Origin of the sequence: Halolamina rubra, assembly GCF_000739555.1 — an archaeon.
Lineage (GTDB): Archaea > Halobacteriota > Halobacteria > Halobacteriales > Haloferacaceae > Halolamina > Halolamina rubra.
Genome location: NZ_BBJN01000022.1, coordinates 1 through 47,331, shown reverse-complemented (window position 1 = coordinate 47,331; position 47,331 = coordinate 1). Strand labels below are relative to the sequence as shown.

At 70.1% G+C, this 47,331-nt stretch carries 50 protein-coding genes and 2 pseudogenes; 32 read left to right on the top strand and 20 right to left on the bottom strand.

All coding sequences use genetic code 11. The annotated features are described in order from the left end of the window. A partial coding sequence (locus ACP95_RS06595; protein WP_202593789.1) for a CoA-binding protein occupies window positions 1–442 on the bottom strand: 442 nt, incomplete at its 3' end. Between the two features lie 126 nt (window positions 443–568). On the opposite strand from ACP95_RS06595, the gene ACP95_RS06590 reads away from it, so the two are divergent. Then, window positions 569–925 (top strand): hypothetical protein, encoded by a 357-nt coding sequence (locus ACP95_RS06590; protein ID WP_049980446.1) that lies wholly within the window; start codon window positions 569–571, stop codon window positions 923–925. Between the two features lie 85 nt (window positions 926–1,010). Next, on the top strand, window positions 1,011–3,149 hold the full coding sequence (locus tag ACP95_RS06585; RefSeq protein ID WP_049980445.1) for a DUF7527 domain-containing protein: 2,139 nt from the start codon (window positions 1,011–1,013) through the stop codon (window positions 3,147–3,149). 13 nt (window positions 3,150–3,162) lie between these two features. On the opposite strand, the gene ACP95_RS06580 is transcribed toward ACP95_RS06585, so the two are convergent. Continuing rightward, entirely contained in the window at window positions 3,163–3,468 is a 306-nt protein-coding gene (locus ACP95_RS06580; protein ID WP_049980444.1) for a hypothetical protein, read from the bottom strand. A gap of 195 nt (window positions 3,469–3,663) precedes the next feature. Here ACP95_RS06580 and ACP95_RS06575 point away from each other — a divergent pair, with 195 nt between their 5' ends. From ACP95_RS06575 to ACP95_RS06560, 4 genes are all read left to right on the top strand, one after another. Continuing rightward, window positions 3,664–4,986 carry an adenylosuccinate synthase gene (locus ACP95_RS06575; protein ID WP_049980443.1) on the top strand — a complete coding sequence of 441 codons (1,323 nt, stop codon included), beginning with the start codon at window positions 3,664–3,666 and terminating at the stop codon, window positions 4,984–4,986. A gap of 78 nt (window positions 4,987–5,064) precedes the next feature. Further along, window positions 5,065–6,633 (top strand): uracil-xanthine permease family protein, encoded by a 1,569-nt coding sequence (locus ACP95_RS06570; RefSeq protein WP_082224607.1) that lies wholly within the window; start codon window positions 5,065–5,067, stop codon window positions 6,631–6,633. Window positions 6,634–6,682: 49 nt separating this feature from the next. Beyond that, the gene (locus tag ACP95_RS06565; RefSeq protein WP_049980442.1) at window positions 6,683–6,871 is read left to right on the top strand and encodes a methytransferase partner Trm112; all 189 of its coding nucleotides are present in this window, start codon (window positions 6,683–6,685) and stop codon (window positions 6,869–6,871) included. A gap of 37 nt (window positions 6,872–6,908) precedes the next feature. Next, window positions 6,909–7,253, top strand: a complete 345-nt coding sequence (locus ACP95_RS06560) for a BsuPI-related putative proteinase inhibitor (RefSeq protein WP_049980441.1) — start codon at window positions 6,909–6,911, stop codon at window positions 7,251–7,253. An 18-nt stretch (window positions 7,254–7,271) separates the two neighbouring features. Here ACP95_RS06560 and ACP95_RS06555 read toward each other — a convergent pair whose 3' ends face one another. Then, a complete protein-coding gene (locus tag ACP95_RS06555; protein WP_049980440.1) occupies window positions 7,272–8,210 on the bottom strand; it encodes an NAD-dependent epimerase/dehydratase family protein in 939 nt (312 codons plus the stop codon). Window positions 8,211–8,302: 92 nt separating this feature from the next. Here ACP95_RS06555 and ACP95_RS06550 point away from each other — a divergent pair, with 92 nt between their 5' ends. From ACP95_RS06550 to ACP95_RS06530, 5 genes are all read left to right on the top strand, one after another. Continuing rightward, the gene (locus ACP95_RS06550; RefSeq protein ID WP_049980439.1) at window positions 8,303–8,887 is read left to right on the top strand and encodes a tRNA (cytidine(56)-2'-O)-methyltransferase; all 585 of its coding nucleotides are present in this window, start codon (window positions 8,303–8,305) and stop codon (window positions 8,885–8,887) included. Window positions 8,888–9,266: 379 nt separating this feature from the next. Continuing rightward, complete coding sequence (gene tfe / locus ACP95_RS06545; protein WP_049980438.1) at window positions 9,267–9,788, top strand: transcription factor E; 522 nt, start codon at window positions 9,267–9,269, stop codon at window positions 9,786–9,788. Then, window positions 9,788–10,480, top strand: coding sequence for a DUF2110 family protein (locus tag ACP95_RS06540; protein WP_049980437.1), 693 nt, complete (start codon window positions 9,788–9,790; stop codon window positions 10,478–10,480). The genes tfe and ACP95_RS06540 overlap by 1 nt, the downstream gene beginning before the upstream one ends. A gap of 2 nt (window positions 10,481–10,482) precedes the next feature. Then, window positions 10,483–11,262 (top strand): DUF5803 family protein, encoded by a 780-nt coding sequence (locus ACP95_RS06535; protein WP_049980436.1) that lies wholly within the window; start codon window positions 10,483–10,485, stop codon window positions 11,260–11,262. A gap of 76 nt (window positions 11,263–11,338) precedes the next feature. Then, on the top strand, window positions 11,339–11,782 hold the full coding sequence (locus ACP95_RS06530; RefSeq protein WP_049980435.1) for a DUF5796 family protein: 444 nt from the start codon (window positions 11,339–11,341) through the stop codon (window positions 11,780–11,782). 30 nt (window positions 11,783–11,812) lie between these two features. Here ACP95_RS06530 and ACP95_RS16450 read toward each other — a convergent pair whose 3' ends face one another. Next, window positions 11,813–11,947, bottom strand: a complete 135-nt coding sequence (locus tag ACP95_RS16450; protein ID WP_049980434.1) for a DUF7128 family protein — start codon at window positions 11,945–11,947, stop codon at window positions 11,813–11,815. 163 nt (window positions 11,948–12,110) lie between these two features. Between ACP95_RS16450 and hisF the strand changes: the two genes are divergently transcribed. Further along, complete coding sequence (gene hisF / locus ACP95_RS06520; protein ID WP_049980433.1) at window positions 12,111–12,926, top strand: imidazole glycerol phosphate synthase subunit HisF; 816 nt, start codon at window positions 12,111–12,113, stop codon at window positions 12,924–12,926. A gap of 81 nt (window positions 12,927–13,007) precedes the next feature. Here hisF and ACP95_RS06515 read toward each other — a convergent pair whose 3' ends face one another. Then, window positions 13,008–13,295, bottom strand: coding sequence for a DNA-directed RNA polymerase subunit L (locus ACP95_RS06515; RefSeq protein ID WP_049980432.1), 288 nt, complete (start codon window positions 13,293–13,295; stop codon window positions 13,008–13,010). Between the two features lie 132 nt (window positions 13,296–13,427). On the opposite strand from ACP95_RS06515, the gene ACP95_RS06510 reads away from it, so the two are divergent. The 3 genes and pseudogenes from ACP95_RS06510 (at window position 13,428) to ACP95_RS06500 (ending at window position 15,438) form a co-directional block, all read left to right on the top strand. Further along, window positions 13,428–14,207: a GHMP family kinase ATP-binding protein gene (locus tag ACP95_RS06510; protein WP_049980431.1), complete on the top strand. Its 780-nt coding sequence runs from the start codon at window positions 13,428–13,430 to the stop codon at window positions 14,205–14,207. A gap of 57 nt (window positions 14,208–14,264) precedes the next feature. Further along, window positions 14,265–15,151: pseudogene (locus ACP95_RS06505) on the top strand (shikimate kinase). Further along, window positions 15,148–15,438 (top strand): chorismate mutase, encoded by a 291-nt coding sequence (locus ACP95_RS06500; protein WP_049980430.1) that lies wholly within the window; start codon window positions 15,148–15,150, stop codon window positions 15,436–15,438. Before ACP95_RS06505 ends, ACP95_RS06500 begins: the two are co-directional and overlap by 4 nt. A 36-nt stretch (window positions 15,439–15,474) precedes the next feature. On the opposite strand, the gene ACP95_RS06495 is transcribed toward ACP95_RS06500, so the two are convergent. The 3 genes from ACP95_RS06495 to ACP95_RS06485 form a co-directional block, all read right to left on the bottom strand. Beyond that, window positions 15,475–15,798, bottom strand: coding sequence for a DsrE family protein (locus ACP95_RS06495; RefSeq protein WP_049980429.1), 324 nt, complete (start codon window positions 15,796–15,798; stop codon window positions 15,475–15,477). Window positions 15,799–15,916: 118 nt separating this feature from the next. Continuing rightward, the gene (locus tag ACP95_RS06490; protein WP_049980428.1) at window positions 15,917–16,432 is read right to left on the bottom strand and encodes a DUF5815 family protein; all 516 of its coding nucleotides are present in this window, start codon (window positions 16,430–16,432) and stop codon (window positions 15,917–15,919) included. A gap of 45 nt (window positions 16,433–16,477) precedes the next feature. After that, window positions 16,478–16,783, bottom strand: coding sequence for a hypothetical protein (locus ACP95_RS06485; protein ID WP_049980427.1), 306 nt, complete (start codon window positions 16,781–16,783; stop codon window positions 16,478–16,480). Between ACP95_RS06485 and ACP95_RS06480 the strand changes: the two genes are divergently transcribed. Together ACP95_RS06480 and ACP95_RS06475 are read left to right on the top strand one after the other, a co-directional pair. After that, a complete protein-coding gene (locus ACP95_RS06480; RefSeq protein ID WP_272913167.1) occupies window positions 16,724–18,697 on the top strand; it encodes a DUF255 domain-containing protein in 1,974 nt (657 codons plus the stop codon). The genes ACP95_RS06485 and ACP95_RS06480 overlap by 60 nt on opposite strands. A gap of 74 nt (window positions 18,698–18,771) precedes the next feature. Next, complete coding sequence (locus ACP95_RS06475) at window positions 18,772–19,581, top strand: TrmB family transcriptional regulator (RefSeq protein WP_049980425.1); 810 nt, start codon at window positions 18,772–18,774, stop codon at window positions 19,579–19,581. Here ACP95_RS06475 and mptA read toward each other — a convergent pair whose 3' ends face one another. From mptA to ACP95_RS06460, 3 genes are all read right to left on the bottom strand, one after another. Continuing rightward, on the bottom strand, window positions 19,582–20,505 hold the full coding sequence (gene mptA, locus ACP95_RS06470; RefSeq protein WP_049980424.1) for a GTP cyclohydrolase MptA: 924 nt from the start codon (window positions 20,503–20,505) through the stop codon (window positions 19,582–19,584). Between the two features lie 417 nt (window positions 20,506–20,922). After that, the gene (locus tag ACP95_RS06465) at window positions 20,923–21,342 is read right to left on the bottom strand and encodes a DUF7124 domain-containing protein (RefSeq protein ID WP_049980423.1); all 420 of its coding nucleotides are present in this window, start codon (window positions 21,340–21,342) and stop codon (window positions 20,923–20,925) included. A 93-nt stretch (window positions 21,343–21,435) separates the two neighbouring features. Continuing rightward, a complete protein-coding gene (locus ACP95_RS06460; protein ID WP_049980422.1) occupies window positions 21,436–22,680 on the bottom strand; it encodes an NAD(P)/FAD-dependent oxidoreductase in 1,245 nt (414 codons plus the stop codon). A gap of 119 nt (window positions 22,681–22,799) precedes the next feature. Between ACP95_RS06460 and ACP95_RS06455 the strand changes: the two genes are divergently transcribed. Then, window positions 22,800–23,351 carry a DUF6149 family protein gene (locus tag ACP95_RS06455; protein WP_049980421.1) on the top strand — a complete coding sequence of 184 codons (552 nt, stop codon included), beginning with the start codon at window positions 22,800–22,802 and terminating at the stop codon, window positions 23,349–23,351. Window positions 23,352–23,726: 375 nt separating this feature from the next. Here ACP95_RS06455 and ACP95_RS06450 read toward each other — a convergent pair whose 3' ends face one another. Continuing rightward, complete coding sequence (locus tag ACP95_RS06450) at window positions 23,727–25,043, bottom strand: NAD(P)/FAD-dependent oxidoreductase (protein WP_049980420.1); 1,317 nt, start codon at window positions 25,041–25,043, stop codon at window positions 23,727–23,729. 144 nt (window positions 25,044–25,187) lie between these two features. Here ACP95_RS06450 and ACP95_RS06445 point away from each other — a divergent pair, with 144 nt between their 5' ends. Then, window positions 25,188–26,525: a hemolysin family protein gene (locus ACP95_RS06445; protein WP_049980419.1), complete on the top strand. Its 1,338-nt coding sequence runs from the start codon at window positions 25,188–25,190 to the stop codon at window positions 26,523–26,525. A gap of 2 nt (window positions 26,526–26,527) precedes the next feature. Here ACP95_RS06445 and ACP95_RS06440 read toward each other — a convergent pair whose 3' ends face one another. The 3 genes from ACP95_RS06440 to ACP95_RS06430 form a co-directional block, all read right to left on the bottom strand. Further along, window positions 26,528–27,289, bottom strand: a complete 762-nt coding sequence (locus ACP95_RS06440) for a class I SAM-dependent methyltransferase (RefSeq protein ID WP_049980418.1) — start codon at window positions 27,287–27,289, stop codon at window positions 26,528–26,530. Next, window positions 27,289–28,587: a histidinol dehydrogenase gene (gene hisD, locus ACP95_RS06435; RefSeq protein WP_049980417.1), complete on the bottom strand. Its 1,299-nt coding sequence runs from the start codon at window positions 28,585–28,587 to the stop codon at window positions 27,289–27,291. The genes ACP95_RS06440 and hisD overlap by 1 nt, the downstream gene beginning before the upstream one ends. Before the next feature lie 165 nt (window positions 28,588–28,752). After that, window positions 28,753–28,947 (bottom strand): cold-shock protein, encoded by a 195-nt coding sequence (locus ACP95_RS06430; RefSeq protein ID WP_049980416.1) that lies wholly within the window; start codon window positions 28,945–28,947, stop codon window positions 28,753–28,755. A gap of 141 nt (window positions 28,948–29,088) precedes the next feature. Between ACP95_RS06430 and ACP95_RS06425 the strand changes: the two genes are divergently transcribed. Further along, a complete protein-coding gene (locus ACP95_RS06425; protein ID WP_049980415.1) occupies window positions 29,089–29,712 on the top strand; it encodes a class I SAM-dependent methyltransferase in 624 nt (207 codons plus the stop codon). A gap of 48 nt (window positions 29,713–29,760) precedes the next feature. On the opposite strand, the gene ACP95_RS06420 is transcribed toward ACP95_RS06425, so the two are convergent. Beyond that, window positions 29,761–30,171, bottom strand: a complete 411-nt coding sequence (locus tag ACP95_RS06420; RefSeq protein ID WP_049980414.1) for a MaoC family dehydratase — start codon at window positions 30,169–30,171, stop codon at window positions 29,761–29,763. 88 nt (window positions 30,172–30,259) lie between these two features. On the opposite strand from ACP95_RS06420, the gene ACP95_RS06415 reads away from it, so the two are divergent. Next, window positions 30,260–31,066, top strand: a complete 807-nt coding sequence (locus ACP95_RS06415; protein WP_049980413.1) for an alpha/beta fold hydrolase — start codon at window positions 30,260–30,262, stop codon at window positions 31,064–31,066. Continuing rightward, complete coding sequence (locus ACP95_RS06410) at window positions 31,059–32,651, top strand: AMP-binding protein (protein ID WP_049980412.1); 1,593 nt, start codon at window positions 31,059–31,061, stop codon at window positions 32,649–32,651. Before ACP95_RS06415 ends, ACP95_RS06410 begins: the two co-directional genes overlap by 8 nt. Window positions 32,652–32,666: 15 nt before the next feature. Here the strand turns inward: ACP95_RS06410 and ACP95_RS06405 are convergent, their stop codons facing one another. Then, complete coding sequence (locus ACP95_RS06405) at window positions 32,667–33,527, bottom strand: SDR family oxidoreductase (protein WP_049980411.1); 861 nt, start codon at window positions 33,525–33,527, stop codon at window positions 32,667–32,669. A gap of 129 nt (window positions 33,528–33,656) precedes the next feature. Between ACP95_RS06405 and ACP95_RS06400 the strand changes: the two genes are divergently transcribed. The 7 genes and pseudogenes from ACP95_RS06400 (at window position 33,657) to ACP95_RS06370 (ending at window position 40,697) form a co-directional block, all read left to right on the top strand. Beyond that, window positions 33,657–34,358, top strand: coding sequence for a helix-turn-helix domain-containing protein (locus ACP95_RS06400; RefSeq protein WP_049980410.1), 702 nt, complete (start codon window positions 33,657–33,659; stop codon window positions 34,356–34,358). 81 nt (window positions 34,359–34,439) lie between these two features. Continuing rightward, window positions 34,440–35,783: an ABC transporter substrate-binding protein gene (locus tag ACP95_RS06395; protein ID WP_049980409.1), complete on the top strand. Its 1,344-nt coding sequence runs from the start codon at window positions 34,440–34,442 to the stop codon at window positions 35,781–35,783. Then, on the top strand, window positions 35,784–36,626 hold the full coding sequence (locus ACP95_RS06390) for an ABC transporter ATP-binding protein (protein ID WP_049980408.1): 843 nt from the start codon (window positions 35,784–35,786) through the stop codon (window positions 36,624–36,626). Beyond that, window positions 36,623–37,320, top strand: a pseudogene (locus ACP95_RS06385) (ABC transporter ATP-binding protein). Before ACP95_RS06390 ends, ACP95_RS06385 begins: the two are co-directional and overlap by 4 nt. Then, entirely contained in the window at window positions 37,317–38,330 is a 1,014-nt protein-coding gene (locus tag ACP95_RS06380) for a branched-chain amino acid ABC transporter permease (RefSeq protein WP_049980407.1), read from the top strand. Before ACP95_RS06385 ends, ACP95_RS06380 begins: the two are co-directional and overlap by 4 nt. Window positions 38,331–38,499: 169 nt before the next feature. Further along, window positions 38,500–39,654: a branched-chain amino acid ABC transporter permease gene (locus ACP95_RS06375; protein ID WP_049980447.1), complete on the top strand. Its 1,155-nt coding sequence runs from the start codon at window positions 38,500–38,502 to the stop codon at window positions 39,652–39,654. A 29-nt stretch (window positions 39,655–39,683) separates the two neighbouring features. Continuing rightward, window positions 39,684–40,697 (top strand): 3-oxoacyl-ACP synthase, encoded by a 1,014-nt coding sequence (locus tag ACP95_RS06370; protein ID WP_049980406.1) that lies wholly within the window; start codon window positions 39,684–39,686, stop codon window positions 40,695–40,697. Between the two features lie 18 nt (window positions 40,698–40,715). On the opposite strand, the gene ACP95_RS15685 is transcribed toward ACP95_RS06370, so the two are convergent. The 3 genes from ACP95_RS15685 to ACP95_RS06360 form a co-directional block, all read right to left on the bottom strand. Next, the gene (locus ACP95_RS15685; protein WP_154018479.1) at window positions 40,716–40,883 is read right to left on the bottom strand and encodes a hypothetical protein; all 168 of its coding nucleotides are present in this window, start codon (window positions 40,881–40,883) and stop codon (window positions 40,716–40,718) included. A gap of 422 nt (window positions 40,884–41,305) precedes the next feature. Continuing rightward, window positions 41,306–42,052 carry a TrmB family transcriptional regulator gene (locus ACP95_RS06365; protein ID WP_049980405.1) on the bottom strand — a complete coding sequence of 249 codons (747 nt, stop codon included), beginning with the start codon at window positions 42,050–42,052 and terminating at the stop codon, window positions 41,306–41,308. Between the two features lie 55 nt (window positions 42,053–42,107). Further along, window positions 42,108–45,563, bottom strand: a complete 3,456-nt coding sequence (locus ACP95_RS06360) for an MMPL family transporter (RefSeq protein ID WP_082224606.1) — start codon at window positions 45,561–45,563, stop codon at window positions 42,108–42,110. A gap of 170 nt (window positions 45,564–45,733) precedes the next feature. Between ACP95_RS06360 and ACP95_RS06355 the strand changes: the two genes are divergently transcribed. From ACP95_RS06355 to ACP95_RS06345, 3 genes are all read left to right on the top strand, one after another. Continuing rightward, window positions 45,734–46,165 (top strand): zinc ribbon domain-containing protein, encoded by a 432-nt coding sequence (locus ACP95_RS06355; protein WP_049980404.1) that lies wholly within the window; start codon window positions 45,734–45,736, stop codon window positions 46,163–46,165. A gap of 82 nt (window positions 46,166–46,247) precedes the next feature. Continuing rightward, complete coding sequence (locus tag ACP95_RS06350; RefSeq protein WP_049980403.1) at window positions 46,248–46,874, top strand: TetR/AcrR family transcriptional regulator; 627 nt, start codon at window positions 46,248–46,250, stop codon at window positions 46,872–46,874. Next, window positions 46,871–47,331: ABC transporter ATP-binding protein (locus ACP95_RS06345; RefSeq protein WP_154018478.1), on the top strand; the 461-nt coding region annotated here is incomplete at its 3' end. The genes ACP95_RS06350 and ACP95_RS06345, both read left to right, overlap by 4 nt.

Here is a 47,331-nt window from a genome sequence, read left to right as displayed (position 1 = left end):
AGGTGAGCGTCGCGCCCGCGGCGGCCATCACGCCGATGCAGTTCGGGCCGACGACGTGGATCCCCGCCTCGTCGGCGGCCGCGGCGAGGTCGGCTTCGAGCGCGGCGCCCTCCTCGTCGGCCTCGGAGAACCCCGCCGTCACGACCAGCGCGGTCGGCACGCCGCGCTCGCCGGCCGCGCGGACCACGTCGACGACGTACTCGCGGGGGACGCTGACGACCACGAGGTCGACGGTCTCGGGCACGTCGTCGATGCCGTCGTAGCAGTGGCGACCCCAGACCTCCTCGCGGCCGGGGTTGACGGGGTAGAGCTCCCCGGCGAAGCCGTAGTCGAGCAGGTTGTCGATCAGGTTGCCGGCGTAGAACGAGTCCGGGCTCGCACCGACGACGGCGACGGAATCGGGGTCGAACAGGGGTCCGAGCTCCGGCGGATCTGGTAACACGTCACGAGGTTCGTCACAGCCTCACAAAAGCGATTGGGTACCGCAAATTTGCGGGGGCGTGTCCCCCGAACCGATGGGCCGCGGCGAGTGGGTGGATTGATGTACGCTCCGCCGCTGGCTCGGAGTGTGAGCGAGCGCTCGAGCACGCTGTTCGGCGACGGGAGCTACCTCCGGCCGATCCGGCGCGGCCGTGCCGCCGACGCCGCGGCCGCGCTGGCGTGGATCGGCGGCGCCGCCGCGACGGCGGTCCACCCCGCGGGGCTCGCAGTCGCCGGCGTCCTGCTCGGGCTCGTCGCCAGCTCCGTCGAGCGCGCGGTCGCCGCGGGCGCGAGCTTCGGCATCAGCGTCGCCGCCGCCGGCGTGCTCTGGCTGGCCGTCACCGGAGCGTCGCCGCCGACGGCGGGGTTCACCGCCGTCGAGGCGCTCGGACTGGCGCTGCTCGGGCCGCCGACGGTCGCTGCGGTCGTCCGCGTGCTCGGCTGACCGACGAACCCGTCAGACGCCTGTCTCGTGGCCGGGGAGTGCTCCACAAAGTATTTTGAGGGCACCGGGCGAGTAAACTTCCAAGATGAAGAGTGAAACGGTCGAGCGGGTGACCGAGTGGGACTCGGAGCCGTTCTCCGGCGGGCACGCGGGGCTGCGTGAGTTCGCCGATCGGGAGTTCACGGGCGCCGTGACCGACGGCGGCGCGTGGCTGTTCATGCTCAACGGTCGCGTGCTCGGCGTGTTCGACGGCGGGATGGATCGGTTCGCCGACGCCGACGGCACCGCGTACGTCGCGCCGGACCGGTCGCTCCCGCTGCTGTTCGCGATGCAGGAGACCGGCGGGGAGGTCCGCGGGGAGTACTACACGGAGGAGACGCCGCTGTCGGAGGTCGACCGCACGCTGCAGTCGGGCAACTTCACCGGCTACGTCGAGCTCTCGGAGAACGTGCTCTCGGGGGATTACTACCTCGCGTACTACGGCGGGCGGCGGATGCCCGTCGCGTTCGTCGGCAACCAGGAGCGCCGGCTCACCGGCGACGAGGCGTACGAGCGCGCGGCCGACGAGGTCGGAATCTACCGCGTCAAGACGGTCGACATCGACATCGTCGACGTGCCCGATTCGGCCGGGGCGGGCGGCTCGGTCGCCGCCGGCGGCGCCGGCGCGGTCGACGACGAGCCGGCGTCGAGCGAGCCGGCGGCCGCGTCGGCCGCCGACGAACGCGATCCCGCGGAGGAGTTCGCGACGGCGCCGCCGACCGACAGCGAGCCGTCGGCGGCCGGGAGCGAGGAGCCGGCGGCGTCCGAAAGCGAGGTGGCGACGCCCAGCGAGCCGGCGGAGTCGTCGCCCGCCGAGGCGTCGGCGGAGCCCGAGAGCCGGGAGCCGGCCACTGACTCCGAGCCGACCGACGGCGCCGACGCGGCGTCGACGGGGGCCACCGAGACGGCGTCCGCCGGGCGGGAGCGGTCCGCGACGGAGGCCGCCGAGGCGGCGATGGCCAACGGCGAGGACGCGTCGACGGCGGCGGCGAGCGAACCCGCCGGGGCGTCGGCGGGGTCCGATTCGGCTGGTCGCTTCGAGGGCGAGTCCGAGTGGCGCGAGACGACGACGATCCCCGCGCTCGACCCCGAGGAGTCGGTCTCGATGGCGGAGGCGAGCGAGTCGGCCGAGCCGCCGGCCGAGGAGCGCGCGGCCGAGACCGCGAGCGCGTCCGAACCCGCCGGCGCCGCCGGGAGCGCGACGGGCGCCACCAGCGAGGAGCTGTCGGCGCTGCGCGAGGAGCGCGACCGACTGCAGGAGCGCGTCGAGGAGCTGGAGGCCGAGACCGACCGGCTCGCCGAGGAGCGCGACCGGCTCGAGCGCGAGCGAGACGACGCGGTGGCGACCGCCGACGAGCTCGAGGAAGAGGTGGCGGAGCTCCGATCGACCGTCGACGAGCTGGAGGACGACCTCCGCGTCGCCGAGACCGAGCTCGAGGCCGCCCAGGAGTACATGCCCGAGGGCGACCGCGAGATGTCGCCCGAGGAGGCGATGGCCGGGACGAGCCTGTTCGTCCGCTACGAGCGCAAGGGCGGCCCCACGCTGGAGGACGCCCACAACGGCGACGCCGACCGCGAGGCGGTCAACGACAACCTCCGGCTGGAGCACCACACCGAGTTCGACGCCGACGGCGTCGTCGTCGACGGCGAGCCGTACGACGAGTGGCTCCGGGGCACCGTCGAGTACGGGTTCGTCGAGTGGCTGACGCGGTCGCTGCTGCACGACGTGCGCGAGACGCGCAACCAGACCGCGATGGGGAAGCTGTTCGGCGGCATCCCCGAGATCGACCGGATCGAGTTCCGGGGCGGCGTCGACCTCGGCGAGGCGGCCGAGGAGGAGAGCGCCGACTTCGACGTCGTCATCCGGGACCGGATGGGCCAACCGCTGATCGTCACCGACCTGAACAGCTCACGCGAGCCAGCGACCGAGCCGATGCTCGAGTCGCTGCTCCGGAACGCGACGCCCGTCGGCGAGACGAACGAGGGGCTCGCGGCGGCGTTTTTCGTCACGTCGAGCTACTACGAGCCGGGGGCGCTGGAGACCGCCGAGGAGGCGACCGGCGGCGGGTTCCTGGGCCGCGGCAAGCGCAAGAGCTTCGTGAAGCTCTCCCGGAAGGACGGCTACCACCTGAGTCTGGTGGAGACCCGCGACGGCGAGTTCCACGTCAGCGTGCCGGAACTGTAGTCCGCAGTAGAAGTTAGTTCTCGGCTTCCGGCGCCGAGTCGATCCGCATGTCGCGCAGCTTGTCGACGGTGTCGTCGAGCTTCTCGTCGAGGTCCTCGACGAACTCTGCGGTGTGGTCGGTGGTGATCGCACCCTGGCTCGAAGGCTCGATCAGGTTCTCCTCCTCGAGCACTCGCAGCGAGTAGCGTACCTTGTGGTGGGGGTAGCCCGTCTCGTTCGACATCTTCACGATGCCGATCGGTTCGTTCTCGATGACCATCCGGAGGACCTGGAGGTGTCGCTCGAGCATATCCACCTCTTTCTCAAGTCGATCTATCATGCTGTATGTTAACTTCTCTTGGGAGAGGTTAAAACTTCCCCTCGCCGCCGGCGTGTTACTGAGTGAGTAAGCTACACACGGCCGGTAGTTAACCGTTCTGGCGCCGGCAGCGCGCCGGAACCGCCGTCGCGGTCGGGTCCGGGCCGGGATGGCCGCATCGTAATCGGTTTAGCCGGCGCTACAGAATCGCCGCGTATGACCGTCACAATCGTCGGGGCGCAACTCGGCGACGAAGGCAAAGGCGCACTCGTCGACCGCTGGGGCGAGGAAGCCGACACTGTCGTGCGGTATCAGGGCGGAGACAACGCCGGCCACACCGTCGTCGAGGGGGGCGAGGAGTACAAGCTCTCGCTGGTCCCGAGCGGCTGTGTCCGCGGGAAGACCGGGGTGCTGGGCAACGGCTGCGTCGTCAACCCCCGGACGCTGTTCGACGAGATCGAGACGCTCCGGGAGAAGGGGCTCGACCCCGACGTGCGCGTGGCCAAGCGCGCACACGTGATCCTGCCGTACCACCGCGTGTTCGACAGCATCGAGGAGGCCGACAAGGAGGACTCCGACATGAAGGTCGGCACCACCGGCCGCGGCATCGGCCCCACCTACGAGGACAAGGCCGGCCGCCGCGGCGTCCGCGTCGGCGACCTGCTCGACACGGACGTGCTCCGCAGCCGCCTCGAGTACACCGTCGCGAACAAGCGCGACATCGCCGAGGAGGTGTACGGCATCGACGCCGGCGTCGAGTTCGACGTCGACGAGCTGGTCGCGGAGTTCGCCGAGTACGGCCGGCGCCTCCGGGAGAACGACATGCTCGTCGAAGCCGGCGACTTCCTCTACGAGCAGCACGAGTCGGGCGGGAACCTGCTGTTCGAGGGCGCCCAGGGGACGAGCATCGACATCGACCACGGCAACTACCCGAACGTCACCTCCTCGAACCCGACCGCCGGCGGCGCCGCCGTCGGCTCCGGCGTCGGCCCCGGCGTCGTCGGCGCCGGCGAGATCGTCGGCATCGTGAAGGCGTACCTCTCCCGCGTGGGCGAGGGGCCGCTCCCGACGGAGATGGAGGACGGCGAGGCCGATCTCGCCGACGAGATCCGCGAGAAGGGCGGCGAGTTCGGCACCGTCACCGGCCGCCCGCGCCGGATCGGCTGGCTCGACGTGCCGATGCTTCGTCACGCCGCGCGGCGCTCCTCGTTCACCGGGCTGGCGGTGAACCACGTCGACGTGCTCGCCGGGCTGGACGAACTGAAGGTATGCCACAGCTACGAGCTCGACGGTGAGACCCGGGAGACGGTCCCGGCGACGACCGAGGAGTGGGCTCGCTGTGAGCCGAACTTCCGGGCGTTCGAGACCTGGAGCGAGCAGGACTGGAGCGCCGTCGCCGAGGAGGGGTACGACGCGCTCCCCGCCGCGTGTCGCGACTACCTCGAGTATCTCGAAGGCGAACTCGGCGCGCCGGTGTACGCCGTCGGCGTCGGCCCCGACCGCGACCAGACGGTCGAGCGACACACCCCCTGGGAGTAGGCTCGCGACCGGCGGCTCCTCGGACGCGGATGTGGGGCGTATTTAGGGGAGAACGAGCACGGTTCGGGTAGACAGTCGATGACCGGAGCGTCCAACCCGGAGACACCGCCGGCGGGGACGGCGGGCGAACCCGGATCCGAATCGGTCGAACAGTCGAGCGACGTCGAGTACGGCGTCGACGAGCGCCCGCCGACCGTCGAGTCGGCGCTGCTGGGGCTCCAGCACTACCTCACGATGGTGGGCGCGAACATCGCCGTCCCCCTCGCGCTCGCGACCGCGATGGGGATGCCTTCTGAGGTCCAGCCGCTGTACATCGGGACGTTCTTCGTCGTCTCCGGGGTAGGGACGCTGCTCCAGACGGTCGTCGGGAACCGCTACCCGATCGTCCAGGGGGCGACGTTCTCGATGCTCGCGCCCGCGCTGGCGATCATCGGCTTCGTCGGCACGGGCAACTGGGAGCAGGCGATCCTCGCGCTGCAGGGCGCGATCATCGTCGGCGGGGTCGTCGAGATCGTGTTCGGCTACCTCGGCGTGATGGGCTGGCTCAAGCAGTACCTCTCGCCCGTGGTCATCGCGCCGACGATCGCGCTGATCGGGCTCTCGCTGTTCAGCGCGCCCCAGGTCGCCGCCGCCCAGCAGGCCTGGTGGCTGCTCGGGCTGACGGTGCTCCTGATCGTCGGCTTCAGCCAGTACGTCGACACCGCCCACCGCGTGTTCCGGCTCTACCCCGTCCTGCTCGGGATCGCCGCCGCGTGGCTCCTCGCGACCGCGCTCTCGGTGCTCGGGATCGTCCCGTCGGGCTCGCCCGCGTTCGTCGACCTCTCGGTCGTCGCGGAGGCGAGCCTGATCCAGGTGCCGATGCCGCTGCAGTGGGGGATGCCGACGTTCCGGACCTCCTTCATCATCGGCATGTTCGCGGGCGTCGTGGCGTCGATGATCGAGTCGTTCGGCGACTACCACGCCGTCGCCCGCCTCGCCGGCGAGCGCGCGCCCTCCGCCCGCCGCATCAACCACGGGATCGGCACCGAGGGCGCCGCGACGCTGTTCGCGGGGATCATGGGCACCGGGAACGGCTCGACCTCCTACTCCGAGAACATCGGCGCCATCGGCCTCACCGGCGTCGCCTCGCGGTTCGTGATCCAGGTCGGCGCCGTGTTGATGCTGATCGCGGGGTTCGTCGGCTACTTCGGCGCGCTGATCACCACCATCCCGAACCCCATCGTCGGCGGGCTCTACGTCGCGATGTTCGGGCAGATCGCCGCGGTCGGGCTCTCGAACCTGAAACACGTCGACCTCGACTCCTCGCGCAACGCCTTCATCGTCGGCATCTCGCTGTTCCTCGGGCTCGCGATGCCGGCGTACATGGGCAACGTCGGCAGCGCCGCCGCGTTCGCGGAGGGCGTGGCGGCGACGCCAGTCGTCGGCCCGGTGCTGACCGCGTCGGTGCTGCCCGACGCGACGCTGCAGATCGTCGCCGACACGATCTACGTCGTCGGCGGCACGGGGATGGCCGTCGGCGGGATCGTCGCGTTCGTGCTCGACAACACGATCCGCGGCACCCGTATCGAGCGCGGCCTCGACGAGTGGGACGCGCTCACCGAGGCCTCGGGCGCGTTCAGCTCCGCCTACGAGCGCTACCTGAAGTAGGCTCGCGGAACCCGCAGCCTTTTGCCCCGCCCGACCCCAGTTGTGGCGCATGAAGGAGTCGCTGATGGAGATCGTCTGCTGCCCGATGGACAAACACGAGCTCGAACTCGACGCCGAGGAGCGCGACGACGGCGAGATCATCTCGGGGACGCTGACCTGTACGGACTGCGGCGAGTCCTACCCCATCGAGGACGGGATCCCGAACCTGCTGCCGCCGGACATGCGCGACGAGGCGTAGCGGGAAGCTTTTTCACCGCGTCGGCGGATCTCCCGACGTGCTCGAACCCTCCCTCGAGAGCCGGCGACGCGACGGCGCGCTCGCGTTCGAACTCACTGTCGAGAACGCGGGCGACGAGCCCGTCGAGCTATCGTTCGCGGACGCCCAACGGCTCCGCGTCTCGGTGTACCCCGCGGGCGCCGACGACGAGACGGCGCCGATCTGGCGCTCCGACGCCGACCAGATGTTCGCGCAGGTGGTGGGCTCGGAGACCGTGCCGGCGGGCGGGAGCCGCACGTTCGACGCCGCCTGGAGCGACCCCGACCCCGGCGAGTACTTCGTCGTCGCCGAACTGACGTGTCGCGAGCGGGAGCTCCGCGCCGAGGAGACGGTGCTGGTCTGAGGCTGCACCGCAGCCGCGTTAGCTGAGTTCGTCGTACAGCTGCTCGGTCGCCCGCCTGACCGCCGCGTCGCTGTCCTCGGGCACGTCGTGGCCCAGCTCCGCGAGCTTGCTCGTGTCCAGCCGCATCTTCGGCACGTCGCCGGTCCAGCCGCGGTCGCCGCCGGTGAACTCGTACTCGGGGGCCAGCCCCATCACGTCGGCGACGATGTCGGCGATGTCGACGACGGAGGTGGTCGTCTTCGAGCCGAGGTTGTACACGTTGTACGCGTCGTCGGCGCGCTCGACCACGTCGCGGATCGCCGCGGCGCAGTCGGCGACGTGGAGGTAGGACTTCTCCTGCTTCCCGTCGCCGAGGATGGTGAGCGTCTCGGGGTCGTCCTGCAGCTTCTGGATGAAGTCCGGGATCACGTTGCCGCGCTGGCGCGGGCCGACGATGTTCGCGAAGCGGAACACCCACGACTGGATCCCGTAGGAGTGGGCGAACGTCGAGACGACGCCCTCGTCGGAGAGCTTCGAGGCGCCGTAGATGCTGATCGGTTCGAGCGGGGCGTACTCCTCCGGCGTCGGCCGTGGGGCCTCGCCGTACACCGTCGAGGAGGAGGTGAAGGCGAGCGCGTCGCAGCCGACCTCGCGCATGCGCTCGAGGACGTTGTACGTCATCTCGGTGTTCTCCTCGAACACGCGGCGCTCCTCCGCCGGGTCGTCGACGCGGACGTCGGTGTGGGCCGCGAAGTGGAACACCACGTCGGTCTCCTCGGTGATCACGTCGGCCACGTCGTCCGGGTCGAGCACGTCCGCTCGCTCGAACGCGACGCCGTCGGGCACCGCCTCGCGATCGCCCTTCGAGAGGTCGTCGACGGCCAGCACGTCGTTCCCGTCGGCGAGCGTCCCCGCGAGGTGGGAGCCGACCAGTCCCGCGCCGCCGGTGACGACCACGTTCTTGCCGCTGAGGTCCATGTCGGCGACTGTTCGGGTTCGGGGAAGTGCGTTCCGGAACGCGGCGGCCGGAAACCGAAAGCGCCACCCTTCGCCACCCGTTCTCCGGAGGTATGCAGGGAGCGCCGGAGTGCTGCGTGCTGCGGTTCGGCCACCGGCCGGGCCGGGACGACCGCATGACGACCCACGTCGGGCTCACCGCCCGCGCGCTGGGGGCCGACCGCGTGGTGTTCCCGGACAACGCCGGCCAGTCCGCGGAGACGGTGCGGGACATCACCGCGCGCTTCGGCGGCCCGTTCGAAGTGGAGCTCCGCGAGGACCAGCGCGCGATCATCCGGAACTGGGAAGGGACGGTCGTCCACCTCACGATGTACGGCGAGGAGGTCCAGACCGTCGAAGCGGAGATCCGCGAGGTCTACGCCGACGAGCCGATCCTGATCGTCGTCGGCGGCGAGAAGGTGCCGTTCGAGGTGTACGAGAACGCTGACTGGAACGTCGGCGTCACCAACCAGCCCCACTCCGAGGTCGCCGGCCTCGCCGTCTTCCTCGACCGCCTGTTCGACGGCGACGAACTCGACCGCGAGTGGGCGGGCGGCGAGCAGCGCGTGGTCCCGATGGAGACCGGGAAGCGCGTGGTCGATCCGGAGGACGTGGACGCGGACGGGACCGTCGACGACGGCGCGATCGACGACGAGTGAGTTCGCGGGCGGCGACACCCACGGGGACAGTTCTGCAGTGGCGCGAAGCGCTCGCGCCGCCGTGCGCGAGGCGAGCGCGAGGGATGAGCGACTGAGCGGAAGCGAAGGAGCGAGTCGGCTGGGGAGGTTCGTGGGCTGTGCTGTCGGGCGGGACTGAAAGGGGGTGCCTGCTCGACGAACCCCGGCGACGCAAGGACCACAGGCGAGCAGCGCGAGCCGAGGACCGCAGCGAGCCGCGGGAGTCGAGCGGGGAGGGGCTTTCACGGTGGTGCTGATTCGGGCAGCAACGACAAGTCCGACCACAGAGCGACCCGAACCTCCAGCGCAGTACACCTGTAACCCACAACGTTGAAGCGGTTCCCCCTTTTACGTCACCGCAATGGCTTTTGAGGAACTCTTGGAGGACCCGGTGATTCAGAAGTACCTCCACGACCTGGTCGGTCCGACGGGGATGCCCGTCGCCGCCGCCCCGCCGGACGGCGAAGTGACCGACGAGGAACTGGCCGAGGAACTCGGCCTCGAACTCAACGACGTCCGCCGCGCGCTGTTCATCCTCTACGAGAACGACCTGGCGGCGTACCGCCGGGTCCGCGACGAGGACTCGGGCTGGCTCACCTACCTCTGGACGTTCCACTACGAGAACATCCCGGAGAACTTAGAGGAGGAGATGCACCGGCTCGCGGACGCGCTGGAGCAGCGCCTGGAGTACGAGAGCGAACACCAGTTCTACCTGTGTGAGAGCTGCTCGCTGCGCTTCGAGTTCGAGGAAGCGATGGAGTTCGGCTTCGAGTGCCCCGAGTGCGGCACCCAGCTCGAGGCGATGGAGAACACCCGCATGGTCGAGGCCATGGAGTGGCGACTCGACCAGCTCCGCGACGAACTCAACCTCGAGGCCGCCTGATGGTCGTCCTCGCAACCAAGTGCTACGTCGAGGGCGACGCCCGCGAGCGCGCGCTCGACAGCCTCGACTCGCTGGTCGCCAACGACCTCGCCGAGCTCGACGTGGAGTGGACCATCGGCGTCCTCGACGACGAGTTCGTCTCGGTCACCGTCGAGGGCGACGACGAGACGGTCGCCCGCAACCTGCTCCGGGAGCGCTGGGGCGAGATCACCGACCACTTCGAGGACGGCGAGACGTACGTCGGCACGCTGCAGTACTGGGACGACGAGGGCTGGACTCTCGACGCCGGCCAACCGATCGAGATCTCGCGCGACCAGCTCGGCCTCGGCCCCGGCGACCCCTCGCAGATCCGTGACCGCTTCGGCGTCGTCCAGCACACGCCGCTGCAGTTCGTGTACGACGCCGACGGCGACCACCGGCTCGCCGACGAGAGCCGGGACACCCTGTACGACTGGGGCCGGAGCGACGACGACGGCGCCGACTCGGGCGGCCGGCTCAACGTCAACTCCGCGACCCGCGGCGAGGTGCGCGCGACGCTCAACCGCGCGGGCCACGCACGTGACGTGATCACCGTCGAGCGACTCGGCCTGCTCGAACAGAGCGTCGTCTGTGCGGAGGGCACCGACCCGCCCGGACTGCTCGCCAGCGTCGGCGAGTACCTCCCGGCCGAACTGAAGGCCGTCGTCCCGTAAGGATGAACCGTCGACACCTCGCGCTGCTGGCGCTGGTCGGCATGCTCGCGCTGAGCGGCTGCCTCGGCGGCGGCCCGACCAGCGCCGACCGGCTCGACGAGGCGCCGGCCCAGCCATACGACTGGGACGCCGAGGGCGACGTGCACGTCACGGTCACGAGCGACGTCACCTACCGCGCGGTGTACGACGTGTCGGCGGTCAACGACAGCATCAGGCTCTCCCGACCCGGCTTCCTCGGCACCGACGAGCCGCTCACGATCAGTTCGCTGCGCTACCGCTACCCCAACGGCACCGTCGTCAACGGCTCCGCGTTCGGCGACCACGGCGGCGACGTGCGCACCCAGAACAACCACCTCGTGATCGAACCGCCGGGCGAGGACGGCCGGCTCGCCTACTCCGGCGAGAGCACGCCGAAGCAGTTCACCCACCCCGTCGCCGTCGAGGGCGGCAACTACGTCGTCGTCCTCCCGGAGAACCGCGAGGCGTCGGTGCCGCTGTTCGGCCGGATCGTCCCCGCGCCCGACTCGAAGACGGTCGTCGACGGCCGCCTCACGATCGAGTGGACCGAGATCACCAGGGAGAGCCTCTCGGTGCGGTTCTACCTCCCGCGTGACGTGCAGCTGTTCGCCGGGCTCCTGGCGGGGCTCGTCGGCGTCGCGATCGTCGGCGTCGGCTACTACCGGCGGAAGATCGGCGAGCTCCGGGAGCGCCGCGAGGAGATGGGGCTGGACGTGGACATCGACCACGACGACGACGATGGGCCGCCGCCGGGGATGCGCTGAGTCCGCCCCCCGGCGATCCGTCGCGGTCGCAGTCACGTGACGCGGCTCTTTTGCGCCCCCGGCCGCAACGGCGGGTATGTCCAACCGGAACGACGTAGCCCCCGGCACCGTCGGCGTCGAGCTCCGCGAGGAGGGCGTCGTCGTCGAGTACCAGGACGGCCGCGACACGCTCTACCGCGGGGTTCCGAGCGCCGAGGAGGAGTCGGTCCGGACCGGCCCGGGGAAGGAGTGTCACCTGCTCGTCACCGATCCGACCGAGAGCGAGGGGGTGATGCTGTACATCAACGACCTGAAAACCGAAGACGAGATCCTCGAGGACACCGGCGTCGGCCGGGTGATGCTCGACCCCGGCGAGGCGGAGGAGGTGTTCCCGGGCGTGATCGCTCGGCACGCCGAAGGCCGGCGCATCGAGGTCGAGGCCGACCCCGAGGAGGCCCGCGGCCGGGTGTTCGTGTTCGTCGAGGACGACTGGGGCGAGCAGAGCTTCGAGATCGTGGGCGCCGACGAGGCCGAAGAGTAGCGTTACGGGACGGGACCAGTCGGCCCCTGCCTACTGCAGGTAGTCGGGTTCGTCGCCGGCGCAGTTCTCCTCGTGCTGGCTGGCGTCGCTCTCCTCGTCGAACAGCAGGCCGCAGTGCTCACACTGGTACCACGTCATCCCGTCTCGCTCCGTGGCGTCGACCATGTGCTGACGTGGGGTCGGACACCGTAAATCGCTTCCGGCGACTGTCACGCCGGCGTCGACGGGGCCGGAGTCGGCGCGGTCGCTCCTTCCGTAACGTGCAAATGGGTGGCCCGCCCAGCGAGCGTATGCGCGGAGCGCCCACCGATTCCGCCCAGCCCACACAATGACGCTCACCAAACGGGTCATCCCCTGCATCGACGTGGACGTAGACGAGAACGGCGAACCGGCGGTGTACACCGGCGTCAACTTCGAGGACCTCGAGTACACCGGCGACCCGGTGGAGATGGCCAAACGCTACAACGAGGCCGGCGCCGACGAGTTCGTGTTCCTCGACATCACCGCGAGCGCGGAGGGTCGCGAGACGATGCTCGACACCGTCTCGGCAGTCGCCGACGAGGTGTTCATCCCGCTGACCGTCGGCGGCGGCATCCGCACCACCGACGACATCAAGGAGACCCTCCGCGCCGGCGCGGACAAGGTCAGCATCAACTCCGGCGCCATCGAGAACCCCGACCTGATCGACCGCGGGGCCGAGGCGTTCGGCTCGCAGTGTATCGTCATCTCGCTCGACGCCCGCCGGCGCTACGACGAACAGGGCGAACACTACGAGCGTATCGACGGCGAGTCCTGCTGGTTCGAGTGCACCGTCAAGGGCGGCCGCGAGGGGACCGGCATCGACGCCGTCGAGTGGTCCGAGGAGGCCGAGTCCCGCGGCGCGGGCGAGCTGTTCGTCAACTCGATCGACAAGGACGGCACGAAGGACGGCTACGACATCCCGCTGACCTCCGCGGTGTGTGACGCCGTCTCGACGCCGGTGATCGCCTCCTCGGGCTGTGGCTCGCCCGCGGACATGTACGAGGTGTTCACCGAGGCCGACGCCGACGCCGGGCTCGCGGCGTCGATCTTCCACTACGAGGAGTACACGATCCAGGAGGTCAAACAGTACCTCGCCGAGCGCGGGATCCCCGTCCGGATCTGACGAGAGCCGCGTCGCTCACGGATCGAAGCGTCGGTACGAAACCTCTCTCGGACGCGTCGAGCGCTGGGAGCGAGAACGAAGCTAGGCGGACGCCGACTCGAACGCGTCACGGAGCGCGTCGGTCTTCTGACGCACGTCGCCGGCGGCGTCCTCGAGCACGTCCAGCGGGTCGGCGTCGCCCTCGGTCGTGATCGAGAGGATCGGTTCGGTCTGTCCCCCCGACTGCTCGGGGTTCACGTCGTAGGTCGCGGCGGCCACGTCGTCGTTCTCCAGCAGCGTCCCCTTCAGGACGTTCATGAACGTGTGCCCCTCGCCGGCGACCTCGATGCGGAGTTCCTCCTCGGTTTTCTCGATGACCCGCAGTTCCATGGCTATCGCTTGTCGGGGTCCGCGTTTGAGTGTTTCGGGACCGAGACGCCGTCGTGCGGGGGTCCTGCCCCGATGCGGCGCCGACGGGCCGGAACCACACGACTCAACTACGGCGCTTCCCTCTCCCGAAGCATGGACGCGTTTGCCCCGGCCAGCGTGACGGCCGTGTTCGCGCCCGCGGCGTCCGAATCCGGCTCCCGCGGCGCGAGCGTGGCGCTCGAGGACGGCGTGACCGTCTCGGTCGACGCCGCCGCGGAGACGACCGTCGCCGTCGACGGCGAGCCCGCCGCGTTCGAGCCGGTGAGCCGCGTGCTGGACCGACTCGGCGTCACAGCCAGCGTCGACGTGCGGCCGGAGGTCCCCTTGGGCGCCGGCTTCGGCGCCAGCGGCGCCGCGACGCTCGCGACGGCGCTGGCCGCGAACGAACGCTTCGACCTCGGCCGCTCCCGCGAGCAGCTCCTCGACGACAGCCACGAGGCGGAGGTCGCCGCCGGCACCGGGCTGGGCGACGTGTTCGTCCAGGAGGCCGGGGGGTTGGTGTACAACGTCGGCGACGGACGCCAGCGCGTCGCGACCGACGAGCCGGTGGAGTACGCCTCCTACGGCGGGCTCTCGACCGCCGACGCGCTCGCCGACGAGGAGCTGATGGCCCGGGTCCGCACGGAGGGCGGGGCGGTGCTCGACGCTCTCCCCTCGTCCCCGACGCCCCGGGGGGTGATCGAGCGCTCCTGGCCGTTCGCCCGCGCGCTCGACCTCCCGACCGAGCGCGTCGTCGACGACGTGGCCCGCGTCGAGGACGCCGGCGGCACGGCGACGATGGCGATGCTCGGCGAGACGGTCGTCGGCGTCGGCGCCGAGGGCGTGCTCCCCAACCGGACGCGGATCTCGACTGCCGGCGCCAGGCTGCTGTAACGCGGGTCGGGTAGCCGCGACCACCAAGTTCATGACGGCGACCCCCCGCCACTACCCATGGACGGCCACGCCGCCGCCCCCGGGGCGGGGACGGTGCTCAACGCGCTCGCCACCGGCCGCGGGTCGGCGTTCGCACTCGACTTCGAGACCAGCGCGCACGTCGAGCTCGACGGCTCGGGCGAGGTGGTCGGCGAGATCGCCGGCCAGCCCGACGCCGACACCGAACTGATCGAGCGCTGTGTCGCCCGCACCGTTGAGCGCTGGGGCGACGATCCGGCCGCGACCGCCGACGCTCCCGACCCGGCGGCGGTCGGCGGCACGGTCCGGACCGAGAGCGAGGTGCCGACCGCCGCGGGGCTGAAGAGTCCTCCGCGGCCGCGAACGCGACCGTGCTGGCGACCGTCGACGCGCTCGGCCTCGCGGGCATCGTCGACCTCGAGGACGCCTGCCGGGTCGGCGTGGGGGCGGCGAGGGAGGCCGGCGTCACCGTCACCGGCGCGTTCGACGACGCCAGCGCGTCGATGCTCGGCGGGCTCACCGTCACCGACAACACCGAGGACGAGCTGCTCGCCCGCGAGGAGGTGGACTGGGACGCACTCGTCTGGACGCCGCCCGAGCGCGCCTACTCCGCGGACGCCGACGCCGAGCGCTGCGAGCTGGTGGCGCCGATGGCCCGTCTCGTGGAGGAGCTCGCGCTCGACGGCGAGTACGCCCGGGCGATGACCGTCAACGGGCTCGCGTTCTCGGCGGCGCTCGGCTTCTCGGCCGACCCGGCCGTCGAGGCGATGCCCCACGCCGCGGGCGTCTCGCTCTCGGGGACGGGGCCGAGCGTCGTCGCCGTCGGCGACGCCGACGGGCTGGAACGCGTCGAGGCGCTGTGGCGCGAGCGCCCGGGGGAGACGCTGCGGACGGCCACTCGATCGACCGGAGGACGATACCTATGACCGACCGAACACCCGACGACATGACCCTGGAGGAACTGCGCGAGGAGATCCAGCAGATCGACCAGGAGCTGGTCGAACTCATCGCTCAACGCACCTACGTCGCCGACACCATCGCCGACGTGAAGGCCGAACAGGGGCTGCCGACGACCGACGAGGACCAGGAGCAGGCGGTGATGGACCGCGCCGGCGAGAACGCCGAGCGCTTCGACGTGGACTCGAACCTCGTGAAGGCGATCTTCCGGCTGCTGATAGAACTGAACAAGGTCGAGCAGCGGGAGAGCCGGTAGTCCGGCCGCCGGTCCGTGACGATCCGGCGCCGCCGGTCACCCGATCGTGAGCACCTTGTCGGCGTCCTCGACGACCCGTAAGCAGTCGTCCATCGTCGACCGTGGGCGGAGTTCGTCGGGCTCGATGTCCCGCGAGTCCAGACAGGTGCCACACGCCAGCAGCGTGCCGCCGTCGTTCGCGTACTTGCGCATCACCCCGTGGGGGTTGAACTTCTCGTGATCGAGGTCGGGCGCGTCGACGCCGTCGCCGAGGAGGAACGTCTCCACCGAGTGGCCCGACTCGAGCGCCGTGTTCGCGAGTCGAAACGCGTTCCACACCCGTTCCGGATCGTTCGTCTCCAGGATCAGTCCGAGCTGCATACGCGATCGTAGCCCGAGCGCGCGCAAAGCGATTGCGGCGATTCCCGCGGCGGAGGAACGCTTCCGGAGTGGGACGTTATCGAGCCACGGCGGGCACACGGCGCGACGAGGCGAGGAGTTAGGCGTACGGCTCGGGGTCGAGGTCGCGCTCGTCGCGGTACTGGTCGACGAACTCCGTCACGTCGAACTCGAGCATCTGCTCCTCGAACTCGGTCATCGCGCGGTCGCTCTCGGCGTGGGAGACCGCGTGCTCCATCATCTCGATCACCAGTTCCACGATCACCTCGTGGAGCCGGCGGGCGTCGAACCCCGAGATCCACACCATCGCGAACCCCACGTCACCCTCGTCGGTCGCGTCGGCGACGGCGATCTGTTCGGGGAACTCCTCCATCACCATCCCCATCAGGTGGGGGGTGCCGAAGTCCGGCATCTCCTCGCTCGTCGTCTCGACCACGTCGTCGAGGGTCTCCACCAGGAACTCGGGGAAGAAGCGCGTCGGCGGGTGCATATCCATCACGACGCCGTGGCGCTCCCCGCAGTCGCAGTCGAGTTCGCGCATCCCGAGGTCGAGCGACGTGAGCGCGACCGTCTCCCCGCACGGTAGCTCCACCCGCTCGGCGCCTGCGTTCGACATGCTCGAGAGAGGGGGCTGGCGGGCTAAAAGGCCGCCGCTCCGTGGCTACTCCTCGTCCGTTTCCGCCGCTTCAGCCTCGTCGTCGTCCGACTCCTCCTCGTCTGGTTCCTCCGCCTCCACTTCCTCGTCCTCACCTTCTTCCTCATCCGCTTCTTCCTCGCCCTCCACCAACTCCTCCCACTCGTCGTGGGGTTCGAGCCCCTCGATCTCGAGTTCGACTTCGATCTCGATCCCGTCGGTCTCTAGTTCGGCCTCGACCTCGCGCTCGTCGCCCGCCTCGAGTTCCAGTTCGTGGCTGTCCACCTCGACTTCGATCTCCACGTCGACGTCGATGTTCGGGTCGTCGGACATACGCCACAGTTCGGTCCGAGTCGGCATAGTTCGTGCGGCCGGCGTGGCGTCGACGCCTCGTGTGGCTTCGACCTCCCTCACTTCGTTCGCCGTTCGACGCTCCGGGACTGGTTGCCGTCGCTCCGACTGGTCGCGACGTTTCCCGATCTCGACTCCTGCTCGCGGGTCACGTCGTTCCCCGCTCGCTTTCCGGGACTGTTTGCCGCTCAGTCGTTCCACTCCTTCGCGTTTCCCAGTCCCGCGTTCGACACGCTTTACCGCGAAACACACCCACGTTCACGCATGCAAGAGGAGACCCGCGTCGAGTGGCGCCAGTGGGGGGCGGACGCCTTCGACGAGGCTCGAGACCGCGGCGTTCCCGTACTGCTCTCGCTCTCGACGACGTGGTGTGTCGACTGCCATGAGATGGACGCGACCACCTACGCCGACCCGAACGTCGCGGCCAACGTCAACGACCGGTTCGTCCCGGTGCGCGTCGACGCCGACCGCCGACCGCGGGTGCGCGAGCGCTACGCTGCCGGCGGGTTCCCGTCGACCGTCTTCCTCACCCCGGAGGGGGAGCTGCTCTCGACGGCGACCGCGCTCGCGCCCGACGGGATGCGGCAGGTGCTGGACCGCGTCGCCGAGAACTACGCCGAGAAGGGCGACGACGCCGGCCGCGTCCCGCGCGCGCTCTCGGGAGACCTCCCGCCCGCGGGTGAGGTCGACGCCGCCATCGAGGAGCAGCTCGCCGGCCAGCTCGACGAGAAGTTCGACGAGCGCTTCGCCGGCTGGGGGCAGAACGCGAAGTTCCCACTGGCCCGTACCGTCGAGTTCGCGCTCAAACGCGAGCGCGACCAGGCCCTCCGGACCCTCGACGCGATCCGGGACCACCTCCACGACGAGGTTGCCGGGGGGTTCTTCCGCTACGCCGGCCGGCAGGACTGGGGCGACGTCCACCACGCGAAGCTGCTGGACACGAACGCGACCCTGCTACGGGCGTTCGCCCACGCCTACGTCTACACGGGCGAGGAGGCCTACCGCGAGCCCGCAGAGTCGACCGTCAAGTTCCTGACCGACGATCTCTGGGCCGGCGTCGCCGTCGGCGGCAGCGTCGGCCCGGGCGAGGGCGCGGAGTACTGGCGCAAGTCGGCGGAGGAGCGGGCGAACGATCGCTCGCCGCGCACCGACCTGACGGCGTACGCCGGCGGCAACGCGCTCGCGGCCGACGGGCTGCTCGCCTACCACGGCTACACCGACGACGAGCGGGCCCGCGAGTACGCCGACCGCGTGCTCGACTACCTCGAACGCGACCTGCTCGAGCACGGCTCCGTCGTCCACTTCCGGGAGCGCGGGCGGACCGGGCCGCGGGACGTGCTCTCGGACGTCGCCGCCGTCGTCGGCGCGTTCACCCGCGCGGAGCAGACGCTCGGCTACGGCGCCGACGTGGCAAGCACCGTCGCCGACCACGCGATCGAGACGCTCCACGAGGACGGCTCGTTCCGCGACGGGCCCGCCGAGGGCCCCGGCCTGCTCGACCGCCCGCTCCGACCGCTCGACGGCAACGCCGCGATGGCGAACGCGCTGGTCGACCTCGCGGCGCTGACCGGCGAGGAGTCGTACCGCGAGGTCGCCCGCGAGACCGTCGGCGCCTTCGCCGGCGCCTCCCACCGCGTCGGCGTGCAGGTCGCGGAGTACGGGACGGCCGCGAGCCGGCTCGTCCACGACCCCTTGACCGTCGCCGTCGCCGACGACCCCGGGAGCGACCTCCACCGCGCCGCGCTCCGGATCGCCGACCACGAGAAGGTGGTCGTCCCCGACGCCGACGAGTCGGTCGCGCCCGACCTCGACCGCGGCACGGCACGGGTTCTCGGCGTCGACGACCCCGCGAGCGACCCCGAGGCGCTGATGGAGCGTGTCGCCCGGCTGGAGTAGAGAAACTCGGCGAAACTGGAGCCACGGGTAAACGTCCGGTGAGTTTTTGAACGCACAGCGTGTGAGCGTGGAGCATGGCAAGCTTGCGCGATCTCGGGCTCTCCGAGTACGAGGCTCGGGCCTACCGGGCGCTGCTGGACGACTCCCCCAGCACGGCGAAGGACCTCTCACAGTCCAGCGACGTGCCCATGGGGCGGGTGTACGACGTGCTGAAGGATCTGGAACGCCGGGGGCTCGCCCGGAGCCAGGCTGCGAGCCGCCCCAAGAAGTACGTCGCCGTCGAGCCCGAGGCCGCGCTGGATCGCCTGCTCGAGGCCAAACGCGACGAGCTGGCCGAGCAGGAGTCACAGTACGAGGCGGCCGTCGACGAACTGGAGGGCGACCTCGAGGCCGGCGTCCCGACCGAGGAGGGGTTCTGGACCGCCGTCGTCGGCCCGGAGGAGAGCGCCGACCTCCTGCTGGAGCGGCTCGACACCGCCACCGAGCACGTGATCACCGTCGCCGGCGGCCCGACGCCGCAGTTCGACGTGGGCGAGTACGGCGGCGAGGTGACGGCGGCGCTCCAGCGCGCGCTCGACCGCGGCGCCGAGGTCGACGTGCTGCTCGGCCCCGAACTGATCGAGACGCTCCCGAACACGGTGTTGAAGCGCTACGAGAAGGAGCTGGCCGACCACGACGCCTTCGAGGTGCGCACGACCGAGCAGGTCAGCGGCTCGTTCCACCTGATCGACGGCGTCGAGGCGTGTATCGAGATCCCCAACCCGTTGACGCCGCGGGAGCCGTTCGCGATGCTCGACCTGAAAGATCGCGGGTTCACCGCCGACGTGCGGGAGACGTTCGACCCGCGGTGGGCGGACGCGACGCCGCTGACCGTCCCGGAGTAGTCAGGCCGCGAGCTCCTCGCGGAGCCGCTCCATCGCGACCTCGCGCTCGGCGACGGCGTCGTGCTGGTGGATCGACTCGTCGTTCTCCTGTTTCACGTAGATCACTGCCTCGTCGTCGAGGTCGGGGTAGGCGTCGACGACGCCCTCCGCCAGCGAGCGCACGCAGTCCTCGACGAACTTCGCGTTCGCGTGGGCCGCGTACGTCATGTGATCCTCGTCGGGACGCTTGGCCATGTTGTAGATCCGGGCGCTCATGCTGTCCCGCGCGATGTCGATCAGCTCCATCAGGTCGACCTCGGGCTCGGCGTCCTGCGTGACCGTCAGCGTCGCGTGGCCGCGCTGGGAGTGGCCGGGCTGGGGCACCTCGTCGAGGAACGCCTCGGCGGTCTCGTCGTCGACGCCGAGGTCCGCCAGCGTCTCGCGGGCGCGGGACTCGGACATCCCCTGCGAGCAGGGGCAGACGGTCATCCCGGTGACCCGGCAGCCGATCTCCTCCTCGGTCCCCTCGTCGGTGGCGGTCGCGGAGGCGACGATGTCGACGGTGCTCTGGGTGGGGCGGCCGCTGGCGGGCGTCTCCTCCTTGAGCATCCACTCCGCCTCCATCTGGACCTCGGCGGTCGTGGTGTACTCGTGTTTCGCCAGCAGGCGCTCGGCGGCGTCGCCACAGAGCGCCTCGACGCGGGCGGTCTCGCCGTCGACGGCGTCCTCGAGCACCTCGTCGATCACCTCCATGTTCCGGCTCATGTCGATCCCCTTGCGGCGGCTGGGGAGGTCGACGTAGACGGAGAACTCCGCGGTCAGCACGTACGGCCGGTCGTCGCCCTCGAGTTCGACGAGCTTCTCGACGCCCGTGACGCCGACCTGACTCAGCCCCACGGTCACGTCGGGCTCGTCGGCCTGCACGTCCGGAAGCTGGTGACTCATTACCACTACTCAGTTCCCCGGGGCGATTAGTGTTGTTGGAAGCGGCACGCGCGCTGGCGCACGCGCGGGCGTGAGTGACGGCGCTGGCGCGGGGGAGCGACACGGCGGTCGCTCCTGTTCGTTCGTGCAGTTAGCGGCTACGACACAGCCACGGCGTAGTTTCCGTGACGCCGACCGTCGTCGGCGTCGGTCGTGAGCCGTGGCTGGTTACGACACAGCCACGGCGTAGTCTCGACGGAGCGACACGGAGGTCGCTCCTGTTCGTTTGCCGTGCGTGGTTACGACACAGCCACGGCGTAGTCTCGACGGAGCGACACGGCGGTCGCTCCTGTTCGTGCAGTTAGTGGCTACGGCACAGCCACGGCGTAGTCTCCGCGACGCCGACCGTCGTCGGCGTCGGTCGTGAGCCGTGGCTGGCTAGGGCCAATCGTCGCGCTGCTCCCCCTCCTCGAAGTGATCGGTGTCGTCGCCGTCCTCCGCGAGCTCCCAGCCTGCAGCCTCCGCGGCGTCGTCGAGGGGGAGGTACTCCCAGCCGGTCGCCTCGGCCTGCTCGCGGTGCTCCTCGCCGGTCCCGACGAACACGTGGCGCTCGGTGTCGAACTGGCGTTTCACGTTCTCCAGGCTCTCCTCGACGCCGCGGGGGCCCGAGAAGAAGTCCTGTCGGATGCGCTCCTTTCGCGTGAAGTTGGTGACGACGTAGGTGGGCTTGTCGCTCACCACGCCGACGTAGCTCGTCCACCCGCGGGCGTCGTTGAACACCGCGTTCGGGTCGGCGAGCGACTTCAGCGCGTCCAGTTCGAACGCGAGCGTCATGTCGGAGGAGCCGCCGGAGTCCATACCCGCACTGGGGGCGGTCGCCGCAAAACGACTTCGGTGTCGTCGGCGTCGACTGGCTGCGGGTTCGAGCTGAGAAAACGTCGGTTGCGGCCGTCAGTCGTCGGCGACGGGAGCTTCCAGATCGTCGACGCTGAACGATTTCTCGACCAGCTTCTCCTTCTCGTCGCCGACGTGGGTGCCCTCACGCATCAGCTGCTTGTACGCCGACTGGGGCGCGAGGTCGCCGATCAGGACGCCGCCGACGATGCGGCCGTCCTTCAGCGCCAGGCGGCGCCACTCCGTGTCGGAGTACTTGGCCTCGACGCTGTCGTCGCCCATCGTCGGGTGGCCGAACGAGAGGAACGGGAAGTCGAAGTGGGTGATCGAGTACGAGGAGACCCAGCGGAACTCGTCGTCGCCGTAGTCGAGCATGTTCTTGGCGGCGCACTCGCCCTGGGCCTTCGCCGAGCCCCACGCACCGTTCTGGGCCTGGTCGCCCAGGATCAGGTCGTTGAACTTCGTGCAGTCGCCCGCGGCGTACACGTTCTCGAGGTTCGTCCGCATGTGCTCGTCGACGACGATACCGTCGGCGTCGTACTCCAGTCCCGTGCCGCGGAGGATCTCGGTGTTGATGTCCAGCCCGATCGCGACCCCGACGAAGTCGGCGTCGTACTCCTCGCCGTCGGGGTCGACCGCGGACTCGACGCGGCCGTCGTCGTCGACCTCGAAGTGGTCGACGCCGGAGTCGAACACGGGGGTGACGCCCCGCTCGCGGAGCGCGTTGTGGATGATCTCGGCGCCGTCCTCGCTGAGCGCGTAACGCCACCAGGCGTTACCGCGCATCAGGTAGTTGGCGTCGACGTCCTGGGCGCCACAGATGGCCGCGAAGTCGATGCCCAGCAGCCCCGCGCCGACGATGACGCCGGTGTCGGCCGCCTCGACGTCGGCCTTGATCTTGCGGGCGTCCTCGAACGTCCAGAAGTGGTGGATCCCCTCGGCGTCGGAGTTGTCGACCGGGAGCTGAGCGGGCGTCCCGCCGGTGGCGAGCAGGAGCTTGTCGTACTCGTACGTGTCGCCCTGGTGGCTCGTGACGACCTGGCCGTCGGTGTCGATGTCGACGACGAGCGTGTTGAGCTGGAGGTCGATCTCCCGCTCGGCGTACCACTCCTCGTCGTGAATGGAGATGGGGGCCTCGGGGAGCTTCCCCTTCGCGAACTCCTTGATCAGAATACGGTTGTAGAGAGCTTCCCCCTCGTCGGTGATGACCGTGATGTCGGCGTCGGGATCGTTCTCCCGTAACGTCTCCGCCGCCGAACTCCCGGCGACCCCATCGCCGATGATCACGAACGATTCGCTCATGGCCTGCAGTTTGGCAGTGGGGGTTAATGTGGGTTACCATACGGCTTTCGGTAGGGGAACCGTACCCACATCTCGCACTCTCGGTGGGTTGAAGGCCGTCGCCGCGCTACTGCCGGTCGATGAAGCTCCGCCAGAACGTTCGCCACTTCGCGGCGAAGCAGGCGCTCACGATGCCGGTCGTCGGGGAGATGATGAACGACAAACTGGTCGATCTCCACGTCGGCGTGTTCGGCGACCGCGCCGAGGACGGCCACCGCGAGGAGCGGGAGCCACACATGGAGGCCTTTTTCGACTGCACGATGGCGACGTACATCGCCGCGCTCTCGGCCGGCTACCCGGAGGCCGAGGCCCGCGAGATCACCCACCTGCAGGCGAACTTCGACTTCTACAACCACGGCTGGACGGAGATGATGGAGTTCCCGGTCGACGAGGTCGAGGAGCATTACGACCGCTACGCCGACTTCTTCGAGAGCCACGAGATCACCATCGACGACCCGCTCGGGGAGTTCCGCGACCGGGAGATCCCCGAGGCGCCGTCGACGCCGGCGAAGCTCGACGACCCCGACCACCCCCACGCCGCGGAGGGGTTCGCCGACGACGTGTACGTCGAGACCGAGGACGGCGTCGTCGCCGGCGACCGCAGCGACGAGATCCAGGAGTCGACTGGGTAGCGGCGATACGTTTGTTGGGCGTTCGGTCGGTGGCTCGCCGAGGTAGTGTTCGGTTGGATTGTTCTGCCCACGAACGGGACCGCGGAGTTTGACGGTTCTACCGGGAACGTCACCGCGGAGTGTGCTCGACCTGTTGTACCGCCTACCGCACCGCGCCGCGGCCACAGCCTCCCCAGCCGGTTCGCTCCCCTACGGTCGCTCACCCCTCGTTCTGGGTCGTCCACGGAGGGACTCGCGTGTCGCGCCGACAGCCGCGGTGCGGTCACAATACGCCAACGACCGAGATGCTGTCGCTGTCGCGGTCGAAATTCGTCGCCGATCGAGGCCCCGACACACCAGCATACCGTCCGCGCCAAACCACCCGGATAGCCCGAATCAGTCCGCCTTCCGGTCGATCCGCTTCGCGCACTCGAAGCCGGCGACGATGCCGCCGTCGAGGCTGCGCTCGGGGTACTGCGCCTCGCTGGCCATCCCGGCGTAGTAGAGCCCGTCCGCCACGTCGTCCTGTAGGTCGTAGGGGACGACCATGTCGAGGTAGCCCCGCTCGTAGATCGGCGCCGCCCGGGGCGCCTTCGCGAGGCGGAACTGTTCGACGTGATCCCGGTCGAACGCGGGGAACATCCCGTCGATGGCGTCGAGCCAGCGCTCCTCGATCGCGTCGTCGTCGGCCGTCGCGAGCCACTCATCGTCGCTCTGGACGTAGGAGGCCACGTAGAGGAGATGCTCCCCGCCGTAGCGCTCGGGCGGGACGAAGTTCGTGTGCTCGATCAGCGCGCCGAAGGGGGCGTCGTCGGCGACGTTGAGCCAGTACGTGTCGGTCAGCGGGCGGTCCATCGTCACCACCGCACAGACCGCGCCCTGGAAGTCGATCTCGCAGCGGTAGCCCGCGAGCTCCTCGAGCACGTTGGGCATCGTCGCCACCACGACGCCGTCGGTGTCGTGGGTCGTCTTCTCCCCGGCGGCCTCGGTGGTTACCGTCGTCACCGCGCCGTCCTCGATGCCGAGGTCGGTGACCCGCGTGTTCGTCCGGACGGTGTCGCGCCCGACGGCGTCGACGAGGGGGTCGAGCAGCGCGTCGAACCCGCCGTCGGGGTAGCCCAGGATCTCCCCGCGGAGCAGGTCGCGCTCGCCCCGGAACTTGATCCGGCCGAGCAGCCACGCCGCGCTCACGTCCTCCTTCCGGTCGCCGAACTTCGCGTCGAGCAGCGGCTCGAAGAAGTTCTCGTACACGCCGCGGGTGGTGTGCTCGAGCAGGAACTGCTTGATCGGCACGTCCTCGAACTCGCTGAGGTCGTCGTACGTGTCGAACGAGGGGACCCCGCCGCGCACGTCGATCTCCATCGTGAGCATCCCGAGCCGGAAGATGTCGTACACGCTCATGTGCGGGTAGGCCAGGATCTCCCACGGCGTGTCCATCGGGTGGGCCTCGCCGTCGACGTAGTAGGCGTTCTTCCCGAGGCGCCACTCGATCCGGTCGCCGACGCCGAGCTCCTCGGCGAGGGCGACGATCGTCTCCTCGGACTTCGAGAGGTGGTGGTAGAACTTCTCGATCGGGTCGCCGGCGGTCTCGTAGCTCGCCGCGAGCCCGCCGAGATCGCCGCTCCCCTCGAGGATCGCCACCTCGTGGCCGCGCTGCTGGAGGCTGTACGCGGCCGCGAGTCCGGCGATACCGCCGCCGACGACGTGGTACATACTGAGAGGACGGGGTGGGCGAAGGAAAAACCCTCCCGGTCCCGCCGGCGGTCGTCGACGCCGCCCGGGGGCGACCCTTTTTGTCCGATGCGGCGGAGAGACCCGTATGGAGTCACACACCAACGTCGCCGACGGACGAGCGCGATGGTAGAGCTCGCGCTGTCGCTGGGGCGGCTCGCCCTCGCGCTGTTTCTGGTCGTGCTGAACGGCTTCTTCGTCGCCGCGGAGTTCGCCTTCGTCAGGGTGCGCGCCACCTCCGTCGAACAGCTCGCCGAGGAGGGGCGGGCCGGCGCGGGCGCGCTGCAGGACGTGATGACCGACCTCGACAACTACCTCGCGGTCACCCAGCTGGGGATCACCCTCGCCTCGCTGGGGCTGGGGTGGGCCGGCGAGCCCGCGATCGCGTCGCTGCTGGAGCCCGTCCTCGGCTCCCTGCTCCCGCCGGGGCTCGTCCACCTCGTCGCGATCGCGATCGGCTTCTCGATCATCACGTTCCTCCACGTCGTGTTCGGCGAGCTCGCGCCCAAGACGTTCGCGATCGCCCGGACCGAGCGCCTCTCGCTGCTGCTCGCGCCGCCGATGAAGCTGTTCTACCTGCTGTTCTACCCCGGGATCGTCGTGTTCAACGGCGCGGCCAACGCGTTCACGAGCGCGCTCGGCGTCGCGCCGGCCTCGGAGTCCGACGAGACGCTTGGGGAGCGGGAGATCCGCCGCGTCCTGGCTCGCTCCGGCGACGAAGGCGACGTCGACGTGGCGGAGGTCGCGATGATCGAGCGCGTGTTCGAGCTCGACGACACCGCCGTGCGCGAGGTGATGGTGCCGCTGCCGGACGTGATCAGCGTGCCCGCCGACGCGACGCTGGCCGACCTCCGCGAGACCGTCTTCGAGTGGGAGCACACCCGCTACCCGGTCGTCGCGTCCGACGACGCCACGCAGGTCGTCGGGTTCGTCGACGTGAAAGACGTGCTCCGCGCGAGCGAGACCGATCGGGAGGGGGAGGCGACCGCCGCCGACCTCGCCCGGGAGGTGCTCGTCGTGCCGGAGACGACGACGATCAACGACCTGCTGCTGCAGTTCCAGGCCGACGACCAGCAGATGGCCGCGGTCATCGACGAGTGGGGCGCCTTCGAGGGGATGGCCACCGTCGAGGACGTGGTCGAGGCCGTCGTCGGCGACCTGCGCGACGAGTTCGACGCCGACGACCGCGAGCACTCGATCCGCCAGGGCGAGGCCGGCGAGTTCGACGTCGACGGCGGCGTCACCATCTCGGCGGTCAACGACGCGCTTGGCACCGACCTCGACCACGAGGCGGTCGAAACGATCGCCGGCCTGATCCTCAGCCACCTCGACCGCGCGCCCGAACGCGGCGACAGCGTCGAGATCGACGGCTACGAGGCCGAGGTGACGAGCGTCGACGGCGCCCGGATCGAGACCGTCCGGATCGCCGAGCGCGGCGACGGCGACGAGGAGAACGAGAACTGAGCTCAGTTCCGCGCGACCAGTAGCGTCGTCGCGTCCCCGCCGAGCAGTCGCACGTCCGAGAGCCCGGCGGCCTCCGCAACCTCTCGCAGCGATTCGGCGTCGTGGACCGGGACGTGAACCGTCTCGCTTGTCGTCGCGGACTCGCCGCTCGACTCGTCGGTCGCGCGGTAGCCCGTTCGCAGGTCGACGCCGCCGTCGGCCGGCAGATCCGTCACTGAGCGCTCGAGCCGGTAGCCGCTGCCGGAGAGCACGCCGACCGACTCGACCGCGTCGCGGATCGCCGCCGCGTCGGTGACCGCCCGGAGGAGGAACGTCCCCGCGGGCGCGAGCCGCTCGGACGCAGTCTCGATCAGCGCCCCCGGGTCGTCGACGGCCGGCGGCGCCGCCGGCCCGGCCATCGCGACGACGGCGTCGAACGACTCGTCGGTCGGCGGGCGCAGGGGATCGCCGACCGCGACGCCCGCGGCGGGGGCGCGGTGGGCCGTGAACCGGAGCAGCTCGTGGTGGGCGTCGACGCCCAGCACGCGGTCGTAGCGGTCGCCCAGGTGGGCGAGCAGCGCGCCGACGCCGCAGCCGAGCTCGAGCGCGTCGCCGGACTCGGGCGTGAACGCCCGCACCGCCTCGAAGTCGCCGGCGACGCGCTCCTCGTCGGTCAGTCGGTCGAAGACGGGCGCGAGCGTCGTGTACAGCGAGTGCTCGCCGTCCGGATTCCGAAGCAGCCGCTCGCAGGCGTCGGCGAACGTGGGTGCGGCGGGTCGGGGCATCAGGCGGAGTCGCCGTCGTCGGCCTCGTCCTCGCGCAGTCGGACCCGGACGCTCTCGGCGTGGGCCTCCAGCCCCTCCGCCTCGGCGAGCGTGGTGACCGTCGGCGCGAGCTCGTCGAGCGCGTCGCGGTCGAGCCGCTGGACCGTCGAGGAGCGCAGGAACTCGTCGACGGAGAGGCCGCCGTGGACCTTCGCGCCGCCGCCGGTCGGCAGCACGTGGTTGGTGCCGGTCGCGTAGTCGCCCGCAGCGACAGGGGCGTACCCGCCGAGGAACACGCTACCGGCGTTGTCGATCCGGTCCAGCAGCGCCTCGTCGTCGTCGGCCTGGATCGACAGGTGCTCGGCGGCGTACTCCTCGGCGAACAGCACCGCTTCCGGCATCGAGCGCGCGACCAGCACGCCGGAGGCGTCGTTGTCGAGCGCCTCGCGGATGATCTCCTCGCGCTCGCGGCCGTCCGCCTGGCGGTCGATTTCGTCGACGACCGCGTCGGCCAAGTCCTCGTCGTCGGTGACGGCGACGACGCTGGCCTCGGGGTCGTGTTCGGCCTGCGCCAGCAGGTCGGCGGCGACGAACGCGGGGTCGGCGGTGTCGTCGGCCAGGACGAGGATCTCGCTCGGGCCCGCGAGGAAGTCGATCTCGACCTCGCCGCGGACCTCGGCTTTCGCGGCGGTGACCCAGGGGTTGCCCGGGCCGACGATCTTCTGGACCGCCTTCACCGTCTCGGTGCCGTACGCGAGCGCGCCGATCGCCTGCGCGCCGCCGACGGAGTACACCGCGTCGGCGCCGGCCTCGTGGACGGCGGCGAGGGTGACGGGGTTGATCTCCTCGGCGGGCGGCGTGGCGACGGCGACGTGGTCGACGCCCGCGACTTTCGCGGGCACGACGCCCATGATCGCGCTCGAGGGGTAGGCCGCGGTGCCGCCGGGGACGTACACGCCGACGCGGTCGATCGGTCGGAACCGGCGACCGAGCTCGCGGCCCTCGAACTCCTCGCGCCAGTCCGACGGGCGCTGTCGCTCGTGGAACGCCCGAACGTTCTCGATGGCGTCGCGGATGGCGTCGAGGGTGTCGTCGTCGACGTCGTCGACGGCACGCTCGGCCTCGGCGGTCACGTCGACGTTGGCGACCTCGACGCCGTCGAACTCCTTCGAGAACTCCCGGAGCGCCACGTCACCCTCCTCGCGCACCCGCGGCAGGATCTCGCGGACGTCCTCGCGGGCGCTCTCGACGCCGGCGTCCCGATCGAAGAAGGCCCGGCGCTCGGCCGTCGAGAGCTCCGCGATCGATCGTGGTTGCATGGCTCGGCGTTGCGCGGCGCGGCCTAAGGCGGTTGCGGATAGCCGACGCTTCCGGGGTAGCTGCCGCGACGACGCCAGACGGCGTCGCCGCTAGAACGTGTGAGTTCAGGGGTCCGCAACGCGGACGCCCGAATAGTTACTGCGCGGCGAAGAACCGAATCCGACTTACAGGCGGGTCAGGTTCGTCGCGCGGGGGCCCTTGTCGGCCTGTTCGATGTCGAACTCGACCTCCTGGCCCTCCTCCAGGTCGGGACCGCCGACGTCTTCCATGTGGAAGAACACGTCGTCGTCCGCGTCCTCAGTCTCGATGAATCCGTAACCGCCCGTGTCGTTGAAGAAATCAACCGTACCAGTCGCCATTACACTCCAACAAACCTGCCGACGGGTGTTAACCCCTTCGGTCCGTGCTCGTGAGAACGTCGGGGGTCGACGGCTCGCCCGCCGGATCCCCGCGCCCCCGGGCCGACGGGTCTTTACTCGCTCGTCCACGACCGACAGACAGTGAACCCAGAGGACGTGCGCGAGGAGTGGGCCGAGCGGACCGGCGAGTTCTCCCCGACGTACTACGCCCACAAGGGCCCCAACGAGGCCAGCGAACAGGTCCGTGACCTGCTGCTGCATTTCCTCGACCCCGCCGCGCGCGTCCTGGAGATCGGCTGTAGCTCCGGGCGCCACCTCGCGCACGTCCACGACGCCGGCTTCGAGGATCTCCACGGGATCGAGATCAACGCCGACGCGATCGACGTGCTCGGGGAGGAGTACCCCGGCCTCGCCGCCGACGCCGAGTTCCACGTCGGCGACGCCGGCGAGATCCTGCCCGCGTTCGACGACGGCGCGTTCGACGCCGTCTACACCGTCGAGACGCTCCAGCACATCCACCCCGACGATGCCGAGATGGTGTTCGACGAGGTGGCCCGAGTGACGGGCGACCTGCTGATCACGGTCGAGAACGAGTCCGCCCGCGGCGCGGGCGCCCGCGAGGACGCCGATGTCTCCTACGTCAACGACGAGTTCCCGCTGTACCACCGCGACTGGAAGGCGGTGTTCGAGGACCGAGGGTTCGCCCAGCTGCTCTCGGAGTCGAGCAAGCGCCGGGACACGCTGCGGGCGTTCCGCCGGCCGTAGTCGCCGCGGAACTGCGAGCGTTCTACTGCCTGCAGTCCCTCGCTGCCGCTACTCCTCGTGGGGCACCGACAGCAAGACCGCCTCGCCGTCGATAACGGTCTCCCCCTCGCCGTCGTCGACGACCTCGGCGACCGTCTCGACACGGACGCGGTCGTCGCCCAGGCCCTCCACGACCTCGACGGTCGCCCGGACGGTGTCGCCGGGCCGAACCGGAGCCTCGAAGTCCAAATCCTGCGAGAGGTAGACGATGTCGCCCGGGAGCGCGGCGAGCGCCGCGCTGATCAGCCCCGCACCGAGCATCCCGTGGGCGACGACGCCGCCGAAGAAGCCCTCGGCGGCGTACTCGGGGTCGGTGTGGAGGCGGTTCTCGTCGCCAGTCAGGTCGGCGTAGCGGTCGATCGTCTCCTCCGTGACTTCGCGCTGTACTTCGGCGTCGTCGCCGACGGCTGCGACAGGCATACCCCGAACCACCGGCGCCGCCACCGTAGCTGCCCCGGTTCACATGTGAATACGGCCCTTGATGGACGGGGCGGAACAGCGTAAGGGTATGCCAACCGCACACAACGGCGACGTGGCGCTCGCCTACGACCGGGCGGGGCCGCCGTCGGCGCCGACGGTCGTCTTCGTCGAGGGGCTCGGCTACGGCACGTGGATGTGGCAGTTCCAGCGCGACCCGCTCGCGGCCGACTACGACACGATCGTCTTCGACAACCGCGGGACCGGGGACTCCGACTGCCCGGAGGGGCCGTACACGATCGCCGAGATGGCCGACGACCTGGCGGCGGTGCTCGACGACGCCGGCGTCGAGTCGGCCCACGTCGTCGGCGCCAGTATGGGCGGGATGATCGCCCAGCGCTTCGCGCTCGATCACGGCCGCGCCGACTCGCTCTCGCTGCTCTGTACCTCCCACGGCGGCGAGGACGCGGTTCCCGTTCCGCCAGAGACGCAGGCGTACATGTTCGACGTACCCGAGGACGCCGACGAGCGCGAGGCGATCCGCTACAAGATGACGCCCGCGATCTCCGACGGGTTCGCCGAGGAGCACCCCGAACTGATCGAGGATATCGTCGACTGGCGGCTGGACTCCGACGCCAGCGAGGCCGGCCGGAACGCACAGGCCGCCGCCGTCCAGGCGTTCGACGCCGCCGACGAGCTCGCTGAGCTCTCGCTACCGACCCTGATCCTGCACGGCACCGACGACGAGGTGCTGCCCGTCGAGAACGCCCACGCGCTGCAGGAGCGACTCCCCCACGCCGAACTGGAACTGCTCGAGGGCGGCCCGCACCTGTTCTTCGTCGAGCAGGCCGACGCCGTGACCGACCGACTGCGGACGTTCCTCGACAGCCATGCCTGAGGGGTTCTCGCCTGTCCACAGCCACGGTTCCCGCCCGTACGACTGGGTCGGCGCGTGGAGCGAGAAACGCGCGGAGCTGTCGCCCGAGCGCGTCGGCCTCGTCGACGACACCACGGGTCGAGAGTTCACCTACGCCGACCTCGACGCGCGAGCGAACCGGACCGCCCGCCTGCTTCGGGAGCACGGCGTCGAGGACGGCGAGCGCGTCGCGGTGGTCTCCCGGAACCGTCCCGCGCTGGTCGACCTCTTCTTCGCCTGCGGGAAGACCGGCGGCGTGCTCGCGCCGCTCTCACACCGACTCGCGCCGCGGGAGCTCGGCGAACTGCTCGCCAACGTCGCCCCCGAGCTGCTGGTGGTCGAAGCGCCGTTCGCCGCGACCGTCGAGGACGCGCTCGCCCGCGTCGACGTGGCGCCGACGGTCCGCGCCCTGCCCGCGGAGGAGGCGGACGCCGATACACTCGACCACCCCACCCTCATCGACGAACGGCCCGACGACGACTCGCCCGTCGAGACGGCCGACCTGTCGATGGACGATCCCGCCCTCCTCCTCCACACCGGCGGCTCGACCGGGACGCCGAAGGAGACGGTGCTGACCCACGGCGGGCTGCTCTGGAACTCGTTCAACACGATCACCGCGTGGGGGCTGCGCGAGGACGACACCACGCCGATGGTGTTCCCGATGTTCCACACCGGCGGCTGGAACGTGCTCACGCTCCCGCTGTTCCACATGGGCGGCGAGGTCGTGATCGCCCGGGAGTTCGACCCCGGCGAGGTGCTCCACCTGGTCGAGTCGACGGACGCGTCGGTGCTCGTCGCCGTCCCCGCGGTGCTGCGGATGATGACCGAACACGACGACTGGGAACACACCGACCTCTCCACGCTGCGGTTCGCGAAGTCCGGCGGCGGCCCGTGTCGCGACGCGGTACTCCGGGAATGGTGGGACCGCGGCGTCGACCTCTCGCAGGGGTACGGCCTCACCGAGTGCGGGCCGAACAACTTCACAATGCCCGACGGCTGGCCCCGGGAGAAGGCCGACAGCGTCGGCGTGCCGGCGATGCACGTCGACGCCCGCGTCGTCGACGACGCCGGCGAGGCGGTCGAGCAGGGCGAGGTCGGCGAACTCGAACTCGCCTCACCCCACGCCGCCGATCGCTACTGGGGGAACGAGAGCGAGACGTGGGAGACGTTCGGCGCCACCGGCGACGCCGACGCGGGGTGGGTCTCGACGGGCGACCTCGTGCGCGTCGACGAGGACGGCTACTACTACATCGAGGGTCGGAAGAAGAACATGTTCGTCTCCGGCGGCGAGAACGTCTACCCCGCCGCCGTCGAGAACGCGATCACCGACCACCCGGAGATCGACGAGGCGGTCGTGATCCCGATCCCCGATGAGACGTGGGGCGAAGTCGGGAAGGCGGTCGTCGTCGGCGACGAGTCGCTGACGCTCGAGGAACTGACGGAGTTCTTGGATGGCCGCCTGGCGTCGTTCAAACACCCGAAAGCGCTCGCGTTCGTCGACGAGATGCCGACCTCCGGGCCGTCGAAGATCGACCGGAGCGCGGTCGACGAGCGGTTCGGGGAGTAGGCAGCCAGCAGGGAGCTACTCGTACGTCCCCGTCATCCCGCCGTCGAACAGCAGATCCCCGCCGTTGAGGTGTTTCGCGTGCCGCGAGAAGCCGAACACGAACAGGTTCGCCACCTCGACGGGGCTCATCATCCGCTTCGTCCGCGACTGCCCCAGCATCACGTCCTCGACGACCTCCTGCTCGGTCAGGCCGCGCTGGTCGGCCGTGTCCGGGATCTGCCCCGTCACCAGCGGCGTCGAGACGTACCCCGTCGACACCGAGAACGCCCGCACGTCGCCGTCACCCTCGGCGGCGAGTGACTGCGTGAGCCCGCGGATCCCGAACTTGCAGACGTTGTACGCCACCTTGTCGCTCGTGGTGTAGTGGCCGTGGACCGACGCCATGTTGCCGACGGCGCCGCCGCCGGCCTCGCGGATCCGCGGGAGCGCGTGCTTGGCCAGCAGCGTGGGCGCGCGGAGCATCACGTCCTGCATGCGGTCGTACTGCTCGGCGGGGAACTCCTCGATCGGCGCGACGTGCTGGAGCCCGGCGACGTTCGCGAGGAAGCGCAGGTCGCCGAGCTCGGCCGCCGCATCGACGACCCGCTCGAGGTCGTCGTCGTCGGTCAGGTCGCCCTCGATCGGGTGGATCGACCCCTCGGCGCCGAGGTCGGCCGCGCGGTCGACGGTTGCCGAGAGCCCGTCGGCGTCGACGTCCGTCGCGGCGACCGTGCAGCCGTTGGCCGCGAGCGCGACGGCGGTGGCCCGGCCGATCCCGGACGCGGCGCCGGTGACGAGTGCGACCGACCCGGCACCGTAGCGGTCGTCGTCGACGTCGAGCACGTTGTCGGCGGTGAGCTCCGGCCCGTCGGCGCCCGGGATGGGGTCGTCGGTCATGGCCCAGGGGTGTTCCCGAACGACCCAATAAGGGAGGGTTCAGGTGTGAACCCGCCTGGGGCGGATCGCCCCACGGAAACCCTTAACAGGGTCTAGGTGAATCGTTCATGATAGTACAGCACAGACGCCATGATCGACATCGCACTCGACATGCGGCAGTACGACTGCCCCTTCATCGACACGACCGACGACGCCGACCTGAGCTTCGCGGCGTCGTACTGGGAGTTCAACCCCGCGGCGGGGGAGCTCGAGACCCGCATGGTCGTGGAGGCGCCCGACCGCCACGAGCTCGATCAGGGGCTGTCGACGCTCCGCGACCACCGGGGGATGCAGGGGTTCGACCTCCTGGCCAAGCGCGACGGCGCGGCGCGCATCCGGACCACCATCGAGGAGACGAGTGCGATGCGCACGATCCGGCAGAACGACGGCTACGTCACCGGCCCGTTCTACATCGAGGACGGCCGGGAGACGTGGCACGTCGGCTTCGACAACGACGGGCTGGCCGACGGCGCGCTCTCGGGGCTGGAGCGCAACAACGACTTCTCGGTGCTCTCCCGGGAGGACACCAGCATCCCTGCGGTGTCCGAACTGATGAGCAACGCCGGCGCCGCGATGACGCTGATCGACGGCTGCCGGGAGCTCTCCGACACCGAGCGCGAGACGCTCGAAACCGCGGTCGAGGGCGGCTACTTCGAGAGCCCGCGGGACGCGACGCTGGGCGACCTCGCCGACGAGTTCGACGTGTCCAAACCCGCCGCCTCGAAGAACCTCCGCCGGGCCGAGCGAAAGCTGATCGACCGCGTCGTCGACGCCCTGGGCGAACTGGAGTAACCGCCCGATGGGCGCGCTGGGCGGGATTATTCACATGTTAACCCACCCATCCTTGGTGGGAGAGAGTCTCACGATGAGGATATGGCGCGAAAGCTATCCCGACGCGGAATGCTTCGAGCAACCGGCGCGGCCGGCGTCGCCGGCCTGGCAGGATGTACAGGCGCACTCGGCGGGGGCGGCGGGTCGATGAAGATCGGCGTGCTCCAGCCAGTATCGGGCGACCTGGGCTACTACGGCAAACAGGCGCTCTGGGGGTTCTTCTCCGGGTTGGCCTACAAGGGCGACACCGACCCGATCGCTGAGTCCACCACGGGCACGTACACCGCCACCGCCGGCGACACCGACTACGAACTGCTGGTACGTGACTCGAAGTTCAGCGCCGACACCGCGCAGTCGGCGGCGACGGATCTCGTCGAGAACGAGAGCGTCGACATGCTGTTCGGCACCGCGTCCTCCGGCGCGGCCAGCCGGGTGATCGACACCGTCGTCGACACCGCAGACGTGCCGTTCATGGCCGGGCCCGCGGCGTCGGCCGGGATCACCTCGAACGAGGGCACCTGTTCGGACATCGTGTTCCGGGCCTCCGAGAACACCGCGATGGACGCCCGCTCGGGCGGGAAGTACGTCGCCCAGGAGACCGACATCTCCTCGGTGTACCTGTTCGGCGCCGACTACTCCTTCGGGCGGGCGGTCGTCAACAACTACGAGGAGGTGCTGACGAACAACGGCGTCGAGATCGCCGGCAAGCGGTTCGTCCCGCAGGGGTACAGCGAGTGGGAGGGGCTGCTCGACAACGCCGAGGAGGCCGGCGCCGACGGCGTCGTCGGCGGCTTCACCGTCGCGACGCTGCCCGCGATGTTCACCTCCTACCTGCAGGGCGACTACAGCTACTCGGTGTTCGGCGGCCTCGCGACGCGTATCACCAACGCCGTCGTCGGCCAGACGCTCCAGCAGGCGCTGGGCGAGCCGCTGACCCAGGAGAAGATCGACAACTCCGGGCTCGGGCCGTTCACGACCCGCTACCACTGGAACCAGTACGACAACGAGATCAACGACACGTTCGTCGAGGAGTACACGAACGCCTACGGCACCGTACCCGACCTGTTCTCCGCGGGGACGTTCACCGCCGCCTCCGCGATCGTCCAGGCCGTCCAGTCCGCCGGCGCCACGGGCGGCGCCGACGTGGCCGAGGCGCTCCGGGGGATGACCGTCACGGACACGCCGAAAGGCGAGGACGGGTACACGTTCCAGGAGTACAACAACCAGGCCCGCTCCGCGATGACCGTCGCGGACCTCGCGCCCACCAGCGACGAGTGGAGCGACAGCTGGCAGGCCGCAATCCAGCCCGGCGAACCGCTCGCGACGATCGCGAAGGAGGAGACGACGATCCCCGCCGACGCGCCGGGGATGGACTGCTCGCTCTAGATGCTCCGCACCGCCGGACTGACCAAACGCTTCGGCGGGCTCACCGCCGTCGACGACGTCGACTTCCGGCTCCGCGAGGGGGAGCTCTGCTCGCTGATCGGCCCCAACGGCGCCGGCAAGACGACGTTTTTCGACCTGCTGACCGGCGCACTCGACCCGAGCGCCGGCAGCATCGAACTCCGCCGCGACGGTGAGTGGGAGCCGCTCACCGACGCCTCCCCGGCGGAAGTCGCGCAGGCGGGAGTCCACCGATCCTACCAGATCACGAACGTGTTCCCCGAGCGGACCGTGCTGGAGAACGTCCGCGTGGCCGCACAGGCCGCGGGGCCGAACGACTGGAAGGGGTGGCGCAACGCCAACGTCTTCGAGGAGCACATCGGCGAGGCCCACCGCATCCTCGACCGGGTGGGCCTCGACGCGCTGGCAGACCAGCCCGCCAGCGCGCTCTCCCACGGGGAGAAACGACAGCTGGAGGTCGGCATCGCGCTCGCGGGCGACCCGGACGTGCTGCTGCTCGACGAGCCCAACGCGGGCGTCTCGAGCGAGAGCGTCGACGACATCATCGACCTGATCGCCGACGTGGCCCGGGACCACGCGGTGCTGCTGGTCGAGCACAACATGGACATCGTGATGAACGTCTCCGACCGGATCGTCGTGCTGAACCAGGGCGCCGTCATCGCCGACGACGACCCCTCGGCCGTCCAGGGCGACCCCGCGGTGCAGCGGGCGTACCTCGGCGGCTATGGCGAGGAAGACGACGACGGCACACCCACGAGCGGGGCGACAGCCGGCGGGAGCGAGCAGGACGAAGGCTCGAACGGGGGAACGGAGGGAAGCGCATGAGCCTGCTCGAACTCGACGGCGTCGAGACGTACTACGGCGAGAGCCACATCCTCGAGGGCGTCGACCTCGAGATCGAGGAGGGCGAGGTGGTCGCGCTGATGGGGCGCAACGGCGTCGGCAAGACTACCACGCTGCGGAGCATCCTCCAGCTCACGCCGCCCCGTGAGGGGTCGATCCGCTACCGTGGCGAGGAGCTCGTCGGCAAGGAGACCCACGAGGTCGCCGACGCGGCGTGGGGTGGATCCCGGAGGACCGCCGGATGTTCAGCCAGCTCACCGTCGAGGAGAACGTCCGCATCGCCGTCCCGAAAGGCGGCGACGTGGACGCCGGCCTCGAACTGGCGTGGGACGCGTTCCCTGACCTCGCGGAGATCCGCGACCGCGACGCCGGCGACCTCTCGGGCGGCCAGCAGCAGATGCTCGCGATCGCCCGCGGGCTCGTGGGGGAGAACGACCTGCTGCTGGTCGACGAGCCCAGCGAGGGGCTGGCGCCGCTGATCGTCGAGGCCGTCCACGACGCGCTGGAGTCGGTGGCCGGCGAGACGACGATCCTGCTCGTCGAGCAGAACCTCCCGATGGCGCTCGACCTGGCGGACCGCTTCTACGTGCTTGACCACGGCGTCGTCGTCGACAGCGGCGACGCCGACGAGGTGTCGACCGACTCCGAACGGCTCAGGAGGCATCTCTCCGCATGACGGGGGCCGTACTCACACCCCTGTTCGTCGACGCGCTCGGGGAGTTCTTCCGCCCGGGGACGCTGTCGGAGGTGTTCGTGAACGGGCTGTCGAAGGCCGTGCTGTACGCGATGATCGCCAGCGGGCTGACGCTCGTGTTCGGGCTGCTGGGTGTGCTCAACTTCGCCCACGGCTCGTTCACGATGCTCGGCGCGTACCTCGGCGGCCTGGTGATGGTGGTACTGGTCGGGAGCGCGACGGGCGACCTGGCTCGCGTGCTCTTTTTCCTGATCGGTACGCTGCTCGTCTTCGCCGCCATCGGCGCGCTCGGCGGCGCCGTCGAGGTCGGCTTGATCCGCCAGCTGTACGACCGACCGCCGATCTACCAGATCCTGCTCACGTTCGGGCTGGCGCTCGTGCTCGACGAGCTGGCGCGCATTATCGTCGCGTTCTACGGGCTGCAGCCGATCACCGACTGGCGCGACGCGCTGGGCACTAAGCCCGCGTTCATGGTCGACAACCTGGAGCTCGCCGGGCTGACGGTCTCGCCGCTCGCGCTGTTCCAGATCGGGTTCGGCGTCGTCACGATCGGCGCCGTCTGGCTGTTCCTCACCCGGACCCGCTACGGGATGGTCGTCCGGGCCGGCAGCGAGGACGACGAGATGACCGCCGCGCTGGGCATCGACGTGAACCGCGTGTTCACGACCGTGTTCGCGCTCGGCTCCGCGGTCGCCGGCGTCGCCGGCATGCTGCTGATGTGGGACCCCGTCTGGGGGGCGAGCCTCCCGCTCGCCCACGAGACGCTGCTGCCCGCGTTCGTCGTCGTGATCGTCGGCGGCCTCGGCACGTTCCGGGGCACCGTCGTCGCCGCCGGCCTCGTCGGCATGGTCGACGCGACGATGACGTGGTGGTTCCAGAACGCGATCACGTTCACCGGTCTCCCCGAGATGATGATCTTCCTCGTACTCGTGCTGACGCTGATCGTACGGCCACAGGGACTGTTCGGCGTCGAGGAGGTGGGGGGCCATTAGCGACTCCACCTCCGACGCCCTCGACGAGGTCGACCCGACGACTCCCGACGAGGACGCCATAGCCGCCGCGAGCGGCACCGAGTGGTGGCGACGCTACCTCCGCGACCACACCGCCCACGCGCTCGTCGTGGCGGCGTTGGCGCTGTACCCGTTCGTCTACGCGCTGCTCGTGGCATCGCCGCTCGGCACCGAGGCCGAGACGCTGCTGCCGCGGGTCGACACGATGGTCGGGGTGTTCTACTTCGGCCTGTTCGCGATGTCGTTCGACTTCGTCTCGGGCTACACGGGCTACCTCTCCTTCGGCCACGCGATCTTCTACGGCACGGGCGCGTACTTCGTCGTGCTCGCGGCCAACGGGCAGGTGCCGCTGCTCGCGCCGGGGACGCCGTTCATGCTCATGCTGCTGCTGGCGGGGCTGCTCGCGGTCCTGATCGCGCTGGCGATCGGCGCGCTCTCCTTCCGGCTCTCGGGGGTGTACTTCGCGATGATCACCCTCGGGTTCGCCCAGGTCGCGTACGTGTTCGTCCGTGGCTGGGACTACGTGAGCGAGAACCCGAAGGACGGCGTCGCGGTGTCGACGGACGTCCACCCCGGCGGGTTCGACGTCGGCGTGCCGGGGATCGACGCGCTCAACCTCGAGATCGGCCGGCTCACCGGCGACACCGTGGAGTTCCTCTTCGTCTCGCTGTCGGGGACGGAGGTGTCGTACTACATGGTCGGGCTGGTGGTGCTGGTCTGCTACCTCGCGATGCAGCGGCTGATCCACTCGCCCTTTGGCACCGTGCTGCTGGCGATCCGCGAGAACGAGGAGCGCGCCGAGGCGGTCGGCTACGAGCCGTTCCAGTTCAAGCTCGCGGCGTTCGCGGTCAGCGGCTTCTTCGCCGCGGTCGCGGGCGGGCTCAGCGGCGGCTACGGCCGCTCGGTCGCCCCCGACAGCTCGATGTACTTCCTCGTCACCGGGGACGCGCTGCTGGCGTCGATCATCGGCGGCTTCGGCACGCTCGCCGGGCCGCTGTACGGCCGGCTGTTCGACGAGACCGTCCGGGAGTTCCTCTCGAAACGGGGCTCCGGCGGCGGCCTGCTGCCGTACCTCCGGGACCACCTCCCTGCGGGCGTGATGGAGGCCGACCTCGTCGGCGGGCTCACCGTCGGCGGCGCGATCGAGACGTTCCTCAACGGCCACGCCAGCCTCTACGTCGGCGTGATCTTCGTGCTGTTCGTGCTGTACGTCCCGAACGGCCTGCTCGGCACCGTCCGTGACCGCCTCGGCGGCACGGTCGCGAAACAGCTCCCCGACTACCTCGACCGCTACCGTCGGGACTGATCGGTCGGGGGTTTTCCACCTGCAACGCAATGACTGTCTCACTCACCGGCTACGGCCGCTACGTACCGCAGGAAACCATCTCCGGCGAGACGATCGCCGCGCGCTCGGGCATCCCCGAGGACGTGGTCGTCGAGAAGATGGGCGTCACGGAGAAACACGTCTGCCCGCCCGAGGACGACCACGTCACCGACATGGGCGTCGCCGCGGCCCGCGACGCGCTCGCCGACGCCGGCGTCGACGCCGCCGACGTGGATCTGGTGCTCTACCACGGCTCGGAGTACAAGGACCACGTCGTCTGGTCGGCGGCGGCGGACATCGCCGACCGCCTCGGCGCCGAGAACGCGTTCGCGACCGAGAGCTACTCGCTCTGTGCGGGCCAGCCCGTCGCGTTCCGGCAGGTCGCGGCCCAGATCCGGACGGGGGACGTGGACACCGCCCTCCTCGTCGGCGCCAGCCGCGAGGAGGATCTCGTCGACTACGCGGACACCGACGCCTCGTTCATGTTCAACTTCGGCTCGGGCGCGTGTGCGACCGTGCTCGAACGCGGCGCCGGCGACCGGGCACGGGCGACCCTGCACGGCCACGCCGCGACGACCGACGGCTCGTTCTCGCGGGACGTGATCATGCCCGCCGGCGGCTCGGAGCGCCCGCCGAGCGCGGCGACCGTCGACGCCGGGCTGCACACGCTGACGGTGCCCGACCCCGACGGGATGAAGGAGCGGCTCGGCGAGGTGAGCCTCGCGAACTTCCTCGACGTCGCCGACGACGCGCTCGCCGCGGCGGGGCTGGCCCGCGACGATATCGACTTCGTCGCGCTGACCCACATGAAGCGCTCGTTCCACGACTACCTCGTCGACGAACTCGGCGTCGGCGACGGCCACCAGTACCTCGACGAGTACGGCCACGTCCAGAGCGTCGACCAGGTGCTCGCGCTGGACGAGGGGCTCGAACGCGGACTGGTCGAGACCGGCGACGTCGTGCTGTTCCTCGCCGCCGGAACGGGATACACGTGGGCGGCGAGCGTGCTGCGCTGGGTCGACTGAGAGGGGGGCGAGCTACCGCTACAGCGCTATCCCCACGGCCACGCCTACGAGCAGGCCGGCGGCGGCCGTGGGGAACGCCGCCGCGAACAGCACGGCCAGCGGCAGGGCGGCGAACGGCAGCATCATCGCGAAGCTGGGTGGGTGGCGATACGGTCGGTGGTCGGGGTTCGGCGTCGGAGCGTACATCGGTGTGGAGGGGGTTCTGGTGCGTCAGCGGGGCGATACGAGCCACGTCGCCGTATCCAGCGATCCGGGCGTACGAGCCCGAACGAGTCGGGACCGGGACGGGTCCGTCGGGGGCGAACTACGTCAGCTCGCCCACCGGACGGCGGGGACGACGACGCGCGATCCGGGCCGGGAGCGCCCAGTCGACGACCGGGTAGCGGTCGCGCGACTGGGTCCCTGGCCGGGGAGAAGCACGCTCGTGGGGGTTCGTGAGTGCACGTCGTCGTCACCTCACTCTCAGGTAGTCGAGACGACAGTAAAAAGCTGAGTAGGGGTTGGTAACGTACGACGTGCCGGGAATCATCGAAACGATTGCGACTACTACTGTCGGGAGGATGTGAGCATCCGCGAGCGAAGCGAGGGAAGACCCCCCTAAAAGAGGTTCAGACGAACGCCTGCCGGATCACCGCCGCCAGCACGCGCGCGAAGCCGGTGCCGTCGCTCCAGAACGCCGACTCGCCAGCGACCGACTGCAGTTCGGCGGTCGGCCGCACGCTCAGCAGCACCGTGTCGCCGTCGATCAGCAGCACGCGCCCGACGCTGAGCTCCGGCGCGGCGTCCTCCACGTCGAGCGCCGACAGCCCCGCCTCGCTCGCCGCCTCGCGCACGGCCGCGTCGGCGCTGGCGACGGTCACGTCGACGCCCGCCGTGTCGGCGGCGGCGAGCGCGTCGGCCACGTCGCCGGCCAGCAGCTCCGGGTGGCTGGTCGCGAACAGCACCCGCTCGTCTGCCTCGCCGATCAGCGAGGTGATCCGGGCGGTGACGTTCTCCCGTCCCTCGGTCGTCCAGATCGCCTCCCGGTCGTCGGTGGGCGCCTGCTGGCCGCGCACGGTCTCCAGATGGTCGAACGCGTCCTCGGTGGTCGACCGGAGCCGGTCGTACAGCAGCTCCCGCGCCTCGTCGATGTCGACGGGCCGGTAGCGCGTGGGCGAGCCGTCCTGCACGTCGATCAGCCCCAGCTCCTCCAGCTCGTCGGCGGCGCCGTACACCTGCGAGCGGGGCACGTCCGCCACCTGGGCGATCTCGCTCGCGCTCGCGACGCCGAGCTTCTGGAGGCCGACGAACGTCCGGGCGGCGTACGTCGACAGCCCGAGTTCGGTGAGCGCCGCCGCGGCGTCGCCGTCGTCCATCACTCCTCCTCCTCGCGGGTCCAGGCCTGGTTCACGCGGTTGAGCTGGCCCTCGCTCAGCGCGCCCTGGTCGAAGCTGCCGTAGCGTCCTCGAGGTCGGCCGCCGACACCGTCCCGGCGGCGGTGACGCGCTCGAACACGTCGGTCACCACCTCGACCGTCTCGTCGCCCTCGATCTGGTAGTACTCGCCGTCGACCACGAGCGTGCCGTCGAAGCCGAACCGGTCGCCGTCGCCCGCGGACGCGGGGACGCTGGTCGTGTACTGCAGCGTCGGGTTCTCGCCGTCGAACGCGGCCGACACCACCGAGTCGGTCTCGGCGGTCCGGACCGGCTCCGGGGTCGCGTCCTCGACGGTGGGGCCCCCGCCGGCGCGCTCGTACAGCACCGCGCGGCCGTCGACGCCGTCGGTGTCGATCGTCACCGCGATCCGCTCGCCCGGCGCGACGACGCGGCGGTCGAGCGTCCGGGTCGCTCGCGGGCCGTCGCCCGCCGCCTGGGCGGCGGCGCCCGTCCCGCCCGCGCCCGTCGGTTCGTCACCGTCGTCCGGCGCGGGGAACACGCCGTCCGGGCCGACGTACTTCGTCCAGACCGCGAGCAGCGAGGGGAGCACCAGCACGCTCGCGAGGAACGCGTAGACGATGGTGAGCCCGGTGATCTGCCCGAACTGCTGGAGCGGCGGCAGGATCGCGAACACCAGCACGCCGAAGCCGCCGACGGTGGTGGCCGCCGAGCCGAGCAGTGCGCCGCCGGTGCCGGTGACCGCCCGCTCCATCGCCGTCCAGATCTCGCCGGTGCGCTCGAGCTCCTGGTTGTAGCGCTCGGAGAGGTGGATGCTGTAGGCGACACCGAGCCCGACGGTGAGGCTGGTGATCATCCCCGTGATGACGTTGAACGGGATCTCCAGCAGGTGCATCGTGCCCAGGATCCACGTCACGCTGAACGCGACCGGGAGCAGCGTCACCGCGCCCAGCGTCGCGCTCCCCTCGGTGATCCGGTAGGCGATCATCAGGAACACGAACGTCGCCACGAGCGTGATGATGAGGCTCTCGACGACGGTCTCGAGCAGCTGGTCCTGGACGATCTTGTTCAGCACCGCGCTGCCGGTGGCGGTCGCGTCCAGCCCGCCGCCGTCGACCTCGTCGGCGACGGCCCGCATCGACTCCGTCACCGCGTCGCCGCTCGCGCCGCCCTGGACGGAGATCACGATCCGCATCGCCTCGTACTCGCCGTCGTCACGCTCGATCACGCCCGCGGCGCGGTCGGGGGCGACCTCGTACAGCTCGTCGTACAGCGCCTCGAGGTTCCGGTCGGGCACGCCGTCGTCGTCGGTGTCCGCGGCCACGAACGACTCGTTGAACGACTCGTTCTCGGCGGCGACGGACTCCATCACCGACAGCGGGCTCTCGATCCGGGCCTCGCCGTTCGACAGCGTCTGGGTCACGTCGTCCTGGGCGGCGGCCTCGGCCTCGGCGGCGGCGACGCGCTCCAACACGTCGTCCTCGGTGAGCGCGCCGGAGCCGTTGCCGCGTATCAGGATCTGCGCCTGCGAGTCTTGGCGGACGAAGTTGTCGTTGACGTACTCCAGGTTCGCCTTCGCGGTGTACGTGCTCGGCGCGAACGGCTCGGGGAGGTCCTTCATCCAGTCGTCCGGGTCCTCCGCGATGAAGTCGGTCTGCTCGAAGGAGGTGTCGACCTGGGTCGCGCCGTAGCCGCCGCCCGCGCTGAGCAGCAGCGCGGCGACGATCACGAGGTACGGGCTCTTGCGTGCGGCGGTCGCGCCGACGGCGAGCACCGACGAGAACGCGCCGCCGCCGGTGCCGAACGCGCGCTTCCGGCGGTCGATCCCGCTGGCCTCGAGGAACTCGTCGAGTTCGACCTTCACGGCCGGGATCAGCAGGCCGAACACCAGCAGCGCCGCGGTGATCCCCGCCGCGCTCACGACGCCGAACTCCTGGATCGGCGGCACCGGGCTGGTGAGGTTCGAGAGGAACCCGATCACGGTCGTCGCGGTGACGTACAGCAGCGCGATGCCGACGCCGACCAGCGCGGTCCGCATCGATCCCCGTGGCGCGCTCTCGTCGCCGGTGGCGCGCTCCTCGCGGTGGCGCATGAAGATGTGGATCGCGTAGTCGATGCTCAGCCCGATCAACAGCACCGGGACGGCGATGAAGATCTGGTTGAACGCGATCCCGGTCCAGCCCATGAAGCCGAACGTCCACGCGAGCACCGCGCCGATGCCGAACAGCCCCAGCAGGATGTCGAGCACGTCGCGGTAGGCGACGATCAGCGCGAGCAGCACGAACACGATCGCCAGCGGGCCGACGATCAGCAGGCTGTCGGCCATCGAGTTGTTGATCTCGTCGAAGATGATCCCGGCGCCGAACACGAGGTACTCGCCGCCGTCGGCGTCGTCGGCGAGCGCCTGCATCGCGAGCTGGGCGTCGGTCACGTCGTCGCCGGCGGTCCCCTGGGAGGCCGACCCCTCGCCCTCCATCGTCACGATCAGCATCGTCGCCTCCGCCTCGGTGGAGCCGGGCTCGTAGTCGGTCGGCATCAGTGCGAACGGCCCTACGCCCTCGCCGCCGCCGCCGCCGTTCCCGGCGTCCTCGCCGAGCACCAGCTGGATGGTGTCGTGGAGCTCCGACTCGTTCATCGACCGGAGCTGCTCCTGCTGCTCCGCGAGCGTCGCGTTGGCGGCGTTGCGGTACTGCTGGCGCTCGGTGTCGAGTTCGTCGGCGAGTTCCTGCAGGCGGTCCGCGTCAGCCTGCAGTTCGTCGGCGCGCTGCTCCAGCGCGGCGTACTGGTCCTCGAGGACGCCGCGCGTCCCGAGCCGGTACGCCTGCTGGGCTTCCGCCTCTGACTCGGCGTTCCGAAGCTGCTCGGCGGCCCGCTCGAACGTCGCGGCGTCCTCGTCGGTGAACTCCACCGTCGTGTTCGCCTGCACGTCCGCGAACACGGCGTCGACGCTCGCGTCGGGGTTCTCCCGCAGCGTCGTCAGCCCCTCGCGGAGTAGACCGGCGGTCCGGGTGAGCGTCTCGTTGCGCTGCTCGACCGCCGCCCGCTCCTCGCTGACGCTCTCGTTGAGCGCCTGCAGTTCGGCGGCGGTCCGCTGGACGTCCTCGCCCTCATCGGCGCGGATCGACGCGATCGCGATGGCGTTCGCGATGCTCGTGGTGGGCCGGTCGCCCGACAGCGTCGCGTTGACGCTCTCGTTGTCGTGGAGGGTCTGCTGGTACTCGAGCAGCGCGACCAGCGACTGCTCGTCCAACACGTCGTCGTCGCGCTGGATCACCTGCGCGGTCGTCGTGTTCTCGTCGCCGGTCGAGAAGTTCTCCTCGGCGTAGTCGAGCGCGTCGCCCTCCGGCGACTCGCTCTGGAACTGATCGAGCGAGGAGGTCTGCTCGACCATCGCCGCCCCGCTGCCCAACACGACGGTCACCACCAGCATCACCGCGATCACGGCTTTGCTGTGGTCCATCACGGCGTCGACGACGGTGTCGACCCCCCTCATCCGTCCCTCCGTTCGCCCGCTCCACGCTGGTGAGACATCTGTCTGTACTCTCGTACTAACAGCCGGGGGTTAACCTTTCCGACTTCGTTGAACGGTCGTTCAGGATCCGGGGGTCGACGACGGCAGCCCCAGACGGAACCCATTTTGCTCGCCGGCCGCTCGACAGGGGTATGTCGCTGGTTCCGGAGCGGCTCCGGCCGTACCTGGCCGGGCTGCTCGGCACGCTCGCGACCGGCTTCGGCCACCTGTATCTGCGCCGCTGGCTGCGCGGGTTCGGCTGGATCGCGCTGGCGTTCGCGGCGACGATCGCGTTCGTCCCGGAGGGGACGCTCCAGACGATCAGCGCGGGCGAGGCGGTGGCCGACCAGGCCGACCTCTACCCCGCGATGATCATCCAGCTGGTCGGCGCGGTCGACGCGTTCGTGCTCGCGTACCGCGAGACGAGCGGGGGCGTCGACCCCGACGTCGACGTGCCGATCGTCTCCGACGCCGAATCGGACACGGTCTCCTGCCCCAACTGCGGGAAGGAGGTCGACGCCGACCTCGAGTTCTGTCACTGGTGTACCACCGAGTTCGCGGCGGCCGACTCCGACTCCGCCTGAGCGGCCCGCGAACCCGCGCTGACTCGTTCGGACCGGTTCGCGAACCGACACGCATATCCGGCTTACTGAACATTCAATCACCATGGGGGAGACACCGCCGTTCCTCGCGGACCCCGAGACCACCCGGGAGTCGATCATGCGGGCGACGTATCTCGCGCTGTGTGAACACGGCTACGCCGGGCTGACGATCCAGCGCATCGGCGAGTCCTTCGAGAAGAGCAAGTCGCTGCTGTACCACCACTACGACGACAAGGACGAGCTCCTGCTCGCCTTCTTGCAGTTCATGCTCGAGGAACACGAGTCGTGGGTTCCGGAGTCGACCGACGACGGCCCGCGCGAGCGCCTCGACGCCGTGATCGACGCGATGCTCCCCCCCGAACTCGCCGCGGAGCACCACGGGTTCACCGCCGCGATGGTCGAACTCCGCGCCCAGGCCGCCCACGACGAGCGCTACCGCGACCAGTTCGCCGAGCACGACCGCGTGTTCCAGGCCCACCTCGTCGACGTGATCGAGGACGGGATCGAGGCGGGGCAGTTCCGCGACGTCGACGCCGAGGCCGTCGCGGCGTTCCTCGGCACCACCGTCGCGGGCGCGATGACGCGCCGGGTTACCGGCGGCGGCGACCGGGCGGCGACGACCACCCGCGAGGCGCTCGAGAGCTACGTCGACCGCGTCCTGCTGGCCGACGAAACGGAGGCCGAGGCATGACCGACGCCGCCGTCGAACTGCGAGACGTCCGCAAGACGTACCGGATGGGTGACCAGACCGTCCACGCGCTCGACGGCGTCTCCCTCACGATCGACCGGGGCTCCTACACCGCCGTGATGGGGCCCAGCGGCTCCGGGAAGTCGACGCTGATGAACGTCGTCGGCTGTCTCGACACGCCCACCGAGGGCGTCGTCGAGGTCGACGGCGTCGACGTGACCCAACTCTCCGACGCCGAGCGCACGGCGCTGCGGGGCGACGAGATCGGGTTCGTGTTCCAGACGTTCAACCTCATGCCCCAGCAGACCGCCCGCGAGAACGTCGAGCTCCCGATGACGTTCCAGGGCGTCGCCCGACGGGAACGCCGCGAGCGCGCGACCGAACTGCTCGAGAGCGTCGGGCTGGGCGACCGACTCGACCACCGCCCGAACGAGCTCTCGGGCGGCCAGCGCCAGCGCGT

Bases quoted from the DNA above. Each gene is read 5' to 3' on its own strand.
- ACP95_RS06580 (WP_049980444.1), bottom strand. From the start codon at position 3,468: ATGATAGATCGACTTGAGAAAGAGGTGGATATGCTCGAGCGACACCTC.
- ACP95_RS06455 (WP_049980421.1), top strand. From the start codon at position 22,800: ATGAAGCTCCGCCAGAACGTTCGCCACTTCGCGGCGAAGCAGGCGCTC.
- ACP95_RS06465 (WP_049980423.1), bottom strand. From the start codon at position 21,342: ATGGACTCCGGCGGCTCCTCCGACATGACGCTCGCGTTCGAACTGGAC.
- ACP95_RS06415 (WP_049980413.1), top strand. From the start codon at position 30,260: ATGCCAACCGCACACAACGGCGACGTGGCGCTCGCCTACGACCGGGCG.
- ACP95_RS06550 (WP_049980439.1), top strand. From the start codon at position 8,303: ATGCAGGGAGCGCCGGAGTGCTGCGTGCTGCGGTTCGGCCACCGGCCG.
- ACP95_RS06400 (WP_049980410.1), top strand. From the start codon at position 33,657: ATGATCGACATCGCACTCGACATGCGGCAGTACGACTGCCCCTTCATC.
- ACP95_RS06380 (WP_049980407.1), top strand. From the start codon at position 37,317: ATGACGGGGGCCGTACTCACACCCCTGTTCGTCGACGCGCTCGGGGAG.
- ACP95_RS06475 (WP_049980425.1), top strand. From the start codon at position 18,772: ATGGCAAGCTTGCGCGATCTCGGGCTCTCCGAGTACGAGGCTCGGGCC.
- ACP95_RS15685 (WP_154018479.1), bottom strand. From the start codon at position 40,883: ATGTACGCTCCGACGCCGAACCCCGACCACCGACCGTATCGCCACCCA.
- ACP95_RS06405 (WP_049980411.1), bottom strand. From the start codon at position 33,527: ATGACCGACGACCCCATCCCGGGCGCCGACGGGCCGGAGCTCACCGCC.
- ACP95_RS06530 (WP_049980435.1), top strand. From the start codon at position 11,339: ATGTCCAACCGGAACGACGTAGCCCCCGGCACCGTCGGCGTCGAGCTC.
- ACP95_RS06535 (WP_049980436.1), top strand. From the start codon at position 10,483: ATGAACCGTCGACACCTCGCGCTGCTGGCGCTGGTCGGCATGCTCGCG.
- ACP95_RS06395 (WP_049980409.1), top strand. From the start codon at position 34,440: ATGGCGCGAAAGCTATCCCGACGCGGAATGCTTCGAGCAACCGGCGCG.
- ACP95_RS06585 (WP_049980445.1), top strand. From the start codon at position 1,011: ATGAAGAGTGAAACGGTCGAGCGGGTGACCGAGTGGGACTCGGAGCCG.
- ACP95_RS06420 (WP_049980414.1), bottom strand. From the start codon at position 30,171: ATGCCTGTCGCAGCCGTCGGCGACGACGCCGAAGTACAGCGCGAAGTC.
- hisF (WP_049980433.1), top strand. From the start codon at position 12,111: ATGACGCTCACCAAACGGGTCATCCCCTGCATCGACGTGGACGTAGAC.
- ACP95_RS06555 (WP_049980440.1), bottom strand. From the start codon at position 8,210: ATGGACCTCAGCGGCAAGAACGTGGTCGTCACCGGCGGCGCGGGACTG.
- ACP95_RS06570 (WP_082224607.1), top strand. From the start codon at position 5,065: ATGACCGGAGCGTCCAACCCGGAGACACCGCCGGCGGGGACGGCGGGC.
- tfe (WP_049980438.1), top strand. From the start codon at position 9,267: ATGGCTTTTGAGGAACTCTTGGAGGACCCGGTGATTCAGAAGTACCTC.
- ACP95_RS06365 (WP_049980405.1), bottom strand. From the start codon at position 42,052: ATGGACGACGGCGACGCCGCGGCGGCGCTCACCGAACTCGGGCTGTCG.
- ACP95_RS06495 (WP_049980429.1), bottom strand. From the start codon at position 15,798: ATGCAGCTCGGACTGATCCTGGAGACGAACGATCCGGAACGGGTGTGG.
- ACP95_RS06355 (WP_049980404.1), top strand. From the start codon at position 45,734: ATGTCGCTGGTTCCGGAGCGGCTCCGGCCGTACCTGGCCGGGCTGCTC.
- ACP95_RS06460 (WP_049980422.1), bottom strand. From the start codon at position 22,680: ATGAGCGAATCGTTCGTGATCATCGGCGATGGGGTCGCCGGGAGTTCG.
- ACP95_RS06500 (WP_049980430.1), top strand. From the start codon at position 15,148: ATGACCGACCGAACACCCGACGACATGACCCTGGAGGAACTGCGCGAG.
- ACP95_RS06450 (WP_049980420.1), bottom strand. From the start codon at position 25,043: ATGTACCACGTCGTCGGCGGCGGTATCGCCGGACTCGCGGCCGCGTAC.
- ACP95_RS06485 (WP_049980427.1), bottom strand. From the start codon at position 16,783: ATGTCCGACGACCCGAACATCGACGTCGACGTGGAGATCGAAGTCGAG.
- ACP95_RS06390 (WP_049980408.1), top strand. From the start codon at position 35,784: ATGCTCCGCACCGCCGGACTGACCAAACGCTTCGGCGGGCTCACCGCC.
- ACP95_RS06370 (WP_049980406.1), top strand. From the start codon at position 39,684: ATGACTGTCTCACTCACCGGCTACGGCCGCTACGTACCGCAGGAAACC.
- ACP95_RS06430 (WP_049980416.1), bottom strand. From the start codon at position 28,947: ATGGCGACTGGTACGGTTGATTTCTTCAACGACACGGGCGGTTACGGA.
- ACP95_RS06540 (WP_049980437.1), top strand. From the start codon at position 9,788: ATGGTCGTCCTCGCAACCAAGTGCTACGTCGAGGGCGACGCCCGCGAG.
- ACP95_RS06445 (WP_049980419.1), top strand. From the start codon at position 25,188: ATGGTAGAGCTCGCGCTGTCGCTGGGGCGGCTCGCCCTCGCGCTGTTT.
- ACP95_RS06350 (WP_049980403.1), top strand. From the start codon at position 46,248: ATGGGGGAGACACCGCCGTTCCTCGCGGACCCCGAGACCACCCGGGAG.
- ACP95_RS06440 (WP_049980418.1), bottom strand. From the start codon at position 27,289: ATGCCCCGACCCGCCGCACCCACGTTCGCCGACGCCTGCGAGCGGCTG.
- ACP95_RS16450 (WP_049980434.1), bottom strand. From the start codon at position 11,947: ATGGTCGACGCCACGGAGCGAGACGGGATGACGTGGTACCAGTGTGAG.
- ACP95_RS06360 (WP_082224606.1), bottom strand. From the start codon at position 45,563: ATGAGGGGGGTCGACACCGTCGTCGACGCCGTGATGGACCACAGCAAA.
- mptA (WP_049980424.1), bottom strand. From the start codon at position 20,505: ATGAGTCACCAGCTTCCGGACGTGCAGGCCGACGAGCCCGACGTGACC.
- ACP95_RS06490 (WP_049980428.1), bottom strand. From the start codon at position 16,432: ATGTCGAACGCAGGCGCCGAGCGGGTGGAGCTACCGTGCGGGGAGACG.
- ACP95_RS06515 (WP_049980432.1), bottom strand. From the start codon at position 13,295: ATGGAACTGCGGGTCATCGAGAAAACCGAGGAGGAACTCCGCATCGAG.
- ACP95_RS06510 (WP_049980431.1), top strand. From the start codon at position 13,428: ATGGACGCGTTTGCCCCGGCCAGCGTGACGGCCGTGTTCGCGCCCGCG.
- ACP95_RS06565 (WP_049980442.1), top strand. From the start codon at position 6,683: ATGAAGGAGTCGCTGATGGAGATCGTCTGCTGCCCGATGGACAAACAC.
- hisD (WP_049980417.1), bottom strand. From the start codon at position 28,587: ATGCAACCACGATCGATCGCGGAGCTCTCGACGGCCGAGCGCCGGGCC.
- ACP95_RS06575 (WP_049980443.1), top strand. From the start codon at position 3,664: ATGACCGTCACAATCGTCGGGGCGCAACTCGGCGACGAAGGCAAAGGC.
- ACP95_RS06410 (WP_049980412.1), top strand. From the start codon at position 31,059: ATGCCTGAGGGGTTCTCGCCTGTCCACAGCCACGGTTCCCGCCCGTAC.